Source organism: Myxococcales bacterium, from assembly GCA_012517325.1.
Taxonomy (GTDB): domain Bacteria; phylum Lernaellota; class Lernaellaia; order Lernaellales; family Lernaellaceae; genus JAAYVF01.
The window spans coordinates 1-57671 of sequence record JAAYVF010000013.1 but is presented as its reverse complement, the minus strand read 5'-3'; the positions used below and the strand labels follow the sequence as shown (position 1 = coordinate 57671).

The following is a 57671-nucleotide window of genomic DNA, read 5'->3' as shown; positions in this document are numbered from 1 at the left end:
CCGACGGCCTGCATTGTTACGGAAATCCGCGGGCGACCAGCCCGATCATCGACGCGCTGGCCGCCAATGGCGTCAAGTACGAAAATTTCTATTCGATCGCTCCCTGGACGCTGCCGGGCCACGTGTCGATGCTCACCGGCATGCTGACCGACGTGCACGGCACCTATTCGCTGGATCGCACGATCCCGCGGGAAGCGCCGTTGCTCGCCGAAATATTCAAGAATGCGGGCTATCATACCTGGGCCATGACCAGCAATTTCCTGGTCAGCCCGCCCTACGGATTCGGGCGCGGGTTCGACCGCTTCCTCTTCAAGCCCGAAGGCATCGCGGCGGAAGTGACGCGCGGCGCCGCGAGTCTGGTCGATCAGGCCCGCGAACCCTGGTTCGGCTTCGTTCATTATTTCGATCCGCACCTGCCGTATCGGCCGTCCAAGGAATCGCGCGACGAACTGGGCATCTACGGGCCGGACATTCAGAAGGTCCTGGAAACGATGACCCACCTGCTTTACAAGTTCATCGACATTTACCTGCCCTACAACCAGGAAGAAAAGGACGCGGTCCGGTTGCTGTACGACGGCGACGTGCGCGACAGCGACCGGGCGATCGGCGCGTTGTTGAAGTACATCGCCCAAAGGTTCGACGTGAAAAACACCCTGGTGATCGTCACCAGCGACCACGGCGAGGAGTTTTTCGAACACGGCTGGACCGGCCATTCCGTCGAATTGTACGAGGAAAGCCTGCACGTGCCGTTGATCCTGGCCGGCCTCAACCTGCCGCGGGGCGAGGTGCGCACCCAAACGGCGGACCAGCAAATGCTGGCGCCGCTCATTCTTTCCCTGGCCGGCGTGGCCGATCCGCTCCAACGCGACTGGCGCGCCATCGAAGCGCGCGGCGTCGCTTACGGCCACACCAACGCGTTCGGCAATCACCGTTACGCCTGGCGCGACGGAACGTATCGCTTTATGACCGCCGGCGATTACATTTACGGCGATCACCACAACATCCATCCGCCGCTTTTGTTCGACTTCGCCGACCGCGCCGAAAAAACGGACCTGATGAGCGGGCAACCGGAAAAAGCCGCCGAATTGCAGGAAACGATGGAAAAGTTCGTGGGCGAGCAGATCAAAAAATACGGCGCCTGGCATACCGGTTCGATCAGCCTGGACGAAACTCGCCTGCAGCGGTTGAAGGAATTGGGCTACATCAACTGACCGCGCCTACCAATTCTTTTCGAGGATCTCGCAAATCCGCCGGCTGGTCGTGCCGTCGCCATAGGGATTTTTCGCCTGAGCCATGGCTTGATAAGCGGCCGGATCGTCCAACAGGCGGGATGCCTCGGCGACGATGCGGTCGGTCGCGGTGCCGACGAGTCTGACGGTTCCGGCGGTGACGCCCTCGGGCCGTTCGGTGGTTTCCCGCATGACCAGCACCGGCTTGCCCAACCCGGGCGCCTCCTCTTGGATCCCTCCGGAGTCGGTCAGCACCAGATAGGCTTTTTTCAGCAGGTGCACGAACGGTTCGTACGACAGCGGTTCCACCAGGCGGATGTTGTCCAGACCCTGCAGGATTTCGCCGACCGGGCGGCGAACGTTCGGGTTCAGGTGGACCGGATAAACGACGGTATCCCGTGGATTGCGGCGGGCGATTTCGGCCAGGCCGCGGCAGAGATCGCGGAACGGTTCGCCGAAGCTCTCGCGACGGTGAGCCGTCACCAGGATCAACCGTCCCGGCAGGTCGGCCAGTTCCGGGATTTGCCATTCATAGGGACGGGCCGCGACGATTTGCAGCGCATCGATCACGGTATTGCCGGTGACCCAGATCCGATCGGCGGGGAAGCCCTCCGACAGTAGATTGTCCCGGTTCTGTTCGGTGGGCGCGAAATGAAAGTCGGTCAGCACGCTGGTCAGGCGGCGATTGATTTCTTCGGGGAAGGGCGAGTAGCGGTTGTTGGTCCGCAACCCGGCCTCGACATGACCGACTTTGATTTTTCGGCAGAAGGCAGCCTCCGCGGCGGCGAAGGTCGTAGTCGTGTCGCCCTGAACGATGACCAGATCGGGTTTGGCTTCTTCCAGGACGGCTGGGAGACGATCGAAAACGCCGGCGAGTATCTGTTCGAGCGTCTGCCCGGGTTTCATCAGGTTCAGATCATATTCCGGACGAATGGAAAACAGATCCAGAACCTGGTCCAGCATCTGCCGGTGCTGGGCGGTGACGCAGACCAAGGGGGTGAAAGCCGCACGGCGGTTCATTTCCAGCACGAGCGGCGCCAATTTGATGGCTTCCGGACGCGTCCCGAAGACAAATAATGAGCGAATCATCTGGTCTCCAAGCGAATTGAGCAAAATCTGTCAAGTTTTAACACAGCTTTTTGGAAGAAACTATCTAAAAAGACTTGATTTCCATTCTTTTTTTATTTTCATTTTTTTGATACGAAAATTCAAAATTTCTCTTTACAACCATTCGCAGTTGGTATTTAGTTGGTGGCGGCGAAACTATACCATTCAAGCGTTCATGACCTGTTAAGGCTAAATGGAGACTTGTGTGGATTTCTGTTTTAACAATTCGATGATCATCATGGCGGTCATCGTGGTCGTCGTGGTGGCATTGATCTCACTGATCATCCTGGCTCGCGACGTCATCTTGTTTTTATGGCGTCGTCGGGTTCGCAATATGGCCATCGAGAAAAAACGCCGGCACCAGGAATTGCTCGATGAGGAGGATAGAGATCTATGAACGAAACCGGTAAAAAAAATATCGACGTTCGCGAATTGCTCGTCATCCTCGTCGTGGGTCTCATCGCCTCGGTGGTGTTCCTGGAGTGGTTCGACATTAAAACCGGATACCGGCTCGCGTTTTTCATTTCCCTGCCGGTGGTGTTGTTCGCGGTCGCCAAGGGTTTTCGTCATGGTGCCTTGGCGGCGGTTATCGGCGCGGCGATTTACGGCACCAAGCTTCTCTATGGGCAACTTTTCCAGAGCGGGCTGGGCGAAAGCCTGCTGCGCAACGAACTGATCAACATCACAGTGATCGTCGGCAGCGGGTTTGTCGTCGGCCTGGTCATGGAGTTCCTCCATTTCCGTCGCTCGGAACCGTTCCGCGAGGAAGCCACGATCGTCGAGACCTTCGTGCCCGACGAGGAAACCGGCCTCTATAACTTTAAAAGCTTCCGTTGGATGCTGCGTGGCGAAATGCGGCGCGTCAAACGATACAATACTCCACTCTCATTGATCTTCCTGAAAATCGTCAACCTCGACAGTTTCCAAAAGCGTTACGATTACCAACAGGAAATCATGCTCTTCCGAGAAATCGGCCAATTGTTCCGCGGGATGTTGCGCGAGGCCGATTACGTGGGGAAATACAGCGACAATGAAATCGGCGTGGTTTTGCCGGAGACGGGAATCGCGGGTGTAAACGTAGTCTGCGCCCGGTTGGAGGAAAGGATCGCCGATTTGCGAGTTCATGTAAAGAAGAAGTGGGATGAAATCAATCTGGAATTCGAGTACAGTCGCGCGAATTATCCGAAGGACGCCGGCAATCTCGAAGAGCTGATTGACGTCGTCGATTCCCGTTATCAGCAATTGAAATAGTCTTTCGAGGATTGGGACTAACAGCGTGTTAAGGCGATTGGTTTTACCGATAGTTGCATTCTTTTTAGCGGTCTTGGTGGCGCTTTGGCTTCTCCCGCTGAAAGGGATGCTGAGCGGCGGCCGCGCGACGCTGGTCATTTTCGACGAACCCGATCCCGCCCATGTCCAGCAAGACAGCCTGGACGCCCTCATGCTGCGCCAGTTGCTCGGGCATTTCGAAACGGCCGGAATCGACCTGGTCAGCACCGGCGAATACAAAGAAGGCCAGGCGAAAAAATACGACATCATCTTCTACGTCGGCACCAAGGATGACATGACCCTGCCGACCTATCTGCTCGACGACCTGTTTTTCCGCAAGGGCGAACTGATCTGGATCGGGGCGAATCTCGACAGCATGGCGGCGCGGCACAACCTCGAATCCTTCGGCCTGCGTCAGATCGACGATACCGACAATCACCCGACCAACCGGGTTGAATACAAAAAGAAATCGTTGTGGAAGCTCGATACGCATACCTACGCGGTCGAGGTGGTCAACCCGGAAATCGATCAAGTCGTGGCCTGGGCGATCGCCGATCCGAGCGCCAAACCGCCTTCCGGCCACAATGAAATGTACGGTCCGGAAGTGATCCATGCCGGCCAACCGGCCCCGACCGAGGCCGACTTGACGGCGCTGTCCATGCCGCCGCTCGATCCGAAGCTGAACTTCGATATCGAACCGCTGCCGCAACCGACCCCGGAACCGAAGCCCGAAATTTCGAAAGAAGAACGGTTGCCCTGGGTCGTCCGCGGCAAGAAATTCTGGTACGTCGCTTCCAATCCCTTCTCTTACAACGTCGAGGGCGGCGCCTACCTGGCGTTTTGCGACGTGCTGCATGACATGATGTCTTCCGGCATCAAAGAAGCCAAACACCCGGGCTTCGTGCGGCTGGAAGATGTTCATGCCATGCGTAACGGCACCGATTTGATCGCCGCGGCCGACTACCTGCAAAGCAAGAAAGTGCCGTTCTCCTTCACCTTGGTGCCGGTATACGTGAACCCGGCCACCGATCAGACCGTATACCTGAGCAGCTCGCCCGAATTCCTGGAGGTCGTTCGCGGCCTGATCAACCGCGGGGGGACGCCGATCCTCCACGGCTATACGCACCAGCATACCGGCGAATCGGCGGTGGACTACGAGTTCTGGGCCACCGATACCGATGTGCCGATCGCCCAAGGGCCGGAATACGCGGCCGAACGGGCGTTGCGCGGGTTGTCCGAATGCTTCCTGGCCGATATTTTCCCGTTGGCCTGGACCACGCCGCACTATGCCGCCGGGCAGGTCGATTACGAGTCTTTGCACAATTATTTCACCACGGTGGTCGAACGGCGGCAGCCGATCGACAAACTGGGATCCGATCAATTCTTCCCCTACGTGATTTATCGCGACATGCACCAGCAGATCATTCTGCCCGAAAACCTCGGCTATATTCAGCCGGCGGCGGGTCGCGACGCGGCGGCCATCCTGCAAGACGCCGACAACAGCCTGGTGGTGCGCGACGGTTGGGGCAGTTTCTTTTTTCATACCTTCCTCGACCTGCAACTGCTGAAAGACGTCGTCGAAGGCATGGGCAAATTGGGTTACGAATGGGTCGACCTCCGCGATTTCAACAACAAGGTCCGGACCGAAGACACCGTGGCGATCAGCGGCGTGGGGCAGATCGATCTCACCCTGAAAAGCCAATACCTGAAGAGCATGACGCTTGACCTGCACGGCAAACGGACCGACGAGACCTACTCTTTCCGTCCCGTGACCGGCAACGTCAGTCTGTTCGCCTCGACGCACCAGGGCGAAATCCAGGTCTATCAAGGCGCGTACACGGCGCCTCCCTATACGTTTAAAAACATCACCAAGTTCCGGCCGGCCGTTTCGGGCATCACCAACCCGATCGCGATTTTCCTGCTGTTCGTCGGCCTGGCGATCTTGATCGTGTTCCTGGTCATCTGGATCTTCCTCCTCAGCCGTAAGGCGACGCAGGAATTCCGCAACGTCCTGCGCGCCCGGGGAAGGGGGTAAGCGCCGTGCCGTATACCAGTGTTTACATCGACCTGCTCTTTCTGGCGTCGGCGATCGGCATCTGGCTGTTCCTGCTGTTCAACGTCGTGCTGACCTTCTTCGCCTTCATCCATCACTTGAACAGCGAAAAAGAGCGGCAACGACTCTTCCAAGAACCGTTCCCGTTCCCCTTCGTTTCAATCCTGATTCCGGCGCACAACGAAGGCGTGGTCATCCGGCGCACCATCGAAGCGATGCTCGCCTTCAACTATCCACGCGAACGGTACGAGGTCATCGTCGTCAACGACGGTTCGACCGACGAAACGGCGGAGATCGTCGAAAGCATTTCCGAGCGCTACCGGAACGTGAAACTGGTGAACATTCCGCAGGGCGAGGGCGGCAAGGGCAAGAGCCGGGCGCTGAACGTGGGCCTGGAACACGCCATGGGCGACGTCATCAGCATCTTCGACGCCGACAACCGCCCCGAGCCCAACTCGTTGCGCTATCTGGTCGCCAACCTGGTCAACGACCCGAAACTCGGCGCGGTCCTGGGCAAGGTGCGCACGATCAACGCCAAGCAGAACATTCTCACCCGGTTCATCAACATCGAATTTATCTCCTTCCAATGGATCATCCAGGGCGGCCGCTACAAGATCTTCAACCTCGCCACCCTGCCGGGCACGAACTACGTGATCTGGCGCAAGGTGCTCGAGAAAGCCGGCCGTTTCGACGAAGAGGCCATTGCCGAAGACGCCGAGCTGTCGATCCGCCTCTACGAACTGGGCTACCGCATCAAGTTCATCCCCTACGCGGTCACCTGGGAACAGGAACCCCAGCAGCTCAAGGTGTTCATCCGCCAGCGCACCCGCTGGGCCCAGGGCATGCACTACATCATCCGCAAATTCCTGCGCGTCGCGTTCCAGATGAAAAACCGGCGCATCATGGTCGACCTCTTCTACATGTTCAGCCTCTACTACATGTTTTTCATCGCGTTGATCCTCTCCGACGCCATCGCGTTGTTGTCGCTGCTGGGGGTGGTGAAGCTGGGCCTGGTCGGTCCCTTCACCTTCATCTGGTTCCTCGCGGCGATGCTGTTTTTCATGGAACTGCTGATCGCGATCAGCATCGAGGAAGAAGAGAGCTTTACCAACATTGTCTTTTCCTTCCTCATGTACATCACGTATTCCCAGGTGTGGATCGTGGTCGTGTTCCGCGCTTTGTACATGGAATTCCTGCAGTGGCGCCGCGGTTCCGGCACGGTCTGGGACAAAACCGTCCGTTACCGTTTGCGCCAGCAGCAGGAAGACAAACAGGTCAGTCGCGACCGCATGCGGGAATTGCGCGAAGAGGACCTATAAATGCGGCGCGGACGCCTGGTCGCCGGGTTGGTGTTGTTGTCACTGGTCGGCGTGGGAGGCTTGATGGCGTTTCCGTGGGCCATCTCGCCGTCGAAAGCCGAGGAACTGGCGAAGCGGTTCGTGCTGGACCGCATGAGCGGGCCGAACGGCGGCATCCTGACCAACTGCAAGGTCCGGCGGTTGTTGTTGTTCCCGATTTTCGACCCGGCCGATCTGCTGGCCTCGGGCGTGCTGTCCGAAACGATCGGTTTGGCGATGCAATACGCGGTGTTGGCCGATGATCGGCCATTTTTTGATAAGCAATTGCAGTTCGCCCGGCAGAAGATGCTGGGGCCGCAAGGGCTCTTTTACTGGAAGGTCAGTTACGACGGCGAGCTGGTGGCCGGCACGTCGGCGGTGATCGACGATTTGCGCATCGTCGGCGCGGCGTTGCAGGCGGCGGAGAAATGGGGAGACGCCGCCTATCGCAGTTTCGCCGACGATATCGCGGGCAATATTTGGCAATACGAGGTCGTGGGAGGCGTATTGCGCGATTTCCTGAACTGGCGGGATTACGGCGATCCGGTGGTGGCCGACACCCTGCAGTTGTCGTATATCGAAATTCCGACGCTGCGAGCGCTGGCCAAACGCGCCCCGGAATGGCAACCGATTCTGGAACAAACGGGCCGGATCCTGCTCGCCGGGCGGATGGCGTCCGGGCTGTTTTACGAGAACTACAATTTCGCGGAAAAGCGTTACATGGGCGACCAGCAGAACATGATCAACCAGCTCTATTGCGCTCTTTTCGCCGCTGAATTAGAACAGGGCGATCATCCGTTCGCCGAATGGTTGCGCAACCGGTTCGCGGCCGACGGAGTGCTGTACGCGCAGTACGACGGCAGCGGGCAGCCGTTGCAGTTTTTTGAATCGACGAGCGTCTACGCGCTGGCGGCGCGTTACGCATTTCGCATCGGCGATCGGGCGCTGGGCGAGTCGCTGCTCGCCAAATTGCTGGAATTTCAAAACGTCAATCCGATCTCGCCGATGTACGGCGGTTTCAGCGATGACGAGGTTTATAGTTTCGACAATCTGGAGGCGCTGCTGACGTTGCGCCGCTATAACGCGGAGTACAGGTAGTTTCGGGTCGCTGGTGCGCCGCCGCCGGGCGAGCGCGGGGCGCCGGCTATGGTGTTGGGGGTACGGCTATGAACAGACGCTGGATGGCCCTGGCCACCGTGGTTTTGCTGGGATTGGCGCTTGGCGCCGGCCACGCGTGGGCTGGGGCGTATGAAGAGGGCATTTCGCTTTTCAATAAAGGCCAATACCAGGCGGCCGCGGCGCGTTTTCAAGCGGCCCTGGAACAAGATTCGACCAATCTCGAGGCGATGAAACGCCTCGGCGATTGCTACTTCAACCTTTATTCCGAAGAAAAGCCCGAATACGCCAAAATCGCGATCGAAGCCTATCGCAAAGCCGTGGAAGCCGACCCCAAGGATGGCGTCACCCGCCTGCGTCTCGCCCAAATTTATTCGTGGTCCGGTGACACCGAAAACGCCGTCAAACAGTTGGACACCCTGCTGGAAAAGGAACCTGAAAATACCGTAGCGATGACCGAATTGGCCGAAATCTATTCCTGGAAGGCCGATACCTATCCGAAAGCGTTGGAACAGATCGAAAAGGTCTTGCAGAAGGAACCGAAAAACAAGCGCGCCCATTTGATCGCGGCCCGCGTCTACTCGTACAAGAGTGAACACACTCCGGCCTTGAAAAACTACGAGGCCTACCTGGAAATTGATCCGGAAGACGACAAGATCCGGTTGGAATACGCCAACGAATTGTCGATGGCCAAGCGCTTTGACGACGCCATACAGCAGTTCAATTACCTCAGCAGCCGACGCGGCGCCCGCGATCAGAGCCTGCTGGGGCTCGCCCAGGCCTACTACCAGGCTAAACGGTATGCCGACGCCATGGCGGTCACCGATGTCGTGCTGGAAAAAGAACCGAACAACGCGTTCGCCTGGCGGTTGAAGGGCCTCATTCTGGCCGAACAACGCCGCACCACCGAAGCGGCCGAGGCGTTCAACAAGGCCATCGAACTCAATCCGGAAGACATCGACGCCAAGATCTTCCTCGCCCGCAACTACGCGCAGAACGCGGCCACCTATCCCGAGGCGGTCGCCGCGTACCGCGAAGTGCTGAAAAGCCAGCCGGACAACGTGGAAATCCGCACCGAACTGGCCAACATCTACGCCGAATCGAACAACATGCAACTGGCGGTCGAACAATACCGCGACCTGCTGGCCAAGCACCCCGAGGACGTGCAGGTCCGCACCTCCCTGGTGCGCGCGCTGTTGAAGGTCAAGGATTACGACAACGCCATCGCCGAGGCCCGCAACCTGCTGGGCGTGGTGCCCGACGACGTCGATGCCCGGCTGCTCATGGCCGAAACGCTGAGCGCCGCCGGCAAGCACAAGGACGCGTTGGAATTGTACGAGGACATCCTCGACGACAAGCCGACCTATCTGCCGGCGATGATCGGTGTCGGCTGGGCGCATCATCAATACAGCCTGTACCGCCAGGATCAAGGCTCGAAACTACAGGCCGAAATCCAGAAACAGTTCCTGGCCGTCATCGACCGCATCCATTATCTCTACGTCAGCGCCAACGAGGTCTGGCATTTCAACAAGGCCATCAGCCTGCTGACCGACGCGGCCGAGAAATATCCGGATTCGCCGGAACCGCAATTGCGGCTGGCCGATGTCTACGCTCAGCACAAGGCTTACAAAAGCTCGATCGACGCCTACGAAAAAGCGCTGCAAATCGATCCGCGCTGCGTCGACGCCTACCTCGGCATGTCGTGGGTCTACGGGCAGATGGGCAACCCGCAGAAGTCCGTCGACGCCATTCGCCGCGCCGCGCAGATCGATCCGACCAACGCGGAAATCCTCGGCGGGCTCGGCGACGCCTATGCCTACCAGCAAGATGTTTCCCAAGCGATCGAGGCCCTCGAAAAGGCCGTCGCGCTGCGCTTCACCGACCTGGACCTGCACCGCCGCCTCGCTAATTTGTATTCGCAGAACCGCAAGTACTACGAGAAGGCGGTCCGCGAGTGCGATTTCATCCTCGAACGCGACGCCGCCGATGACGACACCCGCCTGCTCAAGGCGCGCGTGCTTTCCTGGAGCGAGAAATACGACGAGGCCCTGGTGGTTTACGAGGAAGTGCTGAAGAACCGGCCCAACGACCAGGATCTCTACCTCGAAACCATGAAGACCAAGGTCTATTCCGGCCGCGCCGACGAAGTGGTCACCGAACTGCGCGACGTGTTGACGCAAAACCCCGACAACATCAACGCGCGGCTCGCCCTGGCCAATGCCTATCAGGTGGCCAACAATTTCGAGCTGGCCGAAAAGGAATACCGCACCGTGTTGCAGGCCGACGCGAAAAACTCGCACGCCCACCTGGGCATCGCGACGATCTACCGCCTGCAGGAACATTACGACCGCGCCGTGGTCGAGTACCGCGAAGTGCTCTCCAGCAACCCCGACAGCGCCGAGGCCTATTACGGCCTGGGCGAAATCGACCGCCGCAACGGCCGGTACGAACGCGCCATCGCCATGCAGAAAAAGGTGCTCGAACTCGATCCGAGCAACCTCAACGCCTTCGCCGAACTGTCCTACAACCACTACCTGATGTCGCGGCGTTACGTCGCCACCACGGGCCAGTATCACCGCGCCTGGTGGTTGCTCAACAACAACTGGGGCGACCTCTACGGCGTCTGGGGCGAGTATCCCGACAACATCCAGCAGATGCAGGCCATCCTGTTGGACGATCCCGGCAATTGCGACCTGCGCTATCTGCTGGGCCAGGAATTGCAAAATCACAACCGCAACAAGGAAGCGGTGGGCGAATACCGCAAGTTGCTGCAATACTGCCCCAACCACATCGGCGGGCGCATCGCCCTGGCCGACATCTTCTCCTACAGCCCGTCGACCTACGCCTGGGCCATCAAGGAAACGCTCGAAATCATCAAGCAGGAACCGGACAATTACGAGGCGCACCTCCGCCTGGCCCGGCTCTATGCCTGGTCGATGCAGTACAACGCGGCGATCAACCAGTACGCCTGGTGCATCAACGCGCGCCCCGACGCCCTCGACGTGCGCAAGGAACTCGCCGAAACCCTGGCCTACGACAAGCGCTACAAAGAAGCGATCAACCAGTATCAGGTCGTCCTGGCGCAGGATCCGACGCAGACCGACGCCCGCATCGAATTGGCCAAGGTGTTCAGCTACGAAAACCGCATGGAAGACGCGATCCGCGAATACGAACTCATTCTGCAGCGCGATCCCAACAACTTCGAAGCCAGCTTCGCCCTGGCCAACCTCTACAGTTGGGACCGGCGGTACTATCACCGGGCGATCGATCTGTACCGCAAGCTGTTCCTCAAGTACCCGAAGAACGTCGAATCGCGCATGGAGTACGCGCGGTTGCTCTACGAGCGGGGCGAGTTCAGCAACGCGGAAGAGGCCTATCGCAACGCGATCCAACTCGAACCAGACAACCTCGACGCGCACCTGATGTTGGGGCGCATTTACATCGCCAAGCACGAAAACGACAAGGCCGCGGCCGAATTCCAGGCCGTGCTGGACGCCAAGGCGGACAACGTCGACGCCCATTACTACCTGGCGCAGATGTACGCCGCCGACGAAAAAACCTGGGATCTGGCGCTGGAACACGCCAATTCCGTGTTGCAGGTCGAGCCGAAAAACGACGAAGTGCGCGAAATGGCCGCACGAATCACTTCCTTCCAGGAAAAATACACCATCGCCGCGCAGCACTACGAAATCCTCGTCGCGAACAACCCGAACGACGACGAATTCCGGTTGCAATACGCGCTCAACCTGTCGTATGCCGAACAGTACAGCGCCGCGCTGGAACAATTCCAGATTTTGGCTCAGAAGAAACCCGAAGACGCCAACATCCGCCTCGAAATGGGCCTGGCCTACAACGCGCTGGGGACGTACAGCGACGCGATCGTGAACCTCGAATACGCGGTGGACCGCGACCCCTGGAACATGCGGGCGCGCAAGGGCCTGGCCAACGCCTACAAGGGCGCGGGCAACATCGACGCGGCGATCGACCAGTACAAGCGCATCGTCGTCGTCGATCCGAAAGACCAGGAAGCGCGCGATTTCCTGAAACTCTACAACATCGAGTACGTCGAGGGCGCGTTCCTCGATCAATGGTTCAACTACCCCGGTAAAACCATGATGGCCGGCGGGCCCGGCACGGGTCCGCCCGGAATGGACGAGGCGGAGCAGCGCTATCGGCTCCGCCTGGCGGAGGAGTTGGCGCTGCACAACCGCTACAAGCGGGCGCGCTACATCTTCGAGAAGCTGGTCAAGGAAAATCCGACCAACATCGGCTATCGCCTGGCTTTGGCGGCCATCTACCTGCAGTCGGGGATGTTCGCCAGCGCCAGGCGCGAATACGAAATCGTTTCGAAAATCGATCCGGACAACGAGGACGCGAAAGCCGGCCTGGCCCGCGTGCGTTACGAGTCGGCGCCGCGCGTCGAGACGACGCTCGGTTGGCGCGAAGCCTGGCGGTTCGACCGCCGGAACAATGAGATTTCGCTCGGCAGCCGGTTCACCTATCTCTTCGGCGATGGCGGCGAAGCGTTTGGTGAAGTGGTTGGAGCGCGGCACAACGAGGATCGTCAAGAATCGATCAACCGGGTTTCGCCCCGCGTCGGTCTGGTCGTCGGCTTGTTCGGCGAGGTTTCGGCGCGCGGCGAATATGGCGTCAACTGCTATTCCGATCTGCCCACCACGCAAAACTGGTTGGGCGCACTCTCAACCAACATCTACGATTACGTGGGCCTGGAAGGCTACGCCTACCGCGACGACATCCAGCAGACGAACGTGGCGATCAGCGAAGGCATCGGCAGCGACAACGTCGGCGGCGTCCTGCGCGTCACGCCGCTGGATCGGATGAACATCCGCGGCGAGTATCGTCACACGTGGGTCGACGGCGGCACGCTGGTCGATCAGAACCAGGCCGACCTGATCAGCGCCGCGCTCGGTTATACCTTCTTCGACGGGCCGTATTTCACGCCCGGCTACATTTACAGCTATCAGACCTTCGACGACGAACTGCCCGGCGTGCTCGGCGTTTATTTCTCGCCGCACGTTTACCAGAGCCACGGCATCTCGCTCGATTTGCGCGACGATGTCCGGCCCAACCTCATCTACACCGTCGGCCTGGTGCCGGCCTACAATATCGTCTCCAGCGAAATCGCCAAGGACGAGGACAACGTCTCGCTCAGCGGCTACGGCAGCCTGGAATGGCAGATCGCCTTGAAGCACCGCCTGACCGTCGGCGGCGGCTTCGGCGCCGACCTCAACAGCAACGACTATTTCGAATACCAGGCGTTCATCAGCTATATGTTCATCTTCGGCAAGCACAAGGGCGAATGGCTGCGCTACCAAGAGCAGCAACAGCCCCAATGACGCCGCGATCCGGCCGGCCGCCGGATTTCCGCCCGCCAGCGAAACTGATTGATTCCGAGCCGCGAAACGGTCTAACCTAGCGGTCAAACACCGATGCAGCGATCGGTCGCGGATGAAAACGCCCGCGCCGTTTGGCGGCGCGCCGGCAGGATGCGGGAAACCATTTGTTCGATTCCACCCAGCGATCTTTCCACCGGCCGGCCGTAATCGCCGGCGGGCTGGCCGTTTTTACCGTCTACCTGGCCGCCATGGCGCCGGGTATCTTCTGGCGCGACAGCATGGAATTCTGCCTGCTCGGCCATCAACTCGACATCGGCCATCCGGCGGGTTCGCCGACTTTTTCCCTCTTGTCGAAAGCGCTGAGTTTTCTGCCGCTGGCCACGTTGGCCTGGCGCGCCAATCTGCTGAGCGTGCTCGGCGCGCTGGCGGCGGTTTTTCTTTTGTATCGGGCGGCCGTCGCCTGGCTGGAGACATTGCGTTTCGCGGCGCCGGTCCCGGCGCGGTTGTTCGGCGCGGTCGCGGCCCTGGGCTTCGCCTTTTCGCCGGCGTTCTGGTCCTGGAGCGAAGTCGCCGAGGTCTATTCGCTGCAGGCCGCCGTGTTGGCCGGCCTGCTCTGGATGGCGGCGCTCGCCTACCAAGCGGCGGACGATTACCGCTGGCCGGCGGCGATCGGTTTGCTGCTCGGACTGTCGTGCGGCATCCACATGGTGCAGATCCTTTACGCGCCAGCGTTCGGCCTGGCGCTCTGCGTCGGCTCGCGTTGGCGACTCCGGTGGCGCGGCCTGCTGCTGATGATCGGTTTCTTTTTTCTGGGGTTCGCCGTTTTCGCCTATCTGCCGGTTCGCTCGTCGACCGGTCTGCCCTACGATTACGGCAATCCCGAAACGTGGGATGCCTTCCTGGCGCAGATCACCGGCCGCAAATACTCGGGGGTCATTCATCATTTTCCCTGGCAGCGGATCGGGTTCGATTTGAAGAGCCTGTTTTCCCATTTCTGGGACCAGCTCAATCCGGTCCTCGCCGTCGGCGCGCTGATCGGCCTGGGCGTGCTGGCGGCGCGCGCGCCGCGCCTGGCGCTGTTGGTGATCCTGATTTTCTTCGGCCACCTCTACCTTTACATCAAGGATTGGTACCGCGCCTTCGGCTACATCCCGTTGTTTTTGCTGGAAGCGTTGTTGGGCGGGTTGGGGTTGGCCCGGCTCGGGCAATGGGCGACGCGCCGCGGGAAGTCCGGGGCCGCCGGATTGATCGCGGCGGCGGCGTTGCTGTCGGCGGGCGTCGCGGTTTGGGGTGTTGGGCGCAATTGGGCGGAATGCGACCGCCATACCCACGATCTCGCGCAACGGCACGGCAACGGCGTTCTCGCCTCGCTGCCGACCGGCGCGATTCTCGTCGGATTTCAGGATGCCCTGGCGTACAACATGTTTTATCAACAGCTCATCGAGAAATGGCGCCCCGACGTCCGCTTCATTCATCGTGTCTGGCTGGCGTATCCTGACGAACTGGCGCGGCGGTTTCCGGCGTTGCGATTGGCGGATTACGATCCGAACCGGCCGGGCGACGCGCAACGCATGCTGCTGGCCAGCGCCGGGCCGGGCGGCGTTTATTGGGATTATGGCTGGGAGACGCAGCCGCTGATCGAGCCGGCGAACCTGACTCCCCACGGCGTGATCTACCGGTTGGCGGCGGAACCGTGGGATGGCGTCCAGACGGCCGCGGACCGCGATCTCTGGCGCAAATATTTTCTGACGGTCTTGAACAGCCCGCTGGTAGCGCCGCGGGGCTACGACTGGACGGCGCAGGAAATCTATTCGCGGGCCTTCCACTTGCGCGCCAAGCTGCAGGTCGACGCTAGGCGCTGGCCGGCGGCCGAGGCCGAAGCCAAGCTGGCGCTGCACATCCGCCCCGATTTCGCCGAATATCATTCGTTTCTGGGCCTGGTGTACCTGGCCGAAAAACAGTATGAAAACGCCTTGGCCGAGATGGACGAGGCGTTGCAATTGGATTCGCTCTGCGCGCCGTGCTATTACTACCGCGGCCAGTTGCACGCCGCCCTCAAGGACCGGCAAGGATCGCTCGCGGATTACCGCCGCTCTTTCGCCTTGCAGCCGGCCAATTTGGATCTGGCGATCTCGCTGGCGCACGCCTATCTGATCAACGGCATGCCGGCGGAAGCGCTGTCGGTGTTGGCGCAGCACCGCCGCGGCAATCTGAACCGGCGGCAGTGGGTGGAAAACCTGGTGCTGACCGCCGCGACCTACCGGCAGTTGAACCGCTGCGGCGATGTCGCCGCGACCTTGTATCAATTGCGCCGGCTGGAACCCGGACATCCGGCCATCAAACGGTTCGGCCAGGATTGCGGATTGCCGGTCGAGCCAACGACGACGGAAGGAAAATGACCCCGACGGATTTGACCATCATCGTTCCGGTTTACAACGAAATGCGGCGGCTCGAGGCCGGCCTGACCGCGTTGTTGCGCTTTTTGGATACGGCGGGATTGGCGGCGGATTTGCTGGTGGTCGACGACGGTAGCCGCGACGGCACGCCGGACCGGGTGGAAACCCTGTTGCGCGGCCGGGCGGACGCCGCGCTGATCCGCCTGCCGGTCAATCGCGGCAAGGGCTATGCGGTGAAAACCGGAATGCTGGCGGCGCGCGGACGCTGGCGCCTTTTCACCGATATCGACCTGTCGGTGCCGATCGAGGTGGCCGGCGAATTTCTGCGGCTGGGTGAAGCCGGCGCGAGCATCGTCATCGGCACGCGCAAGACCGATCAAAGCCAGGTTCCGGTGCCGCAACCGAAATACCGGAAAATGCTGGGCGAGGTCTTTCGACAAATGACCTTGCGGTTTTTCACTCCCGGCCTCACGGACATCACCTGCGGCTTCAAACTGTTTCGGGCCGACGCGGCCGAAAAACTGTTCGCGCACAGCGCGATCGACCGCTGGAGCTTCGATGCGGAAATCCTCTTTTTGGCGTTGCGGCTCGGCTTCACGGTCCGCGAGATTCCAGTCGTCTGGACCAACAACCCCGAAACCAAGGTTCGCCTGGCGGTGGACTTGCCGCGCAGCCTGCTGGAATTGGCCCGGATTCGTTGGCGTTGGTTGAGCGGCGGGTATACCCGCTAATTCAGCGCGGAAAGACGTGGATGCGGCCGAGGCGCGAAACCGCGACGATCCGCGAGCCGGCCTCGAGCAACGTCCGCAATTCATCCTCCGGAAACACCGACACGCCCCGCGGCTCCAATTCGATCGGCGTCAGTTCGGCCAGATATCCGGGCGCGAGCTCGGCGTACAGGCGGTTATTTCCGAAAACCGTAAACCCGCTGCCGCGCCCGGCGACCGCCGAACGGCCGTAGAGCATCTCTTTCACCTTGTCATGACGCATCAGCACGCTCTTCGTCGTGCCGTCCTTCTCGTCGACGAAGGTATACAGCCAAAAAACGAAGCGTCCGTCGTCGGCGATCAGCGTCACCTCGTCGGGCAGGGGATGGGACAGATGCAACTTGTTGCGATGGATGAAATAAAAAACGAGGCCGTTCTTGTAATGCAACGTGAGCAGGTCTTCCCAATCGGCGCCGGCCAGCCGTTTGCCCCATTTCCAAAGGCGCTGGTGCCAGGGCAGGTCGCTCAAGGCGGCCGAATCGGCGCGGTTGGTGAGGATCGCCGGGTCGATCGGATTCGGCGCCGCAAAGCGATTCGACCAGAGGAGCTTGCCGTTTTTGGTGGCGAAGCAATGGATTTTTTTCGCGTTGACGGCGAAAACGCGATCCTCGTGCACCGTCGGCCAGTCGATCAGGTCGACGGCTTCCGCGACGGTATAGGCCGGTTTGCCGGTCGCCGCGTCCACGGCGCGCAGGCGGCCATTTTCCACGAAAAAGATTTGCCGCCGCCCGGTGTCGAGCCGGGCGCGCCATTGGCCCGATTGGCGTAAAAACGCCGCCCGCTCGCCGAAGAGCGGGGCGGGGCTTTGATACAGCAATTGCAACGATGCGGCGTCGCGCACCTGCGATCCGCCGGCGATTTCCAGCAGCAGGCGATTTTCGAACGGCGCGGGCGCCAGGAGGGCGCCGCCGCTTTCGAGCGTCGCGGCGGCCTGCTCGCGGCCTGTGGCGGGATCGAGCCGACGTAGCGCGGTTCCGGCGATCAGCCAGAGATTGTCATTGTCGGCGGCCAGGCTTGTGAGACCGGCGGCATCGACTTTCCAGAGTTCGTGCCCATCGGCGAGGGAGCAGGCGCGGACGCCGGCGGCGTGGCCGACGAACAACCGGTTTCCGGCGGCGACGGCGTCCGTCACCGGTTCGCCCAATTCGGTTTGCCAGACCGGTTTAAGCGCCCGCGGTGCCGCCGCCGCGACGGCCGCGAAAAAGAGCGCCGCCAGAACAATCGCCGCCCGGATCAGTCCTCTGTTCGCCAATAGTGCTCCCTTACGGATGATGTTTGCCTACTGTTGTTGCGAATCGCCGGTCTGTCAACGGCGTTACCCGGCGTTACCCGGCCTTGCCGCTTGTATGCCCGAGATTAAGATGATAAAAGAATAGGCATTTCCCAGTTGATTGTTTTTTCATTTCGGAGGGAAGATCCATGAAAGGTCGTCGATTCGCGTGTTTCATTTGCCTGCTTGTTTTCGTGGCCGTTATTTTCACGGCTTGCGGCGGCGGGAAAAAAACCAAGCATCAGGCCACGGAGGCGCAACTGGCTTGTAGTAACTACTATGACATCTCGGATTACAAACCCTGCATGGACTACGACAAATTCAAGTATTACGGTTGCGATGAAAACCTCGAACAATGGCGAAAGGATTGCGTTGAGGACTGCATCGCGGCTTTGTACAGTGAATTAGGGACAAAAGCGGGTTGCTCCGGGTCCGATACCTGCGTGGATACCTGCATGGCTACCGACGCACCCGACTGCTTTTGGGGATACTATTATGGCCCCTTTGAAGAATGCGCGCTGACTTACTCTGAATATGCCATCTGGGTTTGCTACCCCGGCCTGCCGAAGAAAGTACAAGAATGCACCCAAGCCTGTTTCGCGGACGAAACGAATAATTGCGATTCGCTACTGGAATGTGTGGACGCGTGTTATCTATAACCCGCCGCTTCACGGCTGGCCGGCGTCCGCCTTTTTCAGGTTGACCATCAGCTCGATCATCTTCGCCATCGGCGTCTGCTCCGACGGCGGCGCATCCAGAATGCTTTTCACCGCTTCGCGGGCTTCTTCGAGCCGCCCGGCATTGAACAGAATCAATCCCTGCAAGGTGCGCAGTTCATCGGGCGCGGCGGCTTTCTGAATGCCGGCGTTGAGTACGCGCAAGGCTTCGTCGGTCATCCCCACCTTGAGATAAACGCTCGCCAGAAAGCGGTAGGCGTCGGTCTGCGTCGGATCCAGGTCGATCGCCTGGGCGGCCAGACGCATCGCCTCGGACGCGTTTTCGTAGAACAACAACTGGGCGTAGCGGCCGAGCAACGCCCCGTTTTGCGGGTACTTCGCGACGGCCGTCGCCAGCAGTTCGCGCGCCCGGGCCGGTTCGTTTTTCGCGACCAGGAATTCGGCTTCGAGCAAGATCGCTTCGGGCGTTTCGCCGAGCGCGGTTTTCACTTGCGCGACGGCTTGCTCCGCTTCATCCAGCCGGCGCAGATCGGTCAGCAGGGTCGCGCGACGCGACAGCAAGGCGGCGTCCGCCGGGCCGGCCTTCAATTGCGCGTCGACCTGCGCCAGCTTTTCCTCGTTGGTGACGCTGGCGCGCACGAGCGAAAGAATGCCGTCCAACTGGCTCAACAGGGCCATGACAGTCGGTTTGGCCTGCATCAGCGACTCGTAATCGGGAATGGCGGCTTTGCGTTTTTCGATCGTCGCGAAGAGATAGCTGCCGGCATTGGCCAGCGATATGTCGGTAATCGCCAATTCGCGCACCTGTTTGGCGGGAGCTTTGACGGGCGATTTATCCGGTTGCGGCGCGAAGGTGATTTCGCTCACCTCCAGGAGTTTCGCGCCGTGGCGGTCGTTGAACAAAACGTTGGCCAGCCGATTGTCGCGGTCGAAGGAAAAAACGGAACTCGGCGCCTGACTCGCCGGCGGCAACAGGCCGACGTTGTAAATGCGGAAATCGCGCCCGGATTGCGACAGGTGCAGTGTGGCCAGGCGATCGGCCAGCACCGGAATCACCTCATCGGGCTTCACGTCGACCGTCGGCTTCGGTTCGGCCGGCTGCTGGGTGGAAATGAAACCGAGATTGATCTGATCCGCGTTCCAGACCAGGGTCGGCTTCATGTGCAGATCGGTCGGAAAACGGAGCAGGGTCTTGTCGTCGGGCAGGTGGACGAACAAGCCCTCGGCGCCGGTGTAGAGGTGGAAATTCATCCACGGCGCGGTGGCGCGGATGGAACTGCCGCGATCGGCGGTCAACGCGAGGCGGGCGTCCAGCGAGTTGGAATAAAGCTGCACCCGCAAACCGATCTCGAACATTTTTTTCTCGGCGACCGTTTTCAGCGTCGCGTGGATCGCGGTCAGAAAATTCCGGCGCGTTTCCTCGATCTTGTCTTCCAACGATAGAAACAAGCGCGCCTGGTCGGCGCGGGGACCGTCCGAAAAACGTTCGAGGTATTGCCGGAACCCGGCCAAGCCGTCCTGAATGTTGACGGAGCTGTACAGAATGTGCGCCTTCCAGAAAAGCGCTTCGCCGCGGACTTCGGTCTGGGCGGCGCTTTGCGCCAGGCTTTCCAGGATGTCGACGAACCGGACGGTATTCGGATCCTTGAAGTCGGTGGTTATCTTCAACATCCATAACGCCACTTCGTCTTTGTGCGCGCTTTCGGGATAGGCTTCGCGGAATGCGTCCAGCAGATTGAACAGGTCATCGCGGTTGTCATCCGGTTCCACCAGCAGCTTTTGAATTTTTGCCCAGGCGGCATCCTCGGTTTCCGGTGCCTGAGAATGCGCGGTGGTGGTCATAAAAAGCGGGAAAATGATCGTGCAAGCGATCAATAAAAAGCGGATTTTTTGCGTCATGAATGGCCTCAATTGGATTTGCCTGCCGGTTTTATCAGGATTTGACCCCATTGCATAGAAAAAAGACAAAAGGATCATGAGGTGGGAAATAATTGAAAATTGTCTAATTAATTGTAATGATTATGGAATGTTGATTCAACGATTTTCCCAGCTTTAAAATGCAATTTTAATAGGAATGAGAAAATCATTGACAATAAGGATAAAACTTGCAATACTTCCATTGGCTCCAAATTGATTTGGAGTGGGTTGAAAAATACGCGAATGCGAACTATGGAGTGATGAGTCATTATACTGTTGCTGTTCCGTTCCGGCACGACGGAGCAGATCAACGGATTGGAAAGGGAAAACCATGGCAACCAAGAAAATCTACACGACTGGTGAAGTTGCTCGCCTGCTTGGGGTCAATATCAACACGGTGATCAAATGGTTCGACGAGAACCGTTTGGAAGGGTTCCGTTTCCCAGGCAGCAATGAGCGGCGGATTTCCACCGCGGGGTTGTACCGTTTCATGGCCAAGAATCAGATGCCGGCCGATCTGTTGGGCGAGGGCGAAACGCCCTGGCAGCGTAAGTTCCGGCGCATTCTCTGCAATGAACCGGCTCGCTTGTTCGTGCGGAACGGCGAGGCCTATGGGCCCTACGAAGCCGTGATTCAAGATCTTTCACGCGGCGGCGCGCGACTCGTGGTCCATGGCGAAAAAGCGCTGATGATTCCCTTCGGGCTGTTCAAGTTGAACGTTTCGGTCATCGACGGGCCGCTCGGCGGCGCCCAATGGCAAGGGGACATCGCCTACCTGCAGCCGAAAGAAGAGAATCTGGGCATCGGCATGCGTTTCGCGGCCCTAAACCTCGAGGAAGAAAACCGACTGATCCAATTCGTCGATCAACGATAATCGGTTTAAACCGTATAAAGTCGATTACAAGGGCAGGCTGAGAAGCCTGCCCTTGTTGTATTTAAACCGTATTTTTTCTCGCGTTGTTTGCCGGCTCGTCTCCTCGGCCGGTTGTCGCCCACCGAAGCGACTCTTCGTTCCCGCCGCGTAGGGATTCCCCGCTCGCTCCAATGGCTCGTCCGATGTGAAAGGTTTAGGTCCTAGGCGGCTTATTCCCAGCCCTTCTTTCAAACAGGGGATAAAGGATCGCCTGTTTGCCGACCGGCCAAGCAACGAAACGAGTAATTGGCGCGATCAATAAAAAAAAGGCCCGCCGAAGCGGGCTGGTAAATATGGCTGACGTTTGGTCAGGCGCGATTTTGTTTCGCTACGTCAACCGAACGATTGTCGCCATGATCAATGCAACGGGCAGCAACATCAGCAAACCGGACACGCTGTATTCAATCATGTTGTCAATCAAGTTCATCAGAACTACCCCTTTGCTTCTGGTTACCGCCCGCATCCCCATAACCCCATCTTCTTCCGGGTAAACCCGAATCCGTTTAGTCCGCGCAGGTCGTGTTGAGGCCCATGCCGTTGTTCAACGCATCGGCCAGGTCATTGGCCAGTTCCAGGTTCGCGCCGTCCAGGATGTAGCTCTCGATTTCGGTGTACGCTTCGCTAACGGTTTCCGCGTCGGTCAGAACCGAATTCAGTTCGGCGAAGTCAGGCATACCGGCCTTGAAGCTGATCTGGTTGCGAAGTTCGTAAGCCGCCAGGTTCAGGGTCAAGCCCGCGAATTGTTTCTTCGCGCGAGCCAAGGGACCGGCATTGCCGTTGATGTTCAGGTAGTACGGGAATTCTTCGTAAGAATTGAATACCGGGGTCAGCTCGAGCGCCAGGTCAACGATCGCCGCCATTTCAGCCGGGGTGTATTTCGCCGATTTCTTGGCGGTGAACTGCTGCTTCCAGAAGCCGATGGTCTTCGGGCAGACAAAATCCGCTTCGTGAATGATCTCGTAGCCGAGGCCGAAATCGACCCAGAACTGATTACTGGTGGACTGGCCGACACCCAGTTCCGTCGCCGTCGTATGGATCAGGTCCGCCGGAACGGTGCTTTCATTAAGGAAAGCCACGAAGCAGAAGCTGCTGTAGCCGGCGATTTGGTAATAGCCCGGATTACCGGCCGCGTCGTTCGAGGTGAAGTCGTAGTCGTAAAGCTCATCATAACCGTCGATGATGCCGTTGCAGTCGTAGTCGCGGAAGAACAGAACCTGCACGTCGTTGATACCCGCATCCGCACCATCATCTTGTTGGCCGTTGCCGTTGGCATCGAACCAAACGTAGTCGCCGATGACGACCGGCACTCCGGCATAAGAGACGGCGCTGAACGCCAGGACCGCCAACACTACACTCGCCAGGACGTAGAATTTCTGCATCTTCATTATTTGCTCCCTTTCCCTTTTATAGGGTGTTGATTACTGCCTCTTTAAGTGCCCATCCATAGGCTTTCATATAATCTGTATCTTCTATATCTTCTTTTATTTTTGCTGTCAACATTTTTTTTAAAATTTTTATAATTTTTTTTATTCGCAATGGCTCATTTTCTGTAAAAGTCTCTTAACTAATTGATATTATTAAGCAAATGTATATTCCAATGCCATTTATCTTTTCTTTTTTCATATTGGGGTCAGTTTTTTTGTTTGGACAACCTTACATTTCAGGGATGCGGAGGATGAAAAAGGTAGTAATTTTTACTCATTCTTCGCGAAAATACCGCCGAACTGAAATGGAAGAGAAAATGCTTTGGATCGGCTATTAAAGAAGTGTTGAGGCGAAGATCGTGTTGATCGCATCCAAGGAAGTCTACCGCCATCTTCATCTTTTTCATGAATTTAAAGACACAATCGTTGTGACGGATAGTCAGTTCTTCATTATCTATTGGAATCCAGCGGCGATCCGGCTCTTCGGCATCGAAGAAACCATGGCTTTAGGGAAGCCGCTGCAGGAGGTGCTTATTACCAAGGGTTCGGCAAAGGTCTTCGAGAAAGCACAGGAGGATTTTCAGCGGACAAACGTCTGGCGTGGTGAAATCCGTTCAGTGAATCAACTGGGCAGAGAAATCTGGCTGGATTGGCTACTGCAACCGCTCCGACTTCCGGAAGTCGATTTCTTCGGGACGATTTCAATCATTAAAGACATCAGCGAATACAAGAGCACCGAAAACAAACTCCGGGAGTCCGAGGAAAAATATCACGCCCTGGTGGATGCCGCCAGCGATTGCCTTTGCGTAGTCGAGGCGGGCCGGGTTCGTTTTGCCAATCCGCGTCTGGTGGAGTTGTTGGACTATTCGCTGGAGGAAATCATCGGCCGGGAAATGGAGCGGTTTTTCACCGCGGACGAATGGGATCGCGTGAAGGAATATTATCGTCGGTATTCCGGCGGCGAGCGGAATATGGCGATTGTGGAAAGCAAGGTGAAGCGCCGGGACGGCACCCAAGTTGAAGTCGATTTTCACGCCAGTCGCATTCCATTCGAGGGCCGTCCAGCCGTTCTGGTCATCATCCGCGACATCTCCGACCGGAAGCGCACGGAGGAAATGATTCGTTCCAGCGAGGAGCGTTATCGATTGTTGGTGGAATTAATCACCGAAGGGGTAGGGATCGTCGATCTGGAGGACAATTTCCTTTTCGTCAATCCGGCCGCGGAACGGATTTTCGACAGCCGATTGACCGGCCGTAACTTTTTCGAATTCGTGGACCAGGAAAACGCGGAGATTCTGCGCGCTCAAACCCGCCGGCGGGTGGCGGGGCATTCGGACGTCTACCATTTGAGAATTGTTCGGCCGAACGGTTCGCGGGCCTATATCATCGTGTCCGCGCGGCCATTGACCGATTTGAATGGGAATACGTCCGCAATTCTGGCCGTCTTCCTGGATGTTACCGATCGCAAACTTTTCGAGGACACTTCCTCGCGCAGCGAGGAACTGTTTCGCCTGGCGTTTCATACCAGCCCCGATTCGATGAATATCAACCGTCTGGTCGATGGTCTCTATGTGGACGTCAATCAAGGCTTTACCGATCTGACCGGCTATACGCGCGAAGATGTGATCGGTCGATCCTCGATCGAAATCAACATCTGGGCGGACTCGGCGGATCGCGAGAAACTGATCCAACGGCTGCGGCAGGATGGCTTCGTACGTGATTTCGAGGCTAACTTCCGGCTGAAAGACGGCCGGATCGCGCCCGGATTGATGTCCGCCCGATTGCTCGATATCCGGGGTGAGCCGCATATTTTGTCAATCGTGCACGATATTTCCGACCGAAAAAATGCGGAAATGGAGCTGGCCAGAAAGACCACCCATTTGCAGACCCTATTGCAGGCGATCCCGGACATCGTCTATTTCAAGGACCAGCAAGGCCGCAACATGCTGGTCAACCGGGCATTCGAGCGGATGGTCGGTCGCACTACCGAGGAGTTGATCGGTAAAACCGACGCGGAATTGTTTCCTCCCGATCTGGCGGAATACTGCCGGCGTAGCGACGAAGCCGTTTTTCGCGAAAAGCGGCCATTGCGGTTCGAAGAGGAAAATCCTTTGCCGGAAGGCGGCATACAATATTTTGAATCCATCAAGTCGCCGATTCTGGATGATTCGGGCGAGCCGATCGGCATGGTCGGCGTCAGCCGCGATATCACCGATCGTAAAAAGGCCGAACACGCCTTGGCGGAGTCGGAAAAAACGTTGCGGGCGATCTTTTCCTCCTCGCCGATCGGGATTGGCGTGGTGCGGAATCGCATCCTGGACTGGTACAACGACGCGATGGCCGCGATGCTCGGGCGCGACAAACAGGAACTGATCGGCCAAAGCGCCAGGGTTCTTTACCCGAGCGATGAAGAATACGCACGCGTCGGCGAAATCGCTTACCATTTGGACAATCCGCTTGGATACTGCGAGACGGAGACCAAATGGGTCCGCAAGGACGGCGTGTTGTTTGATGCCTGGATTCGCCTGGCGTCCATCGGTAAGCCGGCGGAAAAAGCGGTGATCGCCACGGTCATCGACATCAGCGACAATAAGCGATCCGAACAGGAGAAACGGAAGCTCGAGGAGCAATTGCGGCAATCGCAAAAGATGGAAGCAATCGGCCGTCTGGCCGGTGGGGTGGCGCACGATTTCAACAATTTGCTGACGGCGATTCAGGGTTATGCCGAAATATTGTCGCTGGCCTTGCCGCCCGCCGATCCGCTCTTTCAGGATGCGCAGGAAATCAAATACGCCGCCGATCGAGCCGCCGCGTTGACCCAGCAGTTGCTGGCCTTCAGCCGAAAACAATTGATCGCCCCGAAAATCATCGACCTCAATGACGTCCTGAGCCGGGCGCAACGGATGCTCGGGCGGATCATCGGCGAGGATATCCAGTTGCAGTTCAACCCCGCGCCCGACCTGTGGGCGGTCATGGCCGATCCGCATCAAATCGACCAGATTCTGGTCAACCTGTCGGTGAACGCGCGCGACGCCATGCCGACCGGGGGCATCCTGTCGATCAAGACCGCGAACTGCCGGTTGGACGAGTTTTTCTGCGCCGATCATCCGGAGATCGTTCCGGGCGATTATGTGCTGTTGTCCATCAGCGACACGGGGATCGGCATGGATTCCACCTTGTTGAAAAACATCTTCGAGCCGTTTTTCACCACGAAGGACAAGGACAAAGGCACCGGCTTGGGGCTGGCGATGGTCTATGGCATCGTGCAGCAGAACCGGGGGGTGATCGGCGTATATTCCGAACCCGGGATCGGCACGACGTTCAATATTTATTTGCCGCGGGCGGCCGAACGTGCATCAGACCGCTTGGAAGAGCATTCGCCGGCGCTGGCGACCGGCCGGGAAACCATCCTGGTGGTCGAGGACGAGGACACCGTCCGGCGGTTGGCGGAAAAGATCCTGCGCAAATTGGGTTACCGGGTACTGGCTGCGGCAACCCTCTCGGAAGCGCAAGAGCATTGTCTCGCCATGGCGCGGAAAATCGACTTGCTGCTCACCGACGTGATCATGCCGGCCCTAAACGGAAAGGAATTGTACAATCGCTTGCGGGAGATCATTCCGGAATTGAAAGTGGTTTATATGTCGGGATACACCGAGGACATCATCGCACACCAAGGGGCGCTCAGAGAGGGTACGCACTTTATTCAGAAGCCGTTTTCGATCGAGACCCTGTCGTTAAAAATTCGCCAGGCCTTGGAGAATTAATCGGCTTCGTGGCGGCCGCCGGCCTGCAGTCATGATAACGCCTTGATATAAATCAGCAGGTCGTCTCCGTCCTTATAAAAATTCGGAATCCGCCCGGCGACCACAAAACCTTCTTTCTCATAGAATTTCATCGTGCCTTGATAGGATTCCTGCGAGGACGTTTCGACGCGGATGATCCGGCCGCCGATCAGTTGCAAGTCTCCCTCCATGGCGGCCAGCAATTGGCGCCCGATATGCTTGCCGCGATGGGTCGAGTCCACGACGATCCAGTACAAATCGTAGGTATGCGTCGTCATCGGCGTCGAGCCGTAACAGACATATCCCAGGTAGTCCGAGCCGTCCGGACCGTTTTCGTCCAGCGCCACCAGGCAGCGATAACCGCTGGAATCCGGCCGTTCGATGGAATCGTCGATCAATTCCAGCGCAACCGCCGCTTCTTCAGACGTGAAATTGTCGGTGCGGCGCAACAGGGCGGCCAACGGCTCGCGGTCTTGTTTAAGAATGGGTCGGATTTTCATGGGTTCCCTTCAAGGATGCGCCGGCGAGGATTTGGGCGATCAAATCCGGATATTCGACTCCGGCGGATCGCGCGGCGACCGCCAGGCCGGCTTCGGGGTCGAGGTCGTTGTTCGGGTTCACGTCGATCACCGCCGGCCGGCCTTGCTCGTTCAGCCGCATATCGACGCGTCCGTAGCTGGTGCCGCCCAGCGCGAGAAACGTCGTCCGGGCGATCCGTAAAATTTCCTCGCGCAGCTCCGCGGGCAGATCGTCGCGACACGGGCGGGAATAGGCCGCGAATTCCGGCGATTCGGGAAGCCACTTGCAATCGTAGGTGACGATCGGTTCGTGCCCGGCCGGAAAGCAATCGAACACGATTTCGGTCGGCACCACGTGGCCCGCGAACGGATCGGGAAAGACGGCCACGTTGATTTCCTTGCCCGGCAGATATTCCTCGACGAGCGCCGGCGCCGGCAAGTGTTCCAGCAGCCAGGCGACCCGCCGGTGCAAGGCGGAAAAGTCGCGCACGATGGAATCCTGATCGATCCCGATGGAACCGTCGGTCCGGGCCGGTTTGACGAACAAAGGGAAGCGCAAACCGGCGACGAGAGCGGGTGAAAGATCGCCGATCCGGTGAATCGCCAGGCCTTGCGGCGTCGGGATGCCCTGGGCGGCGAGCAGTTTTTTGGTCTCGTCCTTGGCGTGCGCCAGGTGCAAAGCCCGTGGGCCATTGCCGGTATAAGGGATTTGCAGCGCTTCGAGCAGCAGCGGCAGCTCGGCCTCGCGCGAGGCGTCGCTCGCCAGCGTCTCGACCAGGTTGAAAACGACCTCGATGCTCAGGCGACGCAATTCGGCGGGTAGGTGATCCAGTGAATCGCTGGCCTGCAGGATCGTTACTTCGTGCCCTTGCGCGCGCAAGATTTCGGCGATTTTGGCGGCGGTTTGCGCGACCTCGGCGTCGGCCTCGAAAGTCAGAGGTTCATCGGGCCCGGCGGTCGCCGGCCGGGAGAGGAAATCGATATTGTGGATGACCGCGATCCGTTTTTTTCCGTCGCGGGCAACAGCCGTTTTCATGATTGCCGGTATATCCGTTTCGCCGTCGATTGATCAAATTTGAGGCTATGGTAAGGGCGCCGGTGATGATGTCAAGGGAATTCCGGATCGTCAGGCAAATGGTTGTTGTTCCGGCCTGAAAGGTTTGTGTATCATCGACCGAGCGCCAATGCCTCGCGCAGGGTGACAATAATCCGGGTTGGTCGTCAGGATAGGGGAAATAAATGAAAAATATCTCCAGGCTGTTCCTATTTCTGATTCTGTCGCTCTGGTGTTTCGGCGCGGGTTGCTCATCCGACGAGGATTGCGATTGCGCCGACCCTTCGCCGGCCGACGACGACACCGCCGCGGACGGAACCGACGACGACAACGACGACGACAACGACCATGAAGAGACGCCCGCGCCGCCGGTTCTCTCCGCAACTGAAAAAGTGGTGCCGTCGGACGGCCTGCCCGCGGCGGTCGATTTGCAGCCGGCCAACAACAACCTGGACGTCACGCGCCACGACGGCCGCGTCTTTCTGGCGTTTCGCACGGCGCCTTCCCATTTCGCGAGCGACCAGGCCACGCTCTATGTCGTCAGCAGCGCCGATCAGGCGCAATGGGATCTGGAGACGAGCATCCACCGGGGGGCCGACTTGCGCGAACCGCGCCTGCTATCGTGGAACGGTAAGCTGTTTTTGTACTTTGCCGTTCTCGGCACGAACCCGCTCGATTTCCAGCCGCAAGGCATGATGGTCACCGAGTACCGGGGGCCGGGCGATTGGTCGGAGCCGGAATTTTTCTATGAGGAAGGGTTCATCCCCTGGCGGGCCAAGGTCATCGACGACGTGCCGTACCTGCTGACCTATGTCGGCGGCGAGAACATCTACGATGTCGATCCCGAACCGATGGAGGTTCATTGGTTGACCACTGCCGACGGCTATCAATGGGAGCCGGTGGTTCCGGGACAGCCGGTCGTCATCACCGGCGGCAGTTCCGAGACCGATTTCGTTTTTCTGGACGACGGTTCGCTGGTGGCGGTCAGCCGCAACGAGATGGGCGACAAACGCGGTTTCGGCACCAATATCTGCCGGGCCGCGGCCGACAACCTGGGCGATTGGGAGTGCGTCAACGATCCGCGGAAGTACGATTCGCCGCTCGTTTTCCGGCACGGCGAGGAAGTGTACCTGATCGGGCGACGCAATCTGAACGGCACCGGAGATTACGACCTCGGGTATGACGACCTTTCGCCGGCTTTGCAACATCTGCTGTACGAGCTCGATTATTGGATCGCGCCGAAGCGGACCGCGCTCTGGCGAATTGATCCCGAATCCCTGAGCGTCGAGTTCGTGCTGGATTTCCCTTCGCGCGGCGACACCTGTTTTCCGGGTCTGCTGCAAGATTCCGCCGCCGAATTTTGGGTCTACAATTACAGTTCGCCGCTCCGAGGACCGGATACGATCTGGCTCTTGGGTCAATTGAGCCCGACGTACATTTTCCGCACCCGGATGGTTTTCCCGGAGTAAATCGCCGGTTCCGCGGGGAGTGCCATGATTCACCCGGCCCGAATTCAAGCCCTCAATCGCCAGGCGCCGACCGCCGGCCGCTACGTGCTTTATTGGATGCAACAATCGCAGCGGGCGCTCGACAACCATGCCTTGGAATTCGCGGTTCGCGCCGCCAACGAACGCCGGCAACCGCTGGTGGTGTGTTTCGCGCTCGTCGACGACTATCCGGGCGCCAATCTCCGGCATTACGTTTTTCTTTTACAGGGGTTGCTCGAAACCCGATCCCGACTGGCCGAACGCGGTATCCGCCTGACCGTTCGCCAGGGGCGGCCGAATCGGGTCGTACCCCTGCTGGCCGACCAGGCTTCGCTGGTCGTCACCGATTGCGGCTATCTGCGCCACCAACGGGCCTGGCGGCAGGATCTGGCGCAAAAACTGAACCGGCCGTTGATTCAGGTCGAAAGCGATGTCGTCGTGCCGGTGGAATTGGCCAGTCGAAAAGAAGAGTTCGGCGCCTATACGCTGCGGCCGAAGATCCACCGGCTGTTGCCGGAATTCCTGCAACCGTTGACGTCCACGCCCGTCCGTTGCCCGTCGATCCATCTGGAACTGCCCGGCGAGGAACTCCCGCTCGATCCGGCCGGCATTTTGTCGCGGTTGCGGGTGGCGCGTGACGTGCCGCCGGTCGCCGATTGTCCCGGCGGCACTTCCCGCGCTCTGGAATTGCTGGAGCGGTTCGCCGCACGACGATTGAACGACTACGAAAGGCTGCGCAACGATCCGACCCGTGACGCCACCTCGCGGCTCAGTCCGTACTTGCATTTCGGGCAAATCTCGCCGCTGACGATCGCATTGAGGGTGCGGCGAAAAAAACTCCCGGCCCGGGAAGCGTTTCTCGAGGAGCTGATTGTCCGCCGCGAACTGGCGATGAACCATGCCCACTTCAATCCCTGGTACGACGATTTGGCCGGTCTGCCCGCTTGGGCTCTCCGAACCTTGCACGAGCACCGGAGCGATCCGCGCGAATATCACTACTCGCCGGAGGATTGGGAACAGGCCCGGACGCACGACCCCTACTGGAACGCCGCGCAACGGGAAATGGTTCTCACCGGCCGGATGCCCGGCTACCTGCGAATGTATTGGGGAAAGAAGATTCTCGAATGGACGCCGACGCCCGAGGAGGCCTTTCGGATCGCCGTTTGGCTGAACGATAAGTACGAATTGGACGGCCGCGATCCGAACGGCTATGCCGGCATCGCCTGGTGCTTCGGCAAGCACGACCGCGCCTGGGGCGAACGGGCCGTCTTCGGGAAAATTCGCTACATGAACGACCAAGGACTGCGCCGGAAATTCGACGCCGACGGCTACGTTCGCCAGGTCGAGAAAATCGCGAAACGCTTCTCGCGAGCGGCAGCGAAATCAGGGCAGGGTACGGGCCACCCGTAAGCCGACCAGCGGACTGCGGGCATCGGGGGCGGCTTTGCCCCGATAGGCTGCGCGGCAAAACGTCGCCGGATCGAACCAACTGCCGCCGCGAACGCCGCGCCGCAGGGTGGTCAGCCGCGGTCCCGTGGGGTCGTGGGTAATATTTCCCGGATAGGGCGCATACCAATCCCAAATCCATTCCGCGACGTTGCCGTGCATTTCGTAAAGGCCGAGCGGATTGGGCTTGAAACTCTTCACCGGCATGGTTTGTTCGCGGTTTTCTCCGGCCGGACAGGAAGGCAGCGGATAGCCGCCGTGGTAATTGGCTTGTGTCGTCTCGAGGCAGGAACCGGCGGCAAAAGGCGTGGTCGTGCCGGCGCGCGCCGCGTATTCCCATTCCGCTTCCGTCGGTAGGCGGTATCCCCGGCAGCGAACCGACCAGAGGACGCCGTTTCTTTTCAGTCGATAGCACGGGGATAATCCGTCGGCGACGGAGAGGCGGTTGCAAAACTCGGCCGCTTCGAACCAGGTGATGTTTTCAACCGGAGACGCCGGCCCGCCGTCTTTAAACCGGCTGGGATTGACGCCCATCAACTTTTGCCATTGTTCCTGGGTAACTTCTGTGGCCCCGATCGCGAACGGCCGATCGATCACGACCCATTGTTCGACCTCATCGGATAGCCGCCGGGGTTCATTGAGTGGCGAGCCGCGCAGGAAGCGACCCGCGGAGAGGGGGACCATTTCGATGCCCGATTTGCTCACGGCCGGCGGGGAGTCGCCGGAGCATGAGATCCAGGCCGGAAACGCGAGCAGAAAAAACGCGGCCAGCCATCTTCCCAGGCGCGGAAAGCAAACACCGCGATCGGCTTCGTGTGCGGATGGTTTTTTGGTATCGGCTGACATCGGTCCATTATAGCGGCGTCAAATGGCGGAGTGAAAGATTGTTTTTTAATCGGCCGGCGGCGTCGCCGTTCCGTCCAGGACATCCCGCACCTTACGGACCAGGCTTTGGAGGGAAAACGGTTTGTTGATAAAGGGGATTTTTTCATCCAGGACGCCGTGTTCGCCGATCATGTCCTCGGGATAACCGGACATGAAAAGCACCTTCATCTCCGGTTTCAGGTCCTGCAGATTCTGGTACAGATCGCGCCCGTTCATCTCCGGCATGATGACATCGGTCAATAAAAGATGGATCGGATCCGTGCGCTGTTTGGCCAGCAGATAGGCACTGCCGCCGTCCGCCGCCTCCAAAATTTGGTACCCATGAAGGGTGAGCACTTTTTTCGCCAGGCCGCGAACCAGCGATTCGTCCTCGACGAGCAGGATCGTTTCCCAGCCGTGCGGCGCGGCGTTGACCGGCTCGGCGGTCAACTGCGCCGGGGTTTCCGGCGACCACGGAAAGTAAAGATGAAACGCGGTGCCGGCGCCGGGAGCCGATTCGACCAGGATCCAGCCCTGGTTTTGCTTGACGATGCCGTAGATTGTCGCCAATCCCAGACCCGTGCCCTTGTCCTTGCTTTTCGTGGTGAAGAAGGGCTCGAAAAGGTGTTCCATCACCTCAGGGCTCATTCCCGTCCCGGTGTCCCGTACCGTCAACAAGATGAAGCGCCCGGGGCGGGCTTCGGGATTGGCGTGGCATTCCTCTTCGCTCAGGGTGAGCGGGGCGGTCGCAATGGTCAGCCGGCCGCCGTTGGGCATGGCGTCGCGGGCGTTGACGGCCAGGTTGATTAAAATTTGATCGAGTTGATGCGCGTCGGCCTTGACCGAACCCTGCAGATCGCCGGGTTCGAAAATCAGCCGCACGTCCTCGCCGATGACGCGCTCGAGCATGCGGATGGAATGGCCGATCAATTCGTTGAGGTCGAGCGGTTGCGGATTGATCATCTGCTTGCGACTGAAAGCCAGCAACTGTTGCGTCAGAAATGAGGCGCGCTCGGCGGCGCGTTGGATTTCCTCGATTTCCAGGCGCAACGGATCGCTGCCGTGCAATGATTTCAAGGCGATTTCCGCATAACCGTGAATCCCGGTCAGCAGGTTGTTGAAGTCGTGCGCCACTCCACCGGCCAGGCGGCCGACCGCTTCCATCTTTTGCGATTGCAAGAACTGTTGTTGCAGCCGTTCGCGTTCGGCCTCGGCCTTTTTGGCTTCGGTGATATCGCGCGCCAGAACCTGATAAGCCTTGACTTCGTTGTTGGTTAAAAGCGGCACGATGTGATGCTCGACCCAGCGCCGCTCGCCGTCCGGCGTCCGGATTTCCAGGATCAACGCCGGGCCTTTTCGCTCCGCCAGAATCGTCGCCAGGAGATGCTGCATGGCGTCCAGGTCCTCGGTCCGGTAAAGCCCCAAATCCTGAAAGCGGGCGCCGATCAAGTGTTCGCGAGGCAGTCTGGTGATGTGCGAAGTGGCGAGGTTGCAGTCGAGGATATGGCCCTCGCGCGAGAGCATGATCACGGCTTCCGGCATGCTGTGAAACAGCGTGCGATAACGCGTTTCGCTTTGCCGGAGCGCTTCTTCTATGGCCTTGTGTTCGGTGATGTCGTCGGCGATTCCCATTATAAATTGGGGGCGGTGTTCGGCGTCGAAGATCGGCACCTTGATGGTGTGCAGGTAGCGGCGGCCCAACGTCAGGCTGTCGATCGGCTCGTCGACGATTTCGATCGCTTCGCCTTTTTCAAAGGCTTCCCAGTCTTTTTGCCGGAAAAAATCGGCTTGTTCCCTCGAAAAGAAGTCGTAGTCGGTTTTGCCCATCAATTCCTGGCGCGGCCGGCCGATCAGGGTTTCGTTGGCGCGATTGACCAGGACGAATTGACCGGTCGGCGCGTCCTTGACGAAGATGGCCGACGGCAGGTGATTGATGACGTTCAACAAAAACGTCTGGTTTTTCTGCAGTTCGATATAGGCCTGTCGCTTTTCCGTGACGTCCATGACGATGGCGGCGAATTGATCGGCCTGGGGGCTGAAGAGATTGATTTCCACGTAACTGCCGAACACCACGGCATGGTATTCGAAACGTTCGGGTTTGCCGGTTTGCCGAACCAGATTGGCTTTCTGCATCCAGAGAACGGCGCGGTCGCCGATCAGCTCGTACATGGTCTTGCCGACGAATTGTTCCCGGGGGATCGAGATCGCCTTGTAAAACGGCGGATTCGCGTCCAGCATCAACAAATCGACGATTTCCCCCTGCTCATTCTGGATGGCTTGCATCAGCATAAAGCCGTTCATCATTTCATTGAACAGCAACCGATATTGATCCCGGGCGGTCGCATAATTGTCGACGAGTTGTCGTTGCTCGGTGATGTCGCGGGCAATCGCGAAAATCGCGAACTGATTCCTTTCCGGCAGGGGCAGCCGAGTCACGGACCAATCGATCCAGATACGCTCGCCTTGACGGACCGAATAAGAGGTTTGACCGCGCCAAAAGCCGGTTCGGTCAATGGCGTCCGCCACTTGCGGTGGCGGCTGAGTCGGATTCAGGGAACGCAATAATTCCTGGGCCGACCGGCCTTCGGCGTCGGCGCGGGAAATGCCGAAGATCCGCTCCATGGCCTTGTTCCAGAAAACAATGCGAAAAGCCGCGTCGGTGACGATGATCGCATCGTTCACTTGATCGAAAAAATCGCGATCAAACGGCAATTGCAAGGTATTGGAGTTCACGCCCGATCCTTTTGGAATATATTTTAATAATAATTCTTTTATCTCAATCCGGCAAATAAAAACCGTCAACCGAAAGGTATTATAATTTCGTTAATCGGTCGTTGTCGAGACGCAAGAGAAGTGTTGCCAAACCGCCGGGGAAGGACTAAAAATTCGGTACGGATACAATTAAAAGCAGGTGAGAGAAATGAACAAAAAAATGTTGCTTTTCTACGGGTTGGCGATTTTATTCTCGTTCTCGTTGGCGACCTTGGGTTGCGGCAACGGCGATGACGATGACGACGACTCCGGCGCCGCCGACGACGATACCACCCTCGATGATGACAACGACGACAACGACGATAACGACAACGACGACAATGACAATGACGATAACGATACAGGCTCGGATGACGACGACGATGATGACGATGACAATGACGACAACGACGACGACAATGACGACGATTCCACTCCGGTTTTAGGCTGCATCGAAGGCGATTACGATCCATATTGGGGCAACCTGCATTCCCACACCTCCAATTCGGACGGTGAAGAGATGCCCGCCGACGCGTTTTTATACGCGCGCGACACGGCCGGTCTGGACATCATGTACGTGACCGACCACCTCGAACAGCTTTATTTCATCTGGGAACCTAAGTTCAATCGGTGGGCGAACTGCAACGAAGCGGCTGACGAATACAACCAGGACGGAACCTATATCGCCGGTTGCGGGTACGAATACGGCTCCGGTTTTCGCCTGCCGTTCTTTCAATCGACCGGCCACAACAACGTGTTTTTCTGCGATTACCTGATGCCGATCGTGCAACTCGATTTCCACAACTTCTATCAATCGCTCATTGAATGCGAATCGGCCATCGGCCAGTTCAACCACCCGGGTGACGAACCATACCAAAACTGGAACGATTTCGAATATTTCGCGGATGTAGACCCGCAGATGAACCTGTTCGAGTTCAACAGCGACCCGGCCTGGGATCTGTTCTTCGAGGCGCTGGACGCGGGTTGGCACATCTCGCCGATGTACAACCAGGACAACCACGACGCCGATTGGGGCACGAAAAACGGCCATCGCAGCGGCTTCTTCCTGGCGGATCTGACCCGTACCGACTTGCATGTGGCGATGACGGAACGCCGGTCGTTTGCCAGTTCGGATCAAAACGCCTACGTGAAAATGCGGTCGGACGATACCTGTTGGATGGGTTCCATCCTGTCGGGCGTCACCGACCTGACGCTGAACCTCGAAGCCTATGATGCCGACGGCGGCGACGGCTTCACCAACATCGAAATCTACGGTCCGGGAATGGCCCTGCTCGGCACGATCGACTGCGCCGGCGCGACCTTGTGCACCGACACGTTCGACGTCACGGCCGTCGCACCGACCTATTATGTGGCGCGCGCCAACGAAGCCGACGGCGACTTCCTGGTCGCGGCGCCGATTTGGGTCGAATAGCGCGGACCGCCGGCTTTTCGAGCGGCGTTCTTTTCTCCGGCCGCGCCGGAACCTTGTTCGCCCCCTTGTACAAAGTATTTACCGGCCGTTACCTTAGGGTAGCGGTTTACCCAGATGAGGCTCCCGGATGAATTCGGCCACGGCGGAGATGCGTTTTCTCTTGGTCCGAAAGCAGCGTCTTTCCTCGGAGACGTTGGCGGATCATGTTTCCCGCCTGTCCGGCCGCCATCATTTGGATGCCTACCAGTTGCATTTGACCTTGAATGGCGACGGTTTGGCGGTCCTGGCGCGCGGCGAGCCGGGTCAGATGCGGGCGATCGGGTCCACGCTTACCGAACTGGGCTATTCCTGGTGTGTTGTCGATCCCGCCGTGCCACCGCCCGAATTGGCGGTGGTCCGGCGTTTTTCAATTCTGAACGACCGGGTGGAATTCGAAGGTCAACGTGAACGGGGAGAACTGGTAAAAGGCACCGCCGTGCTGGCCGTCCTGGCCAGCCTGGAAAGCGAACTCTTAAGTTCGCTCGTTCGCAAATCGACCTTGCTGGGCGGCAAGACGGTACGCCTTTCCAGCGAAGAGAAATACCAGGAGTTGATCCATTCGGAAACGGTATTGGATCTGTATCCATTGCCGGATTCACCGACCGGGTCCTCGCCGGAGCGAATCGTCGGCTGGCGCTTTTTCCCCGGTAAGTTCGATCCGGCCTCGCTGGGCGAACGAGCGACCAACAGCGCGCGGCAAAACATGGGCCGCCTGATCGACCTGTTTCGGGAAAACGCCGGGAATTTTTTCCTCGAAATGGACTTCGGCTTGTTTCAGATTCCCGGGTGCCGTTTCGAAAATTCGGACGCCCTGGATGCCGATGAGCAGAATTTGCGGGCGATCACCAAATACGGTTGGTACTTGCGGCAACTCTACGAGCAGGGCTATCCGTTGCCGCCCGCCGGTGGCGCGGGAAATAGCTTGCCGGGATTGATCGTGCCCGACGATCGCCAAACCGCTGAACCGTCGGCCGAGGAAACTCCGGAACCCTTGCCGCCGCCGCCGTTATTGACCGAATCCAAAGCCTGGCCCGGAAATTTATGGCGCCGGGAAGTGATCCTGCCGGCGGTCGTTTTCGTTTTTTGGTTCCTCGGTCCGCTCATCGCGACGGTGATCGGCGAAAAGGCGACCGGCATCCTGTTGTATTGGGGCCTCCGGCGCGGTTTGTTCTTTTTTACGATGGGCGCCGCCTGTTTTTACGGCGGTTTTCACAATTTACGGCTCAAGCGCTGGGTTGATAATACGCCGACTTCCCGGACCCGTTCCGCCGCCATGGGTATGGTGGAAATCAAGGGCCGCGCCGAGCGCGCCTACAACCTCGTCTCCCCGCTGTCGCAGGTGCCCTGCGTGTATTACCGGCTGCAAAAATTCAAAAAGAAGAACCGCTACGATCGGAGTCAATCAGCTTGGGTGTTGGCCAACACCCAGACCAGCGGTCCGGTGCCGTTTTATTTGTGCGACGAGTCCGGTCGCGCCCAGGTGAATCCCGCCGGCGCCACGATCCGCACCAATCAGGTCCGCGACGTGCAAGGCCAACTGACCTCGCTTTGGGGGTCACCGATCCTGCTGGAAGACGATACGCGCTACGTCGAGGAAATCCTGCCGGAAGGGGCGTTGATTTACGTGCTGGGTTTCGCGACGCCGCGCCGCGAAGAAGCCAAGCCGGTGCATCGGCGCCTGCTCGAACGCTTGCGCCAGGTGAAACAGGATCCCGTTCGCCGGAAACAGTTTGACCTGAACGGCGATGGGCGAATCGACGAGGACGAATGGGAGGCCGCCCGGGCGGAGGTCGAACGCGAGGTGTTGGCAGAGACCCTGGCCGGCGATCAACAAACCAAGCCCTCGGCGGAACAGGTCATCGTGGGGAAACCGCCGCTTAGCGGATTGCCGTTCGTGATTTCGCAGTCGACGGAAGAAAAGCTGACGACGAACATCACCCTCTGGATCGCGGCGTGTTTCATCGGCGCCGGGTTGTTGACGGCCATCGGATTGCTGGCGGTATTGGGCTGAAGCGACCGGGCCGCTCTTGACCGACGGCCACGGCATTTGCGATGGTGGCTCATGCCATCGCTCAAAGGAGGCTGTTCATGATCGGGTGTGCCGTCATTCTGGCCGTTGTTTTGTTGCTGGTATTGGGGACGATCGGCTACTTCATCGTGATTTACAACGGCCTGGTGCGCTTGCGCAACAATATCGACAAGGCCTGGAGCAATATCGACGTGTTGCTCAAGCAACGGTTCGACGAATTGCCCAAGCTGATCGAGGTTTGCAAGGGGTACATGCAACACGAACGGCAGACGCTCGAGGCGGTGATCAAGGCCCGGTCGATGCTGAACGACGCGCGCGCCGCGGGCGACGTCATCCGCGCTGAAAACGCGATCAGCCAGGCGTTGAAGTCGCTGTTTGCCGTGGTCGAGAATTACCCGAACCTGAAGGCCGACGCCTCCTTCCGGCAATTGCAGAGCCGCATCAGCCAGTTGGAAGACCAGATCGCCGATCGCCGGGAATTCTATAATGAATCGGTCAACCTGTTAAACATCCGCATCCAGCAATTCCCGGATATGCTGATCGCCCGGCCCTTCAACTTCACTGAAAGAAAAATGTGGGAAATCGCCCCCGAGCATCGCGCCGACGTGGCGATCCAGTTCAATCAGGGGTGACCCCAGCCGGTCCGGTGCGAGGGCGCAGAACAGAATGACGCCGATGGAAGAGCGACAACCACCCCGGGAACATCCGCCCGCCGTCTGGCGGCGCGTCTTGATCGCGATCCTGACCATCGCGGCTTCGATCTGGGGGATCCAGACATTTCCCCTCTTTTATCAAACCGATCCTCCCGAAGCGATTTCCTGGATCCTCTTTATTCTGTTTTTTTTCATTCTGGTCGGCTTGAACCGGTGGCTGATAAAGTCATGGCTTCGCGGCGCCCCGAGCGTTTATCTTTTTTTAAGTGTTTGTCCTTTTTCGCTTATCTTTATCGGGTACCTGATTTATCTCCATCCATTTTGGGCTGTCCTCTACTTCCCCTTGCTGGTTTCGGCAGTTATCGCAAGGATACTTTTGCAACGCCGTGAAAAACCGCTCCCCAACCTGCTTTTCCTTATTACCTTGTTTCATTCGCTCTTTTTCACCCTATTGTCATTGGTTTACTATCCGGTTTTCTCGCAAGTGTCCGACCGTAAAACCTTCGATGCGACGATGCCAAACGACATCGCCAAACAGGCGGGAGTGAAGGTGATCGGGTATCTTGAAGCGAAAGATCGCGAAAAAAGCCTTCGGTATGTAAATGGTCTGAGCGGACAGTATTACCTGGATGAGGATGTGGCGCTTTATGCTCTTCCACCGGGCAATTTGTATCTTCTGCCTCGCCGGCAATCCCAGTTTGACCGGATCGATTTGACGACGATGGAAATCTCGAAGTGGCAGTTGCCCGGATTCGCAGCCTTTTACGCGCCGGATCGGCAACAGCCGAATCTGCTGCATCTGGCCACGGTCGGCTCCGTCGAACAGCCGGCCGAGTTGATGACGATCGATCTGGCGGCCTGGAAAATCGTCCGTCGTTCTCCGCTTTATCAGGTGCGGAACGGATTGCGCATCAACAAGCGATTTTACGTTAATGGTTATTGCGATGACGAGCAGATTCATGTCCTGGATTTTTATCATGGCCTGACCTCGTTTACCAAGGATCTGGCCTTGGTTCGGCAACGGGAATTCGACGCGAGGCTTCTTCTTACTACGTTGTTCTGGATGCCGGGCGAAAGGGTGGTTTATGCCGCCAATTATCTGTTTTTATACCGATACGACGAGGCGCTGCTTGCCATGAGGCAACGACGGCTGCTGCCGAATGTTTCGCAAGTAGCGGGCCTGCCCGAGCGAAACGAACTGTATGTCGGATCGTTGGGCAAGACGATCGCGGTGCTCGATTCCCGAACCTTGAAAACCAAACGCACCATCGAAATCGGTTATTGGACTTCCCGGTTTGCCGTCGATCCGACGCGACTGTGGTTGTACGCCACCGCCTGTGGGGGCAGCGAGTTGCTGGCGTTTGATTTGGAAACCACGAAACGATTGGGCTCGGTGAAGATCTTTCCAGGAGCCAAGGTGGTATATTTCAATGCGCTCATGGATAAAATCTTTGTCGGCGGGCCATACGGCCTGGTGCAGGTGTCGCCCGAGGCGTTCAGTGTTCCATAAGGGCCGCTTGACCGAAGCTGATTGCTCGCGGCGCGATTCCCCGGCACAATGAAACCAATGCGATTCCCCTTGAGCGATAGCGAATATCCCGTCCGGGAGCTGGAAAAAGCCCGCCGGCGATATCTCGTGCGCCAGGGCGTCTTTCGGCAGCGACCGCTGACCGGTCCGCTGGAAGTCGGGATCATTCCGACCTATCGCTGCAACCACGGTTGTCAATTTTGCGCCTTGCCACACGAGCCGACGATCCACGAGGAAATGCCGCCGGAACGGCTGACGGCGGTGATCGCGGAACTGGCGGCGGCGAACGTCGAGCAGATCAGCTTCACCGGCGGCGGTGAACCGCTGTTGTATCGGTCACTGCCCGCCATGGTCGCCGCGGTGCGGGACGCCGGCCTGGCTTGTTCCGTTTGCACCAACGGTTCCTTGCTCGACGAGGACCTGGTCCGGCGGTGGGCGCGCCAGGGCGTGCACGTGGCGGTGTCGCTCAATGCCGCCACCGACGCGGTGTATCGGCAGGTGCATCGCGGGGCACGGCCCGGCGATTTCGCGCGTATCGTCTCGCTCCTGCGGCGCTTTAACGAATGGGCCGCCGGCGAGGGCGCCTTCGTCTCGCTCAATTTTGTCGTGCACCGGACCAATCGGCATGAAATCGCCGCCCTGGCGGAACTGTCACGGGAGATCGGCGCGGCGCAAGTGCAGTACCGGTTGATCCAGCCGCGCGAGGTGCATCGCGACCTGCTGCTTTCGGCGGCTGAACTTGACGAAGCGCGCGAAGCCGTGCGGCGGGTCGAGGACGACGGCCGCGAAGCGAAACAGACGATTCAGGTGGCGGCGGTACTGCGTCCACCGACCGGTTCGAAGCGGTCGGGCGAAACAACGGGCGGCGATGCCGCCGGCGATTCTTTTCCCGATCGTTCCGGAGTTCATTGCCTGGAAGGATACGCCGCCGCTTACATCGACGCCGACGGCACCGTGTTTCCCTGTTGTCTGCGGTCGGCCGACATTCGCCATCATCAAATGGGCCGGCTGACTGAGCGGACGTTTCAGGAAATTTGGACGGGCTCAGCCTACGCCGAGTTCAGGCGCGAGTCGTTCGCTCTGCGGCCGGAGGAGGCCGATCCACTCGTCAACGGGTGCGCACATTGCCCCAAGGCCAGTCATTTTCTCTATCTGACCGACGAGCTTGCGGCCGGCAACTATCTGGATCTCGCGCGTGGCCGCCAGACGATGCTGACTGATGAAGCCGCGCGCTGGAAGGCTCGCGCCGGTCGCCCCGCGCCGTTGCCGGACGAGGCGATGCGCGTCTCCCTGCGGGCAGGCGAAAGGCCCGCGGCAATCGGGCCGGGCGAAAGTTTTCTGCTTCCGGTCACGGTCCGCAACGATAGCCGGATCCCCTGGCCGGCCTGGGATATTGCGGGTGAACACGCGGTCGGTTTGGGTTATCATTTGCTGGATACGCGCGGCCGGATGCTCGCGTTCGACAACAATCCGCGCGTCTATCTGGCGACTGATTTGCATCCCGGCGAGGAAACGACATTGCCGCTGAAGGTGACGGCGCCGGCCGAACCCGGCCGCTACCGGCTGGTTTTGGCCATGGTACAGGAAGGCGTCGCCTGGTTCGAGCAACGAGGCGGCGACGTGGGCCGCGTTTCGCTGACGGTGAAAGGCTGATGCAACAGACTCCGGAAAAACGGGCGGAAATCGTCTTTCGGCGCAACCACTACTGGAACGCGAAGGAAAACGCCGATTGGTACCGCCGTGCCTTGCCCTGGCGCCGGACGTTTTTCAGCGCCGCGGCGATGGCCGGAGTGTTGCGTCCGCCGGTGCTGGAAATCGGCGCGGAATACGGGATCAACGGCATGTTGCTCGAAACGGAGATGGGCCTGCCGAGCGTTTCCCTCGACCTGTCGCGCCGCGCTTTGCAGGGCGCGGGCGCCATGGCGCGCCTGCTCGGCCTGGCCGCGCCGCGCCGCCGCGTCGCCGCCGACGCCGAGCGGCTACCGTATGCCGCCTCGTCGTTCAACACCGTCCTGCTCTGGGGAGCTTTGCGTCATTTCGCCACACCCGATCGGTTGCTGGCCGAAATCCGGCGTGTGCTGGCGGTCAACGGCTCCCTGATTCTGGCTGACGAACCGATCCGCCGGCGACTGCAAATCCCGCTCTGGCGGACCGCCGCCGGTCAGGAGTTGCGCGGCTGGCGTAAAACCCTTTTGCGCCTGGGCCTGTTGCCCTATCTGGCGCGCGTCGGCGGCCTGAACGAAAGCCGGTGGGGAGTGGTCGACCGGGACTTCACCATGGTGGAGTTGACGGATCTCTTTACCGACTACCTGCCGATGAAATGGTTTTACCAGCCGCGATCCAACGGCGACACGCCGGCGCCCGATTGGTTTTCCCGGCATCGCTCGCCGGACGACCCGGAAACCGAAAAACGGCTGACGCATTGGTTCGGCGGGGCGGCCTTCGCCTGGCTGACCAAACCCGATCCGCTGCGCGATCTCGGCGGCGGATTTTATCTGGTGCGCAAAGACCCGCGGCACGACCACCTGGCGCTGCGCGGTTTTTCCGGCGGCGTGCTCTGCAACGGTCTGGCGTTGCGGGCGGAAAATGGGCTCATCGAATTGCCGGCCGAGCTGGCCGGCCAGGTTCTGCTGACGCTCCAGGCGCCACGGCCGTTCGACCGACTGGATTTGCGGGACAGCGTCGGCGCCGTCGGGCCTGCCGTTCATTTTTTTTCCGCGCCGGCCCCCGCCGACCCGGACGAAAGCATGGCGTGTCCGGACTGCGTGGTGTTCACCGAGCGCTGCGTCTTCGGCGACTGCCGGACCGAATGCGTCGCCGCCTGCCCGAAAGAGGCGCTGGCGCCGACCGATCCGCGCCTGCCGGTCAAGACGACCTGCGACGGTTGCGGCGATTGCCTGGTCGCCTGTCCCTACGGCGGACTGGACCGGCCGCGGCTGGTCGACCGGCGCTGTCCGGAATGCCGGCGACTTTATTCCGAGGAAGCCGATGTGTTAGATTGTAGGCCGCTGTCATTGATCAAGATTCTCGATTTGCCGACGTTGGAGAAAGTGACCGCGATTTGAGCAAAACGCCGATCGCCCGCCGGTCGGTCTTTCTTTCGAGGGGGAGCGCGATGAGCGAGAAGAACGAGAAAATCGAAGAAGGTCAAGCGCGGTCGGACCTGCCGCCGCTGCCCGCAAAACCACCCGGCCTGGTGAAGGAATTTTTCATCTTTTTGCGTGATTACAAGCTGTGGTGGATCACGCCCATCGTGTTGGTGTTGCTGCTGCTCAGCCTGTTCATCTTTTTCACCGAGGGCAGCGCCGTATTGCCGTTCATCTACGCGGTATTTTAGCCGGACCCGACCCGCGTCCGACCGCCGGCGCGCCGGAGCCGAACCGACAGGATTCGCGATTCGATGGAATTCACCGGGGAGCGACTGGTTCCCGACGATCCGGCCCAACGGGATCTGTATTGGGAGCATCTCGCGCGCTATCGGCTCGCCGCGCCGTTCGCCGCCGGCAAGCGGGTGCTCGATCTGGGTTGTGGTTGTGGGTATGGAGCCGATCTGTTCATCGCGGCCGGCGCCGTCGACGCGACCGCGCTGGACAATAGCCGGGAGGCCATCGAGTACGCCCGGGCGCACTACGCCGATCCGCGGTTGCGTTTTCTCGTCGGCGAGGCGCGGCGAACCGAACTGCCGGACGCCTCGTTCGATCTGATCGTCTGTTTCGAATTGATCGAACACCTGGCCGAACCGGAAACGCTGGCGGCCGAAATCCGGCGGCTGCTGGCGCCCGACGGGCTGGCGTTCGTCTCCACGCCCAATGCCGATCGCCCCGCGAAAACGCCCAATCCCTGGCATGTGCGGGAATTCCGGCGCGACGAATTCGCCGCCTTGTTGCAATCGCATTTCGCACGGGTGCAACTGCTCGGGCAGCGGCGCTTTTCCGGAATGCTGTTTGCTGCGGACCGACCGACCGAGGCCGTCACCGCCGCGCCGGAAAGCGCCGACTACTGGATCGCGGTCTGCGGCCAACAAATGTTGCCGGAAGCGGCACGGTTGATCGAAATTCCCTACTGGCAAAACCTGAACGATCTGCGCGCGCACCTGGCGGCCCGCGATGGGGAAATGGCCGACCGCGAACAGCGCATCCTGGCCCTGCAGCGCGAGGTGGAAGAGAAAACGCGCTGGGGAACGGAACTGGACCGGCGCGCGCGGGAGCTGGCCGAACAGGTGCAGAACCGCAATGTCCGCCTGGTACTGACCGCGCGCGAGCGCGATCAGGCCCGCGCCGGCTGGGGTTATCGCCTGCAAACGGCGCTGGCGCCGGTCGGGGCATTGCTGCGGCGGTTGGGCCGTGGGATCGGCCGCGCCTCTTTTTTTTTCTTTCGATTGATCGTTGAACTGCTTGGTTGGTTGCCCACTACGCTGCGGCTGATCGGCCGGATGCCGCGATTTTGGCGTGCCTGGTTCGTCGCGGGTCGCTGTCGGAAGCGCCTGGATAACGTACCGTCGCCGGCGCCCATCGCTTTGCCACCTTTGACTTCGCGACCCGGCCCGCCGCCCGGCCTTTCGGTGGTCATCCCGACGTTTAATGGACACGACCTGCTGGCCGAGCATCTGCCCTCGGTGCTCGCCGAGGCCGCCCGTTGTCCGTTTCCGGTGGAGATTCTGGTGGTCGACGACGGCGGTACGGATCAAACGCCGGACTGGCTGGCGGCGACGCATCCTCAAATCCGGGTCGTCCATTCGGCGGCGAACGAGGGCTTCGCGGCGGCGGCGAATCGTGGCGTCCGCGAAGCGACCCGGCCGGTCGTCTATTTGTGCAACAACGACATGGAACTGCTGCCCGGCGCGCTGGAACGGTCGGCGCGGACGTTGTGGGAAACGGGCGCCTTCGCGGTCGCCTCGGCCATTGCCATGACCGACGCGGCGAAGGCGGACCTCGAAACGGGATTCACCGTCGGGCACTGGACCGGAGGTCGGTTGCACCTGACGCACCGGCACGAACCCGGCGAGACGCCGCGCTCGATCCTTTACGCCGGCGGCGGTTCCTCGGCCTTCGACCGCGAGGCGTTTCTGGCCCTGGGCGGATTTCGCTCGATGTATCACCCCTTCTATTTCGAAGATGTGGATTTGTCTTTTCGCGCCTGGCGCGCCGGTTACGAGGTGCTTTTCGAACCGCGCAGCCGGGCCCGTCATCGACACCGGGGCACGATCGACCGCGTCGCTTCACCCGCGGAGATCGACGCGATCTTCGAACGCAACCGACTGCTCTTCACGTGGAGCAACTTGCGTGATGAAACGCTCTGGAAGGCGCATTGGCGTTCGTTGCCGGCGGCCGTGTGGCGGGGAAAAATTTCGGCGAAGGCGTTCGCCGCCGCGATCGAAAAGCTGCCCGAGGCGATCGCCGAGCGGGGACAAGATGGGCCGATCCGGCGGGCGGACCCGGAGATATTTCAGGCCGGATCGCGCGTTTGGGATCTACGACGGTGGTCACAACCGGCGGCGCCGCGCCTGCGACCGAAAGTGCTGGCCCTCGCGCCGTACTGCCCGTATCCGCCGTCGCACGGCGGCGCGGTACGAATGTGGGAATTGCTGACGCGATTGGCGGCGACCCATGAGATCCACCTGGCGGCGATGGTCGAGCGCGACGCCGAACTGGCGGCGCGGGAGGAGCTGGAAAAATATTTTCCGCGGGTGCATCTGCACCGGCGGGGCGCGCCCGACGTCGCGCCGCTTTGGTGGCCGGCGAGCGTTGCCGAATTCGCCTCGGAGGATTTCGCCCGCGCGATCGACCGGCTGGCGGGCGAGGAGGATTACGATCTGATCCAGGTGGAATATCCGATCCTGGCGCATTTTCTGCCCACGGGCGTCCGCGCGAAAAAAGTCATCAGCGAGATCGATGTCTACCACGTCGCCTACCAACGGGCCGCCGAACTGCAACGGTGGCCGGCGCGGCTGCCGGCGCGGTACGAAATGCTGCGCATGTTCCGGTATGAGGCCGAGGCGGCGGCGCGGGCCGACCTGCTGTTGGCGATGAGCGAGGCCGACGCCGCGTCTTGCCGCCGCCTGTCATCCACGCCCGTGCGCGTGGCGCCCAACGGAGTCGATACGAAGCGATTCGCTTTTTTGCCGCGCCGGCCCGGCGTCCGCGAGCTGTTGTTCGTCGGCAATTTCCGCCACCCGCCCAACGCCGACGGCATCTCCTGGTTCGCGCGCGAGGTCTGGCCGCGCGTCCGCGACGCCGAGTGGTCGGCGCGGCTGATCGTCGCCGGCGCGGATCCGCCTGCGGAAGTGCGGCGGTTGGCGAACGATCCGACGATTCGCGTCACGGGGTTCGTCGCCGATCTGCGACCGTTATGGGCGGAATGCGCGGGTTTCATCGCGCCGATCCGGCGCGGCAGCGGCACGCGCCTCAAAATTCTCGAGGCGATGGCGGCCGGCGCGCCGGTGATTTCGACAACCGTCGGAAGCGAAGGCCTCGCCGTCGAAAACGGCCGCCACTTGTTGCTGGCGGACGATCCGGCGGATTTCGCGCGGGCGTGTCTGCGCCTACTGCACGAACCGGAAACGGCGGCGCGATTGGCGGGGGAAGCCAGGCGGTTGGTCGAGATGAAGTACGATTGGGACGCGATCGCCGCGCAATTGGCGCGAACCTGGCGGGAGGCGATCGGATGAGATTCCTGTGGAGCCGCACCGAGCCCGATTCGTTGCGCGACATCTTGCTGGTGCAGACCTGCAACCCGGATTTGCTGGCGCACGTCGCGGCCGAGGCGCGGCGCCGTTTTCCCCGGGCGCGGTTGACGGCGCTGTTGCAAAAAGACATGCGGCCTTATCTGCCGGCCGATCTGCCGGTCGACCAAACGATCGACAACCCGCGCGGCGGAAAACGCGGACTGCTGCGGCGGTTGCGGGCCGGGCGATTCGATGCGGTCTGCCTGATCGAATCGGGCGAATCCGGCTTCTGGAAACTGAAATTATTGCCCTGGATTCTCGGCTCGCGAGCCGTCCTGGTGTACGACCGGTTTGGTAGCGCCGCTTGGCTCGAGCCGCGTTCGGTCCTCGCCGGGTTCGGCGGAGGGCTCGCCGGTCGGCCGAAAATCCTCACTCGCCGTCGCCTCGCCGCGCCGTTGATCTACTGGCAGTGTCGGCGGTTTTACCGACAAAGAATGAAAAATCAACAAGATAGGGATAGTTGAGGGCTTTCCGGCAGCGTAGTGGAGCCGGCGCTCACCCCCTTGTCCGGACCCATCCTTGCTGCTAGAAGGTAATTGCTGTTCAGGGATCGATTCACGAGGTGTGTTTGCATGGGCACTACGCCCCAATATCCGCCGCTCAACGAACTCCTGGGCTATCCGAAAGATTCGCGACTGCTGATTTTAAACGCCGACGACGCCGGTGTTTGCCATGCGATCAACGAGGGCATCGTCGAAATCTTCAAAGCGGGATTGGTAAAAAGCAGTTCCGTCATGATTCCCGCGCCTTGGCTGATGGAATTCGTGCACCTGAAAAAGGAAAACCCGGCGATTAAATGCGGCGTCCACCTGACGACGACCAGCGAATGGCGAGGTTTGCGGTGGGGGCCGGTGGCTTCCCGCGACAAAGTACCGAGTCTGTTGGATTCGGAAGGATACTTTTACGCCAGCGAGCACGATTTTTTCGCGAAAGCCGCGCCGGAGGAAGTTGAACTGGAATTCCGGGCGCAGATCGAACGAGCGATCGCGCTGGGTTTGCAGCCGACGCACATCGACTCGCACATGGGCGCCTACCATTGGGATGAACGTTTTTTCCAGATCGCTTACGAATTGGCGAAGGAATTCGGTCTGGCCATGCGCATCGCCTACGCGCCGCGCCGCGACCGGCTGCGCCAGGAAGGCAAAGCCTGCGTCGACCGCCTGATCTGGGATTCGTACGAGGTACCGATCGGCGATCGTTCATTATACTACCGGGAGAACCTCAAACGGTTGGAGCCCGGCGTCACCGAGATCATCATCCATCCGAGCAAGGACACCGAGGAATTGCGGGCGATCTGCCAGAACACGGCGATCAACCGCGTCTTCGATCTCGAATTTTTTTCCTGTCAGGAAATCCAGACGTTTCTGGCGCGTGAAGGCATCGTCTGCATCGGTTACGACGCCTTGCAGGCATTGCAACGCGGCAAGGCCGCCGGCTAACGGCAGCGGGGGCGTTCGCGAACGAAAGCGCCGCGCCGGCCTGCCGATGAACGAGCATCCATCCGTCCGGTCCGGCGAAAACAAACGAGAAGAGGAGGTTGGAGTCCGATGAAGAAAATGATTTGGTTGGTCATCGGGGGCTTGTTGCTGGCGGGATTGGCGGCCGTGGCCGCCGCCCAATCGGACGATGCCGTCGCGAAACTCGACTCGTATTGGGCGACGCGGACCGGTTCGATCGCCACCGCCAAGCAGATGCTGGCGGTCGCGGAAGCGGCCTTCGCCGAAAAACCGTCGTTCGACTTGGCCTGGCGGGCGTCCCGCATCGCCTTTTGGATCTGCGACCGCAACGAGGATCCGAAAATCGACCAGGAATTCGGGAAAAAGGGCTGGGATTGGGGAACCAAGGCCATCGGCTTGATGCCCAACCGCGTCGAAGGCTATTACTTCGGTTGCATCAGCCTCGGCGAATACGCCAAGGGCTCGGGCATCATGAAGGCGATCACCGGCGGCCTGGGCGGCAAGTACGAGGAACTGGGCAACAAGGCCATCGCCCTCAACGAAGGTTTCGACTTCGCCGGCCCGTTGCGCGCCATGGGCGCGTATTACCAGAACCTGCCCAAACTGCTGCGCAAGCTCGACAAGGCCGAGCAAATGTATCTGCGTTCCGAAAAACTGGCCCCGTGCAAGACGCGGACGCGCTTCTACCTGGTCCAGGTGTATTCCGAAATGGGCAAATGGGACCAGGTGCGCGCGAAAGCCGCCGCGGCCCTGGCCGAGCCGGGCTGCGCGAACGACGATTGGGAAACCAACTACTACAAGGAAGAAATCAAAAAGCTGCAAGCCAAGTTCCCGGCCAAGTAACGGCCTGGCCGGAGGCGACAACACCAAGCGACGCCGCCTCGGCGGAGGCGGCGCATCATCAACCGCAAGCGAGAGTGAACAGCGATGAAAGCGATAGTGAAAGCGAGACCGGAACCGGGCGGGCTGGAGCTGCGCGACCTGCCGATTCCCGAGCCGAAGGACAACGAAGCGCTCATTAAAATCCGCAAACTAGCGATCTGCGGCACCGACCTGCACATCTACAACTGGGACGCCTGGTCGCAACATCGGGTCAAAACGCCCCGCGTGATCGGCCACGAGTTCGCCGGCGAGATCGTCGCGGTCGGCAAGGCGGTCAAGCGGCACCAGGTCGGCGATTACGTGTCCGGCGAAGGCCACCTGTTTTGCGGCGTCTGTCAGATGTGCCGCACCGGCCAGGCGCACATCTGCGAGGACTGGGTCGGCCTGGGCTACGACGTCGACGGGGCGTTCGCCGAATACCTGACCTTGCCCGAGGTCAATCTCTGGAAGAACGATCCGGCGGTGCCGGCGGAACTCGCGGCGATCCAGGACCCGCTGGGCAACGCCGTCCATGCCGTGTTCGCCGCCGATTGCGTCACGAAAAAAGTCGTGGTGTTCGGTTGCGGTCCGGTCGGCCTCCTGGCGGTCGCGGTGCTGCACGCGATCGGCGCGGCGACGATCATCGCCCTGGACAAGGGCAATCCCTACCGCATGGACATGGCCAAGCGGCTGGGCGCGACGCACGTGCTGGACGTCGATACCCTCGACGACGTGCCCGCCGCGATCCGGCAAATCACCGGCCACAAGGGCGCCGACGTGGTCATCGAGATCGCGGGCACCCAGGCAGCGGTGCGCTCGGCGGTGCAAAGCGTGCACCCGGGCGGCGACCTGGTGCTGCTGGGCTTGCCGAGCCAACCCGTGACGTTCGACGTTTCCGAGGAGATCGTCTTCAAGGCGATCCACATTCACGGCATCACCGGCCGGCGCATCTACGACACGTGGTACCGCATGAAGGGCCTGCTGCGGAACCCGAATATCAAATTGAACGAGATCATCACCCATTCGTTCCCTTTCGCGGATTACGAAAAGGGCTTCCAACTGATGCGGCAAGGCAACTGCGGCAAGGTGATTCTCGAACTGTAAGGCCGGCGGCGTCGCGTCACGCCATGGTCATCGATCCGCGCGGCCGCGGCCGCGCCACAGGGAGAAGGACAATGTACGGCAAGATCAAGCAGGATTTGCGGGCCACCTTGGGGCAAATCAAGGATGACGGGTTGTTCAAAACCGAGTGGCCGATTCTCGGTCCGCAATGGGCCGAAATCACCGTCGAGCAGGGCCGGGTGCTCAATTTCTGCGCCAACAATTATCTCGGACTGGCCAACAACGCCGAGCTCATCGCGGCCGCGAAGCAGACGATGGATCAATACGGTTTCGGCATGAGCAGCGTCCGCTTCATCTGCGGTACGCTCGACCTGCATCGCACGCTGGAAAAACGGCTGGCCGTCTGGCTGGGTTTCGAGGACGCTATTCTGTACAGCTCGTGCTTCGACGCCAACGGCGGCCTGTTCGAAACGCTGCTCTCCGAGGAGGACGCGATCATTTCCGACGCGCTCAACCACGCGTCGATCATCGACGGCGTTCGCCTGTGCAAGGCCGAACGGCACCGCTACGCCAACGGCGACATGAACGAACTGGAAGAGATTCTGAAGAAGACGCAGGGCAAGCGCTACCGGCTGATCGCCACCGACGGCGTGTTCTCGATGGACGGCTACATCGCGAAGCTGGATCAGATCTGCGACCTCGCTGAAAAGTACGACGCGCTGGTCATGGTCGACGACAGCCACGCCACCGGCTTTCTCGGCAAGACCGGCCGCGGCAGCATCGAATACCGCAACGTCCTGGGGCGGATCGACATCGTCACCTCGACCCTCGGCAAGGCGATGGGCGGCGCGTCGGGCGGTTTCACCGCGTCGCGGCAGGAAGTCATCGACCTGTTGCGCCAGCGCAGCCGGCCGTACCTGTTCTCCAACACCCTCGCGCCGGTGATCGCGGGCGCGACGCTGCGGGCCCTCGACCTCATCCATGGCAGCACGGCCTTGCGCGACAAGTTGGAGGACAACACCGTTTACTTCCGCGCCAAGATGAAGGATGCCGGGTTCGAGGTGCTCGAAAGCACGCACCCGATCTGCGCGGTGATGCTCTACGACGCCAAGGTTTCGCAGGATTTCGCGAACCTGATGCTCGCCGAAGGCATCTACGTGAAGGGTTTCTTCTATCCGGTGGTGCCCAAGGGCCGCGCGCGCATCCGCGTGCAGATTTCCGCCGGGCATGAAAAGGCGCACCTCGACCGCGCGGTCGCCGCGTTCGTCAAGATCGGCAAGTTGCTCGGCGTCATTAAGTAATCGTTACCGATTCGCGTCTGGAAAGGGCGGCCGCGTGGCCGCCCTTTTTTTATCGGCCTTCGTCGGGGCTAGCAGCCACAGCTTCCCGAATCGTCGTCGTCGCCGCCGTCGTCGTCAGCCGCGTCGTCATCGGCGTTATCGTCGTCGTTATCGTCATCATTGACGGTGTCGTCATCGGCGGGCGCTTCGAAAACGTATTGCGCCGAAACCTCGTCGCGGATCTGGCCGCAACAAGTCAGCGGACGGACGCGCAGCAGGGTGTCGGCCGTCAGGCTGATCGGCCCGTCGTAGACCGGCGAATCGGCGTCCGGAGCGCTGCCGTCGGTCGTGTAATACAGAGTTCCTTCCGTGACGCAAGCGGGATCGTCGCCGGTTATTTGCAACGTCACTTGCAGCGGGGTCTCCTCGGTGGAGTAAGTTCCAGCGGGCGGATCGAGCGCGACCTGGAACCCGGCGTTGTCGCAAACCGGCACTGCTTCGAAATAAACGTCGGGGTCCGGGTGGCCGCCGATTTGCAGTCGGTTGTCCGACCAGATGACGTAGAGGTTTTCGTCGTCGGCCACGGCTTTGTTGTAATCGCCCATGTAACAATCGGCGGTGTCGCTGCCGGAATAGGGCGGCGAGAGAACATCGGAAACCGGAACATTGGTCAACCAGGTATCGCCGCCGTCGAGCGACCGGCTGAGGTACACCCCGTAATTAATGTTGCTCGGCGCGTCGCGGCGGTCGTACCAATAAGCGAGGATGACGCCGTTCGGATTGGCGACGATGGTCGGGAAGAATTGATCATTGGCGGTCTGGTCGTCGTTGATCCGCATCGGGGTCGTCCAGGTTTGGCCGTCGTCGCTCGATTTCACATAGAAGATGTCGGCGCTGTCGGCGCCCGTGCCGTGCCGGCTGAACAGCAGGTGGACGACTCCGTCCGGCGCCACGGCCAGCGAGGGGAAGTCCATGTAGCGGATGTTGCCGTTCAGGGCATTACGGCCGCAATAATTGGTCGCTTGCGTTTCAAGCGAGGGCGGGAAAGCCGCCATCGGATTGGTCAGGCGCTCAAAGCCGGCGCCGCCGTTGGTGGATTTGGCGATCTGGATCTGGGCGTTGCTGCCGTTGAACGCAACCCAGGCCACGTACAGCGTGCCGTCGGGGCCGACCGTGGGATAGGGCGCCTGATAGGAACCGGCCGCGCAGGAAGGGCAGATGCTGACCGGCGCGCCGAACGTCGCGCCATTGGACGAGGCGGCGCAAAACAGATTGAAGCTGAAGAAATTGTTGAAGTCGACGGCGCAGAGGTAAACGTTGCCGTCATAAGCGCCGCCGGTTTTATCGATCGTCATCAGCACCTTGTCGTCGGACGGCCCGGTGTGCACGATGATCGGCTGGCCGAAGCCGCCGCCGACCGGCGCTTTCGTGGCCATCAGGCCGGTCGAGACATTGGTGCCGATCATGCAGGAAAACCAAAGCGTGCCGTCACTCCCGACATTGACATCCGGATCGCCGAGCGGCGAGCCGACCGTACCGCCGGAAATCGCGCCGCCGTCCGTCCAGACCGCCCCGCCGTCGGTGGAAATACCGAAGCCGGCGAAACTGGAACCCGCGGCGCCCGTATAGTGTGTGCTGTCGTTCCAGCCGGCCAACAGCAGTCCGTCGCTGGAGCGAACCGTGATCGAGCATTCGCTTTGCGTCGACCGCGACACCGAATCGCCGGAGCGATCGTTGACCAGCACGTCGTCGCCCTTGCCGGAGAGAGCCGCGATGGGTTCGGCGGACCAGTAGGGGGAAGGTGCGACAGCCGGCATGGGCCGGCCGCAGATTTGCCGCAAATGCATTTCCAGCGAGGTGGACATGATCGCCCAGACATCGGGTTCGTCGAGCAGGGCGCAGGCGTCCACCGGGGTCTGTGCATAAGTCGGGGCGGCGAAGAGGAATAAGAACAGGAAGATCAATAGGCCATTTTTTTTCACGGGCTCCTCCGGTTGGAATTATTTTAAGTCATTATTTTTAACGATGCAAAATCAAGGATATCCGGTTAGAACATGCTCATCGATCGGCGGTTTGGCAAGGATGCCTGCCGGACGAGCGATTAACCGGGAGATGAAAAAATCGTCGCCGCCGGTCGAAAAATCTGGTAAAGAGAAATTCCGGATTTCGCGTGAGGAGAAAATCCATGGCCAAGAACGACAAACCGAAGACCGAAGCGCCGCGCCAGGACGACAAAGTGGAAATCATCGTCGGCGTCGTCCTCGGGATCCTGATTCTCGCGACCTGGATCATCACGGCGGTCAAATAAAAACGGGCGAGCCCGGCGGCCCGCCCGTCGCAAAAACCAACCCGCTTCGTTCAACCCATATCCGCCGTCAGGCGCGGCTTCCGGGCCGCGGCCACTTCGTCCACCCGTTTGATGAACGCGTGATGCGGCGCCTGCTTGAGCGTCTCCGGATCGCTCGCGGCCTCGGCGCGAATGGCCTTCATGGCCGCGATGAAGCCCTCGAGCGCCTCGGGCTCGAAGCTCTCGGTCGGCTCGATCATGATCGAACCGTGCACCACCAGCGGGAAATAGACCGTCGGCGGATGGAAGCCGTAATCGATCAGGCGCTTGGCGACGTCCATGGTCGTCACTCCGTTGGGCAGCCCCTGGTCGCTGAAGACGGCCTCGTGCATGCACGTCCGGTCGAAGGGCAGGTGGAAGAAATCGCGCAGCCGGACCCGGATGTAGTTGGCGTTGAGCACCGCCATTTCGCTCGATTGCTTCAACCCCGCCGCGCCCAGTTCGCGGATGTAGGCGTAAGCGCGGATCAGGATGCCGACGTTGCCCCACCAGGAGCGCACCCGGCCGATGCTTTGCGGCCGGTCGGCGTCCAGCCGGTAGGTGTCGCCCTCGCGGACGATGACCGGGCCGGGTAGGAACGGCGCCAGCGCCGCCTTGACGCCCACCGGGCCCGCGCCGGGCCCGCCGCCGCCGTGCGGGGTGCTGAAGGTCTTGTGCAGGTTGAAGTGCAGCACGTCGACGCCGAAATCGCCGGGCCGCGCGATGCCCAGGATGGCGTTGAGGTTGGCGCCGTCCATGTAGACCAGACCGCCGCGATCGTGCACCAGGCGGGCGATCGCCTCGATGTTGCTCTCGAACAAGCCCAGCGTGTTCGGGTTGGTGATCATGATCGCGGCGACCTGCTGGTCCATCAACGCCGCCACGTTTTCCACGGTCAGGATGCCGTCGGGACCCGAGGGCACCGGCACGACCTCGTAGTTGCAGATCGCGGCCGAGGCCGGATTGGTGCCGTGCGCGGTGTCGGGAATCAGCACCTTGGTGCGGTTCTGGCCGCGCGCCTCGTGGTAGGCGCGGATGAGCATCATGCCGGTCAACTCGCCGTGCGCGCCCGCGGCGGGCTGGCAGGTGACCGCGTCCATCCCGGCGATTTCAGCCAGGTAGCTTTCCAGTTCGTGAATCAGGCGCCAGGCGCCCTGGTGCGGCACGCTCGGGTGGGCCAGGGCGAAGCCGGGCAGCCGCGCCAGATCCTCGTTGATCTTGGGGTTGTACTTCATCGTGCACGAGCCGAGCGGGTAGAGGCCGCTGTCCACGCCGTAGTTGTATTGCGACAGGCGCACGAAGTGGCGGAACGTTTCGACCTCGCTCAGTTCGGGCCAGGCGGCCGGCGTTGCGCGGCGCAGCTCGGCGGGCAACTCGGCGGGCGCGGGCACGTCGAGCGCCGGCAGGCTGTAGCCGACGCGGCCGGGAGTGGACCGTTCAAAAAGCGTCGGTTCGCACAGCGCCAGGCCGCGCGAGCCGGGAGTGTCACAGGGACCGTACGATTTCGACATAGCGATCGATCTCCTCGCGCGTGTTCAGTTCGGTGGCGCAGGTCAAGACGGCGTTTTCGAGGCCCGGCGCGAAACCGGCGAGCGGCAGGCCGCCGATCATCCCGGCTTCGCCCAGCGCGGCCAATACCTCGGTCGCCGGCCGCTTCGGAATCCAGGCGAATTCGTTGAAGGTCGGCGCCGCGAACGGCAGTGTGCCGACAGCGGCGAGCCTGCCCTTGAGGTACTCGGCCTTGGCGTGGTTGAGCTGGGCCGTTTCCCGCAGGCCCTCGCGGCCCATCAGGGCCATGTAGATCGTGGCCGCGGTCGCCATCAAACCGTTGTTGGTGCAGATGTTGCTCGTCGCTTTTTCGCGGCGGATGTGCTGTTCGCGGGTGGCCATCGTCAGGCAGAACGCGCGTTTGCCGTCGTGATCAACGCTTTCGCCGCAGACGCGGCCGGGCATGGCGCGCATGTCCTTGGGGTTGGTGGCGAACAGGCCGAGGCCGGGGCCGCCGAACGAGATCGGCACACCCAGCGATTGGCCTTCGCCGCAGGCGATATGCGCGCCGCTTTCGCCCGGGCTGGCGATGAGCCCGAAGGCGAGCGGTTCGGTGAAGGCGTGGATGAAGCGAGTCGTCTTGCCTTTCACCAGCGCGCCGACGCGCCGCGTGTCCTCGATGACGCCCAGGTAGTTGGGCGACTGCACGAGCACTCCGCCCGTCTGGTCGTCGATCCGGCCGGCCAGCGCCTCGTAATCGGTGCGGCCGTCGGCGCCCAGCGGCGCGATTTCGATCCGCAGCGTCGTCCACTTGAGGTAGGTCCGCAGGGTTTCCAGGTATTGTGGATGCAGCCCGGCCGAAACGATCAGCCGGTCGTGCTTGGCGACGCGCTTGATCATCAGCGCGGCCTCGGCGACCGCCGTCGCGCCGTCGTACATGCTGGCGTTGGCGACTTCCAGCCCGAGCAGGCGGGCGATCATCGTCTGAAATTCGAAAATGATCTGCAGCGTACCTTGGCTGATTTCCGGCTGATAGGGCGTATAGGCGGTGTAAATCTCGCTACGGCGCAGCAGGTGATCCGACGCTGCGGGAATGTAATGGCGGTAAGCGCCGCCGCCCGCGAAACAGGGCCCGGTCGGGCCGGCGGCCGCCAGCGCGCCCAGGTGCGCCTGCAACTCGCTCTCGGCCAGTGGCGCGGGCAAGTCGAGCTCGCCCGCCAGACGCGCCGCGGCCGGCAGCGAAGCGAACAATTCTTCGACCCGGGCGACACCGACGGCCTCCAGGAGGCGCGACACATCACCCGCGGTCTGCGGTATGTAACGCATCATGGTATTTCCTACCCCGGATGGTGGATTACTTTTTAATTTCGTCGAGCAGGGCTTGATAGGCCGCCGCATCCATCAGGTCGTCAAGTTCGGCGGGGTTGGAAAGACGGATTTTCACCATCCAGGCCTCGCCGTACGGGTCGCGGTTGACCGTTTCGGGAGCGTCCACGAGAGTCTCGTTCACGGCGAGTACTTCACCGCTGACCGGCGAATAAACGTCGCTGGCCGCCTTGACCGATTCGACGACGCCCAGCGCGTCGCCGGCGCCGAAGGTGGCGCCCACTTCCGGCAATTCGATAAAGACCACGTCGCCCAAGGCGTCCTGCGCGTAATCGGTCACCCCGATGACCGCCGCATCGCCCTGGACACGCACCCATTCGTGGTCTTTGGTGAAACGAAGATCGCCCGGAACGTTCATTGCATCCTCTCCTTACAAGATGGACCGAACCCTGAAGGGTCCGATGTTGATCAGTCGGCCCGGCGCCGTTTTTTGAGCAATCGGCCGAGCGCGAAACAGGATCCGTTGTGAATAATGAAACGGCGTAGGAAGTCTAGGATTGCGGCCGGTTTTTGTAAAGACCGCGCCTCCGGTTTGTATTAGCTTAGCGACTTTGTCCCCTGTAACTGCTTAGCGATTATGTCCCCCATGAAGAAGGACATGATTTCGATGACTCCCAAGGAGTTACAGCGGATGAGGTTGCTGGTCTGCGTCCTGGAGGGGCAGCTGCCCCT

At 60.2% G+C, this 57671-nt stretch carries 39 protein-coding genes and 1 pseudogene (1 of these 40 running past the window's edge); 28 read left to right on the top strand and 12 right to left on the bottom strand.

Translation table 11 applies throughout. The annotated features are described in order from the left end of the window. On the top strand, positions 1 to 1211 hold the 3' portion of the coding sequence (locus GX444_03340) for a sulfatase-like hydrolase/transferase (protein NLH47619.1). 715 nt of this gene lie to the left of the window's left edge; 1211 of the gene's 1926 nt are visible here — the last part of the coding sequence; the start codon falls outside the window, past its left edge; its stop codon occupies positions 1209 to 1211. 6 nt (positions 1212 to 1217) lie between these two features. Here GX444_03340 and wecB read toward each other — a convergent pair whose 3' ends face one another. Next, a complete protein-coding gene (gene wecB, locus GX444_03335) occupies positions 1218 to 2318 on the bottom strand; it encodes a UDP-N-acetylglucosamine 2-epimerase (non-hydrolyzing) (protein NLH47618.1) in 1101 nt (366 codons plus the stop codon). Positions 2319 to 2541: 223 nt separating this feature from the next. Between wecB and GX444_03330 the strand changes: the two genes are divergently transcribed. The 8 genes from GX444_03330 to GX444_03295 all read left to right on the top strand — a co-directional run bounded on the left by GX444_03330 (position 2542) and on the right by GX444_03295 (position 16595). Next, entirely contained in the window at positions 2542 to 2733 is a 192-nt protein-coding gene (locus tag GX444_03330; protein ID NLH47617.1) for a hypothetical protein, read from the top strand. Beyond that, entirely contained in the window at positions 2730 to 3587 is an 858-nt protein-coding gene (locus GX444_03325; GenBank protein NLH47616.1) for a diguanylate cyclase, read from the top strand. The genes GX444_03330 and GX444_03325 overlap by 4 nt, the downstream gene beginning before the upstream one ends. 76 nt (positions 3588 to 3663) lie before the next feature. Beyond that, positions 3664 to 5640 (top strand): DUF2334 domain-containing protein, encoded by a 1977-nt coding sequence (locus GX444_03320; protein NLH47615.1) that lies wholly within the window; start codon positions 3664 to 3666, stop codon positions 5638 to 5640. 5 nt (positions 5641 to 5645) lie between these two features. Further along, on the top strand, positions 5646 to 6977 hold the full coding sequence (locus GX444_03315) for a glycosyltransferase family 2 protein (GenBank protein ID NLH47614.1): 1332 nt from the start codon (positions 5646 to 5648) through the stop codon (positions 6975 to 6977). Then, entirely contained in the window at positions 6978 to 8093 is a 1116-nt protein-coding gene (locus tag GX444_03310; protein ID NLH47613.1) for a hypothetical protein, read from the top strand. It begins immediately after the preceding gene. A 68-nt stretch (positions 8094 to 8161) separates the two neighbouring features. After that, entirely contained in the window at positions 8162 to 13468 is a 5307-nt protein-coding gene (locus GX444_03305) for a tetratricopeptide repeat protein (protein NLH47612.1), read from the top strand. Between the two features lie 164 nt (positions 13469 to 13632). Beyond that, positions 13633 to 15867, top strand: coding sequence for a DUF2723 domain-containing protein (locus GX444_03300; GenBank protein NLH47611.1), 2235 nt, complete (start codon positions 13633 to 13635; stop codon positions 15865 to 15867). Further along, entirely contained in the window at positions 15864 to 16595 is a 732-nt protein-coding gene (locus GX444_03295; protein NLH47610.1) for a glycosyltransferase, read from the top strand. The genes GX444_03300 and GX444_03295 overlap by 4 nt, the downstream gene beginning before the upstream one ends. A 1-nt stretch (position 16596) precedes the next feature. On the opposite strand, the gene GX444_03290 is transcribed toward GX444_03295, so the two are convergent. Continuing rightward, complete coding sequence (locus GX444_03290) at positions 16597 to 17883, bottom strand: PQQ-binding-like beta-propeller repeat protein (protein NLH47609.1); 1287 nt, start codon at positions 17881 to 17883, stop codon at positions 16597 to 16599. Between the two features lie 167 nt (positions 17884 to 18050). Between GX444_03290 and GX444_03285 the strand changes: the two genes are divergently transcribed. Then, positions 18051 to 18560, top strand: a complete 510-nt coding sequence (locus GX444_03285) for a hypothetical protein (protein ID NLH47608.1) — start codon at positions 18051 to 18053, stop codon at positions 18558 to 18560. A 9-nt stretch (positions 18561 to 18569) separates the two neighbouring features. On the opposite strand, the gene GX444_03280 is transcribed toward GX444_03285, so the two are convergent. Continuing rightward, positions 18570 to 20477, bottom strand: coding sequence for a tetratricopeptide repeat protein (locus tag GX444_03280; protein ID NLH47607.1), 1908 nt, complete (start codon positions 20475 to 20477; stop codon positions 18570 to 18572). Between the two features lie 349 nt (positions 20478 to 20826). Here GX444_03280 and GX444_03275 point away from each other — a divergent pair, with 349 nt between their 5' ends. Both GX444_03275 and GX444_03270 read left to right on the top strand, forming a co-directional pair. Continuing rightward, a complete protein-coding gene (locus tag GX444_03275) occupies positions 20827 to 21369 on the top strand; it encodes a helix-turn-helix domain-containing protein (GenBank protein ID NLH47606.1) in 543 nt (180 codons plus the stop codon). A 254-nt stretch (positions 21370 to 21623) separates the two neighbouring features. Then, positions 21624 to 21899 carry a hypothetical protein gene (locus GX444_03270; GenBank protein ID NLH47605.1) on the top strand — a complete coding sequence of 92 codons (276 nt, stop codon included), beginning with the start codon at positions 21624 to 21626 and terminating at the stop codon, positions 21897 to 21899. Positions 21900 to 21911: 12 nt separating this feature from the next. Here the strand turns inward: GX444_03270 and GX444_03265 are convergent, their stop codons facing one another. Continuing rightward, on the bottom strand, positions 21912 to 22793 hold the full coding sequence (locus tag GX444_03265) for a hypothetical protein (protein NLH47604.1): 882 nt from the start codon (positions 22791 to 22793) through the stop codon (positions 21912 to 21914). Positions 22794 to 23191: 398 nt separating this feature from the next. On the opposite strand from GX444_03265, the gene GX444_03260 reads away from it, so the two are divergent. Further along, the gene (locus GX444_03260; GenBank protein ID NLH47603.1) at positions 23192 to 26596 is read left to right on the top strand and encodes a PAS domain S-box protein; all 3405 of its coding nucleotides are present in this window, start codon (positions 23192 to 23194) and stop codon (positions 26594 to 26596) included. A 29-nt stretch (positions 26597 to 26625) separates the two neighbouring features. Here the strand turns inward: GX444_03260 and GX444_03255 are convergent, their stop codons facing one another. After that, entirely contained in the window at positions 26626 to 27114 is a 489-nt protein-coding gene (locus GX444_03255) for a GNAT family N-acetyltransferase (GenBank protein ID NLH47602.1), read from the bottom strand. After that, positions 27092 to 28168, bottom strand: coding sequence for a D-alanine--D-alanine ligase (locus tag GX444_03250; protein NLH47601.1), 1077 nt, complete (start codon positions 28166 to 28168; stop codon positions 27092 to 27094). The genes GX444_03255 and GX444_03250 overlap by 23 nt, the downstream gene beginning before the upstream one ends. A gap of 203 nt (positions 28169 to 28371) precedes the next feature. On the opposite strand from GX444_03250, the gene GX444_03245 reads away from it, so the two are divergent. Together GX444_03245 and GX444_03240 are read left to right on the top strand one after the other, a co-directional pair. Continuing rightward, positions 28372 to 29655: a hypothetical protein gene (locus tag GX444_03245; GenBank protein ID NLH47600.1), complete on the top strand. Its 1284-nt coding sequence runs from the start codon at positions 28372 to 28374 to the stop codon at positions 29653 to 29655. 24 nt (positions 29656 to 29679) lie between these two features. Next, positions 29680 to 31083: a deoxyribodipyrimidine photolyase gene (locus GX444_03240; GenBank protein NLH47599.1), complete on the top strand. Its 1404-nt coding sequence runs from the start codon at positions 29680 to 29682 to the stop codon at positions 31081 to 31083. Here the strand turns inward: GX444_03240 and GX444_03235 are convergent. Both GX444_03235 and GX444_03230 read right to left on the bottom strand, forming a co-directional pair. Continuing rightward, positions 31057 to 31803 (bottom strand): formylglycine-generating enzyme family protein, encoded by a 747-nt coding sequence (locus tag GX444_03235; GenBank protein ID NLH47598.1) that lies wholly within the window; start codon positions 31801 to 31803, stop codon positions 31057 to 31059. The genes GX444_03240 and GX444_03235 overlap by 27 nt on opposite strands. Before the next feature lie 207 nt (positions 31804 to 32010). Next, positions 32011 to 34716 (bottom strand): PAS domain S-box protein, encoded by a 2706-nt coding sequence (locus GX444_03230; protein ID NLH47597.1) that lies wholly within the window; start codon positions 34714 to 34716, stop codon positions 32011 to 32013. Positions 34717 to 34903: 187 nt separating this feature from the next. Between GX444_03230 and GX444_03225 the strand changes: the two are divergent. The 13 genes and pseudogenes from GX444_03225 (at position 34904) to kbl (ending at position 51820) form a co-directional block, all read left to right on the top strand. After that, a pseudogene (locus GX444_03225) lies at positions 34904 to 35164 on the top strand (hypothetical protein). Positions 35165 to 36293: 1129 nt separating this feature from the next. Continuing rightward, a complete protein-coding gene (locus GX444_03220) occupies positions 36294 to 38216 on the top strand; it encodes a hypothetical protein (GenBank protein NLH47596.1) in 1923 nt (640 codons plus the stop codon). A gap of 77 nt (positions 38217 to 38293) precedes the next feature. Continuing rightward, entirely contained in the window at positions 38294 to 38866 is a 573-nt protein-coding gene (locus GX444_03215; GenBank protein NLH47595.1) for a LemA family protein, read from the top strand. Between the two features lie 34 nt (positions 38867 to 38900). Continuing rightward, positions 38901 to 40397, top strand: coding sequence for a hypothetical protein (locus tag GX444_03210; GenBank protein ID NLH47594.1), 1497 nt, complete (start codon positions 38901 to 38903; stop codon positions 40395 to 40397). Positions 40398 to 40466: 69 nt separating this feature from the next. After that, a complete protein-coding gene (locus tag GX444_03205; GenBank protein ID NLH47593.1) occupies positions 40467 to 42068 on the top strand; it encodes a radical SAM protein in 1602 nt (533 codons plus the stop codon). Continuing rightward, positions 42068 to 43480, top strand: coding sequence for a methyltransferase domain-containing protein (locus GX444_03200; GenBank protein ID NLH47592.1), 1413 nt, complete (start codon positions 42068 to 42070; stop codon positions 43478 to 43480). The genes GX444_03205 and GX444_03200 overlap by 1 nt, the downstream gene beginning before the upstream one ends. A 50-nt stretch (positions 43481 to 43530) precedes the next feature. Continuing rightward, positions 43531 to 43752 (top strand): hypothetical protein, encoded by a 222-nt coding sequence (locus GX444_03195; GenBank protein NLH47591.1) that lies wholly within the window; start codon positions 43531 to 43533, stop codon positions 43750 to 43752. A 63-nt stretch (positions 43753 to 43815) separates the two neighbouring features. Continuing rightward, positions 43816 to 47082, top strand: a complete 3267-nt coding sequence (locus GX444_03190) for a glycosyltransferase (protein NLH47590.1) — start codon at positions 43816 to 43818, stop codon at positions 47080 to 47082. Further along, positions 47079 to 47603: a hypothetical protein gene (locus tag GX444_03185; protein ID NLH47589.1), complete on the top strand. Its 525-nt coding sequence runs from the start codon at positions 47079 to 47081 to the stop codon at positions 47601 to 47603. The genes GX444_03190 and GX444_03185 overlap by 4 nt, the downstream gene beginning before the upstream one ends. Before the next feature lie 108 nt (positions 47604 to 47711). After that, a complete protein-coding gene (locus GX444_03180) occupies positions 47712 to 48578 on the top strand; it encodes a ChbG/HpnK family deacetylase (protein ID NLH47588.1) in 867 nt (288 codons plus the stop codon). Positions 48579 to 48686: 108 nt separating this feature from the next. Next, the gene (locus GX444_03175; GenBank protein NLH47587.1) at positions 48687 to 49439 is read left to right on the top strand and encodes a hypothetical protein; all 753 of its coding nucleotides are present in this window, start codon (positions 48687 to 48689) and stop codon (positions 49437 to 49439) included. An 84-nt stretch (positions 49440 to 49523) separates the two neighbouring features. Continuing rightward, entirely contained in the window at positions 49524 to 50561 is a 1038-nt protein-coding gene (gene tdh, locus GX444_03170) for an L-threonine 3-dehydrogenase (GenBank protein ID NLH47586.1), read from the top strand. A 71-nt stretch (positions 50562 to 50632) separates the two neighbouring features. After that, positions 50633 to 51820, top strand: coding sequence for a glycine C-acetyltransferase (kbl, locus tag GX444_03165; protein ID NLH47585.1), 1188 nt, complete (start codon positions 50633 to 50635; stop codon positions 51818 to 51820). A gap of 68 nt (positions 51821 to 51888) precedes the next feature. On the opposite strand, the gene GX444_03160 is transcribed toward kbl, so the two are convergent. The 4 genes from GX444_03160 to gcvH all read right to left on the bottom strand — a co-directional run bounded on the left by GX444_03160 (position 51889) and on the right by gcvH (position 57357). Further along, entirely contained in the window at positions 51889 to 53781 is a 1893-nt protein-coding gene (locus GX444_03160; GenBank protein NLH47584.1) for a hypothetical protein, read from the bottom strand. A gap of 376 nt (positions 53782 to 54157) precedes the next feature. Then, positions 54158 to 55636, bottom strand: a complete 1479-nt coding sequence (locus GX444_03155; GenBank protein ID NLH47583.1) for an aminomethyl-transferring glycine dehydrogenase subunit GcvPB — start codon at positions 55634 to 55636, stop codon at positions 54158 to 54160. Next, positions 55611 to 56939: an aminomethyl-transferring glycine dehydrogenase subunit GcvPA gene (locus GX444_03150; protein NLH47582.1), complete on the bottom strand. Its 1329-nt coding sequence runs from the start codon at positions 56937 to 56939 to the stop codon at positions 55611 to 55613. Before GX444_03150 ends, GX444_03155 begins: the two co-directional genes overlap by 26 nt. Before the next feature lie 28 nt (positions 56940 to 56967). After that, positions 56968 to 57357 (bottom strand): glycine cleavage system protein GcvH, encoded by a 390-nt coding sequence (gcvH, locus tag GX444_03145; protein NLH47581.1) that lies wholly within the window; start codon positions 57355 to 57357, stop codon positions 56968 to 56970. Positions 57358 to 57671 lie beyond the last annotated feature (314 nt).

Coding starts and splice junctions, on each gene's coding strand:
- wecB (NLH47618.1), bottom strand. CDS start 2,318: ATGATTCGCTCATTATTTGTCTTCGGGACGCGTCCGGAAGCCATCAAA.
- GX444_03325 (NLH47616.1), top strand. CDS start 2,730: ATGAACGAAACCGGTAAAAAAAATATCGACGTTCGCGAATTGCTCGTC.
- GX444_03310 (NLH47613.1), top strand. CDS start 6,978: ATGCGGCGCGGACGCCTGGTCGCCGGGTTGGTGTTGTTGTCACTGGTC.
- GX444_03305 (NLH47612.1), top strand. CDS start 8,162: ATGAACAGACGCTGGATGGCCCTGGCCACCGTGGTTTTGCTGGGATTG.
- GX444_03295 (NLH47610.1), top strand. CDS start 15,864: ATGACCCCGACGGATTTGACCATCATCGTTCCGGTTTACAACGAAATG.
- GX444_03285 (NLH47608.1), top strand. CDS start 18,051: ATGAAAGGTCGTCGATTCGCGTGTTTCATTTGCCTGCTTGTTTTCGTG.
- GX444_03280 (NLH47607.1), bottom strand. CDS start 20,477: ATGACGCAAAAAATCCGCTTTTTATTGATCGCTTGCACGATCATTTTC.
- GX444_03275 (NLH47606.1), top strand. CDS start 20,827: ATGGCAACCAAGAAAATCTACACGACTGGTGAAGTTGCTCGCCTGCTT.
- GX444_03265 (NLH47604.1), bottom strand. CDS start 22,793: ATGAAGATGCAGAAATTCTACGTCCTGGCGAGTGTAGTGTTGGCGGTC.
- GX444_03255 (NLH47602.1), bottom strand. CDS start 27,114: ATGAAAATCCGACCCATTCTTAAACAAGACCGCGAGCCGTTGGCCGCC.
- GX444_03250 (NLH47601.1), bottom strand. CDS start 28,168: ATGAAAACGGCTGTTGCCCGCGACGGAAAAAAACGGATCGCGGTCATC.
- GX444_03245 (NLH47600.1), top strand. CDS start 28,372: ATGAAAAATATCTCCAGGCTGTTCCTATTTCTGATTCTGTCGCTCTGG.
- GX444_03240 (NLH47599.1), top strand. CDS start 29,680: ATGATTCACCCGGCCCGAATTCAAGCCCTCAATCGCCAGGCGCCGACC.
- GX444_03235 (NLH47598.1), bottom strand. CDS start 31,803: ATGGTCCCCCTCTCCGCGGGTCGCTTCCTGCGCGGCTCGCCACTCAAT.
- GX444_03220 (NLH47596.1), top strand. CDS start 36,294: ATGAATTCGGCCACGGCGGAGATGCGTTTTCTCTTGGTCCGAAAGCAG.
- GX444_03215 (NLH47595.1), top strand. CDS start 38,294: ATGATCGGGTGTGCCGTCATTCTGGCCGTTGTTTTGTTGCTGGTATTG.
- GX444_03210 (NLH47594.1), top strand. CDS start 38,901: ATGACGCCGATGGAAGAGCGACAACCACCCCGGGAACATCCGCCCGCC.
- GX444_03200 (NLH47592.1), top strand. CDS start 42,068: ATGCAACAGACTCCGGAAAAACGGGCGGAAATCGTCTTTCGGCGCAAC.
- GX444_03195 (NLH47591.1), top strand. CDS start 43,531: ATGAGCGAGAAGAACGAGAAAATCGAAGAAGGTCAAGCGCGGTCGGAC.
- GX444_03190 (NLH47590.1), top strand. CDS start 43,816: ATGGAATTCACCGGGGAGCGACTGGTTCCCGACGATCCGGCCCAACGG.
- GX444_03185 (NLH47589.1), top strand. CDS start 47,079: ATGAGATTCCTGTGGAGCCGCACCGAGCCCGATTCGTTGCGCGACATC.
- GX444_03180 (NLH47588.1), top strand. CDS start 47,712: ATGGGCACTACGCCCCAATATCCGCCGCTCAACGAACTCCTGGGCTAT.
- GX444_03175 (NLH47587.1), top strand. CDS start 48,687: ATGAAGAAAATGATTTGGTTGGTCATCGGGGGCTTGTTGCTGGCGGGA.
- tdh (NLH47586.1), top strand. CDS start 49,524: ATGAAAGCGATAGTGAAAGCGAGACCGGAACCGGGCGGGCTGGAGCTG.
- kbl (NLH47585.1), top strand. CDS start 50,633: ATGTACGGCAAGATCAAGCAGGATTTGCGGGCCACCTTGGGGCAAATC.
- GX444_03155 (NLH47583.1), bottom strand. CDS start 55,636: ATGTCGAAATCGTACGGTCCCTGTGACACTCCCGGCTCGCGCGGCCTG.
- GX444_03150 (NLH47582.1), bottom strand. CDS start 56,939: ATGCGTTACATACCGCAGACCGCGGGTGATGTGTCGCGCCTCCTGGAG.
- gcvH (NLH47581.1), bottom strand. CDS start 57,357: ATGAACGTTCCGGGCGATCTTCGTTTCACCAAAGACCACGAATGGGTG.